Below are 56,438 nucleotides of genomic sequence, written 5' to 3'. Positions count from 1 at the left end.
CGCTTTTCACTCCACGGATTTCTTCGATTTCCGCCCTGGTGATCGGCTGGCGGTAAGCAATGATCGCCAGTGTCTCGAGTGCCGCTTGCGACAATGAAGTAGAACTAGGCGATTCGACAAGCTTTTTTAGATAAGGGGCATGTTCTTTTTTCGTCGCCAGCTGAAACACCCCCGCCAACTCCACGAGCTGAATGCCGCGCTGCCCGCGCTCATACTCTTCTTTTAAAGCAGAAACAATCTCTTTCGCCTGCTCCTCTTTGATTTCTAATACGGAAGCGATTTGCTGAAGGGACAGCCCCTCATCGCCGGCCGCAAACAGCAACCCTTCGACAATCGCCTTATATTCGCTCATCTCCATGTTATTCCATCCTTTCATTGCTAGAGATGAAAATGTCGGCAAAATTCCGTTCTTGTTCAATAATGATTGCGTTTTTTTTCATCAGCTCTAAAATCGCTAAAAACGTGACGACAATATATCCACGGTCATAATACGGAAATAAATCATAAAAATTTTTGCGCGTTTTCGTGTGCTTTAATTCTTGCAAAATTTCTTCCATGCGCTTTTCAATGGAAATGTCTTGCCGGGCGATTTTTGTCCGCAGCGGCTTTTGCAGTTTTTTGCGGCGCAACAGCTTGGAGAGCGCACCGAGCATGTCATACACATTGACTTGAAGCGGCCGCTGCATCAGCTCCTTTTCGTCCGCGTACATGCTTAAATCGCTCGGCGGCTTCGTAAATAAAAGCGCCCGTTCTTCTTCCTTCTTTTTTAACGCCTGCGCGGCTTCTTTATATTTTTTATACTCTAACAGCCGCTGCATCAGTTCTTCACGCGGGTCGCTTTCCGATAGCTCCATTCCTTCGTCCAATATTTCTTCCTCATGTTTCGGCAGCAGCATTTTGCTTTTGATCGCCAACAGCGTCGCCGCCATGACTAAATATTCGCTGGCAATATCGAGTTGCAATTCTTGCATCGTATGAATGTACGCCATGTACTGCTCGGTAATTTGCGCAACTGGAATATCATAAATATCAATTTCATAGCGATTAATTAAATGCAGTAAAAGGTCAAGCGGACCTTCAAACGCATCAATTTTCACGTTATATTGCACGTTCATCCCACCATTTTATGACACTATCGATAAGTATAGACGATAATCTGGCATTGTCCAAGCAATTTTTTACGACTAATATGATACAATGGATACCATACGGATACAACAAATAGGAGAGGTCGTGAAGCCATGTATCCCTGAAGCCTATATTCGTTATCTAGTTCATTTTCATACCGACCGCGATTATTTCGAGTGTCACGAAATATTGGAAGAACATTGGAAAGAGAATGGGTATAAAAAAGTATGGGTGGTGCTTATTCAAATCGCCGTCGCACTGTACCATCATCGCCGTGGCAACAATCAGGGGGCGCTGCGCATGATGCAAAAAGCGCGAGCGCTTTTAGAAAAAGAACAGCGAGCCATCCATGGACTAGGTCTGGATGAACAGCGGCTTGCCGAACAGCTCAAGCGCTATATGGAACGGATCATGCAAAATAAAGCATATAAAAGCATCGAACTGCCAATTCGTGATGAAACATTACGGAAAATATGTCAAACGATATGCGAAAAACAAGGACTTACTTGGGGACAAGCAAGCGACTTAAACAATGTTTACTTAATGCATAAACATAAATTGCGCGATCGCACGGAAGTGATCGCGGCTCGGGAAAGAAAAAGAAAGAACAAAGAGCTGCCGGACCGTTAAGCGGCAGCTCTTTCATTAACACTCGCATTTATCGAAAAAGGGCGCGGTAAATTCATTTCCCTGCAATCGATGGTTTGGATACATATCTTTTACAGCTTTGACCATTTGCTTTCCAATCCCCTGATGGCGGTGCGAAGGATTGACACTAATATGCTGGATTTCGACAACATCTTGATCGCGCAGCAGCACTCCGATAATGCCGACAATGTCATCGTCTTCTTTCCATAAAAACAGTTGCCAGTCGTCATTTGTTTCATACTGTTTGATCGTTTGCTGCAGCTTTTTTAAATCTTTTTCTGTCGGCATGAACGACAGAAGCCCCATGGCAATCTTTTCATAGTTTTTCCGATAACGAATCAGCATAAAAATCCCTCATTATCGACAAAGACTTTTCCCAAACAGAAAAGTTTTTGTCATTTTCTCATTACGTATTATAAACGTTCTTAATGATATTGTGAACTATTTCGTGCTTTTTTACACAACTTATACAAATGTCCGCAGCAGGTTCGCCATTTCAATCGCGCTTACCGCCGCTTCCCAGCCTTTATTTCCCGCCTTGGTGCCGGCCCGTTCAATCGCCTGTTCAATCGTATCGGTCGTCAACACGCCGAATATAACCGGTGTTCCGGTCGACAGCGCCGCGTGCGAAACTCCTTTTGCCACTTCATTGCATACGTAATCGTAATGGCTTGTCGCGCCGCGGATGACCGCGCCAAGCGCAATCACCGCATCATATTGCTTCGATTCCGCTAATTTTTTCGCCAACAGCGGAATTTCAAACGCCCCCGGCACCCATGCGACCGTCACCTCGTCTTCGTTGACGCCGTGCCGCTTTAGGCCATCCAGCGCTCCCGATAACAATTTGCTTGTAATAAATTCATTAAAACGGGAAACGACGATCGCGATTTTCAATCCTGTGCCAACTAAATTGCCTTCCATTACTCTCATTTGCTAGTCCTCCTATCTTTTTTTACACATCGGGTTCATCATAATACAAAACAGGAAAAGGCGCGAATTATTGCTTAAAAATGGAGCATATGCCCTAACTTTTCATACTTGGTGCGCAAATATTTTTCGTTCTCTTTTTTTGCTGGCATTTGCAGCGGAACGCGCTCGATTACCTCAAGGCCGTGTCCTTTTAAGCCGGCGATTTTGCGCGGATTGTTCGTCAATAAACGCATTTTCGCTACACCAAGGTCTTTTAAAATTTGCGCGCCGATACCATAATCGCGCAAATCGGCAGGAAACCCGAGCTTTTCATTGGCTTCTACCGTATCATAGCCTTGCTCTTGCAGCTTATACGCGCGCAATTTGTTCATTAATCCAATGCCGCGCCCTTCTTGGCGCATATATAAGAGAACGCCGCGCCCTTCTTCTTCAATTTGGCGGAGTGCCGCATGAAGCTGCGGTCCGCAATCGCAGCGGTACGAACCAAACACATCCCCTGTTAAGCATTCCGAATGCACGCGGACAAGCGTCGGTTCGTCCGGAACAATTTCGCCTTTGACGAGCGCCACATGCTCTTTCCCATCGATTACATTTGTATAGCCGACCGCTTTAAACTGGCCGAATTCTGTCGGCAGCATCACTTCCACTTCGCGCTTTACAAGCTTTTCTCTCTGGCTGCGGTATTGAATTAAATCTTTAATCGTGATCATTTTCAATCCGAACTCATCGGCAATGTGGCGCAAGTCAGGAACGCGCGCCATCGTGCCGTCTTCTTTAATAATTTCGCAAATCACGCCGGCCGGTTTTGCCCCGCATAACCGCGCTAAATCCACCGCCGCTTCGGTATGGCCGGCACGGCGCAATACGCCGCCCCTTTTCGCGACGAGCGGAAACACATGTCCTGGCCGTTTAAAATCGCTTGCTTTGACGTCAGGATCCAATAGCGCCTGAATCGTCATTGAACGTTCATAGGCGCTGATTCCCGTCGTCGTCGATTTATAATCGATGCTGACGGTAAACGCCGTGCCATGAGAATCGGTATTATGGTTCACCATCGGCACAAGGTCCAGCTTGTCCGCTAATTCTTCCGTAATCGGCACGCAAACAAGCCCGCGCCCGTATTTAATCATAAAATTGATCACTTCCGGCGTCGCTTTTTCGGCCAGCGCCACGAAATCGCCTTCATTTTCGCGATCTTCGTCATCACAAACAATAATCACTTTCCCTTGTTTCAATTCTTCGAGCGCTGCTTCGATGGTATCAAACATCCCCTGATGCCTCCCTTTTTGATTATTTGAAGCCATGCCGTTCCAAAAAGTCGAGCGTAATGGCCGATTTCGCTTCTTCTTTTTTTCCTTCCATAAGCTGGACAACATATTTCCCGATCATATCGCACTCAATGTTGACAATATCTCCTGGCTGTTTTTCCCCTAAAATCGTTTCTGCGCGCGTATGGGGGATGAGGGAAATCGTAAACGTTTGATCCGTCAGTCCAAAAATCGTTAAGCTTGTGCCGTCGACCGCGACCGATCCTTTTAAAATCATATATTGACGCAGTTCTTTTGGAATTTCAATTTCGTAATATACGGCATTGGCCGACGGCCATTTGCGGACAATCCGCCCGATGCCGTCCACATGCCCGGAGACGAAATGGCCGCCGAAACGTCCGTTTGCCGCCATCGCCCGCTCCAGATTGACCTTTGACCCTTTGCTTAACGTACGGAGCGACGTTGCTTTGACCGTTTCCGGCATCACATCGACCGTAAACGTGCGGTCGGTAAAGGAGGTGACAGTCAAGCAAACACCGTTGACCGCGATGCTATCCCCGAGATGGACATCAACTAAAATTTTTTTGGCGCCGATCGTCATGACAATCGCTTCACCCGACTGTCTTATATGTTCAACTGTTCCGACTTCCTCAATAATTCCTGTAAACATCCTCTATCCATCCTTATTATATTTTTGGTATGGCAACGATTTTTATATCCGGTCCGATCGTTTCTACTTGGCGAATTTGAAGCTCCATCACATCCGCCATATTGGCAAACCCGACCCCGCCGATTGGCGTCGGCGCTTGTTTTCCGCCGATGATTTTCGGCGCAAAGTAGGCAACAATTTCATTTACTGCCCCCGCGCGGATAAAGCTATCATGCACATGCGACCCGCCTTCGACAAAAAGCGAAGTAACTCGTTTTTCGCCAAGCACGTGCAATAATTCTTTGATATCGATGTAAGGCTTGCACATGGAGATTACTTTCACATGTTCTTTTTCAAACTGTTTCTTTTTCTCCTCACTGACCTCACTGCCGACAACGATCCATGTTTCCGCCGCGCCGTCACGGATCACGTTAGCATCGAGCGGAGTGCGCAAATGCGTATCCAAGACGATGCGGATCGGGTTTTTTCCGCCCTCCGGAAGCCTTACTGTCAAGCTCGGATTGTCGGCGATCACCGTATTGACTCCCACAAGAATTGCATCGTGCACCGCCCGGCAGCGATGCACATCTTCGCGGGCCGCTTTGGATGTAATCCATTTGCTTTCCCCAGTCGAAGTCGCAATTTTCCCATCTAAGCTGCTTGCATATTTGAGCGTCACAAACGGCGTTTTCGTTGCAATATAGTGGAAAAATACACGGTTTAATTCATCCGCTTCTTCTTTCAGCACGCCAAACTGTACCTCAATTCCCGCCTTTTGCAGCTTTTCGATTCCCTTTCCAGCCACAAGCGGATTCGGATCTGTCGTGGCGATGACGACGCGGCGGATGCCCTTTTCGATCAGCAAATCGGCGCATGGCGGCGTCTTTCCATAATGGCTGCACGGCTCCAATGTAACATAGACCGTCGCACCTCTTGCCTTCTCGCTGGCCATGCGGATCGCATGCACTTCTGCGTGCGGCTCCCCTGCTTTTAAATGGGCGCCAAAGCCGACAATTTCCCCGTCTTTCACCACCACCGCGCCGACAACTGGATTAGGAGACGTCTGTCCGATCCCTGCTTTGGCGATTTCAAGGGCCAGGCGCATATACTGTTCGTCGCTTCGCATCATATTCGCCTCCTTTTTCCCATAAAGAAAACCCCAGGCGTAATATCCTGGGGCAAAGTTATGCAGAATCACTAGCAATGTATCTGAATCTCCACACGACTATAGTCGGTGGGTTCTGACGTACTACTACACCTGCGTGCAGGCGCTCACTCTTGTTCCGCCAAACTTTCATGGGCAAACACCTCACTGGTGTTTAACGCCCTGCCGGCTCGGTTGAAAGCCGTGTTCCACTTCATCCCAATGACTCAAGTCGCGGGCTTTCGTGGTATATACTTTTGTAAAAAAATGGAAAATAAACTGCGAAAAGCGAAGCTTTCCCGCTCAAACAGCTGCCGTTCGAAATGCTCCAACCCTCTGCCATAAAGGCAGAAACCGTATAAGGAAAATACCTAAGCAATACGAACAGGAAATCATTTACATGCTGTGATCCTTCTCCCATCCAGACTATACTGTCGGCTCCGGAATCGCACCGGATCGTGCCTATACGGCTCGCGGGCTGAGAAGCGCATCGCTTCATCACCGCCGGTCGGGAATTTCACCCTGCCCCGAAGGATGCAAACCATATGAAGTTTTTTATTTATTATATCATATCATAGCGAGTTGTCCATTTTTTTACGAATAACTGGCATCGGCGAAAAAACTGCTCTCTTTATCTATTTGGCGATAAACAGCCAATAAATAACTCCCCAAAGAAAGCTTATTCCGAGCAGAAGGAAAAACAAAAGCCAATTGCGCCGCTGCATTTTTTCACCTCTTGCTACACAAAAACAATGTGATAAAACGATTTAACAGCACGGTGTCTACCTAGTCTTTTTCCGACTGTTTACTCCTCGTCAAACACTTTAACTTCCTTCATGACATCGCCGTTTTTCATGGATTTTACTGCATCTATTCCCGATGTCACTTGGCCAAACACGGTATGGACGCCATCTAGGTGCGGCTGCGGTTCATGAACAATAAAAAACTGGCAGCTGCCCGTATCGCGTCCGCGGTGCGCCATCGATATCGCGCCGGTCACATGTTTATGCGGATTGTTGTCCGTTTCGCACGGAATCGTATAGCCCGCGTCGCCTGTACCATTGCCATATGGACATCCGCCTTGGCTGACGAACCCAGGAATGACGCGATGGAACGTTAGCCCATTATAAAAACCTTCATTCGCTAATTTTTCAAAATTAGCGACTGTAATCGGCGCTTCATTCGGAAACAGTTCAAACTCGATTTTTGCCCCGTTTTCCATTAAGATATATCCTTTTTTCGCCATACATAACCAGCTCCTTTTTTATTGATAACGCATCACTATCATATCATTGTTGTTAATATAAAAAAAGTAATATAATGTATTACGGATATTCTAAAAAAGAAGTAATAGGAAAAACAAATCAACGCACCATGATCAAGTTACCTTTATGAAGGAGGCTGACATTGTGAAACGACTGTTGATAGGGTGTCTGCTTACATCGCTGCTATTTACGCTTCCAGCCATGGCAGCAGCCGATGCCGCGGAAGGCGATGTCATTATTACATTGGGCGAGAACTTGACCGAGCCGCAAAAACAAAAAGTATTAGAAGAGATGAACGCGCCGGATAACGCGCAAATCATCACCGTTTCCAACGCAGAAGAACATAAATATCTCGATGGGCTAATCCCGAGAGCACAAATCGGAACACGGGCGATTTCCTCAGCGATGATCACGATTGGCGCCCAAGGTTCTGGACTGGACGTGGAAACGCATAACATTACATGGGTAACGAAAGAGATGTATACAAACGCGCTGATTACAGCCGGGGTAAAAGACGCAAAAATTTATGTCACTGCTCCGTCTCCGGTATCCGGCACAGCTGCATTGACCGGGTTGATGAAGGCGTATGAAGTTTCTTCCGATAAAGTGATTCCTGACGATGTCAAAAAAGTGGCAACGGAAGAAATGGTAAAAACCGCCAAGCTTGGGGAATCGATCGGACCGGATAAAGCGGTCGCCCTCTTGGCAAAAATAAAGGAGGAAATGGCCAACAACCCGCCGCAAACGAATGCCGATTTGCGAGCGCTTATTGAAAAAGTAGCAAAAGACCTTGGAATTACGTTAACGGAAGAGGAAATAAACAGTTTAATTTCGTTATTCAATAAAATGAAAAACGCGAATATCGATTGGAATCAAGTGAATGATCAATTAAGCAAAGCGAAAGATAAACTATCCGCTTTTCTGCAATCGGAAGAGGGAAAAACGTTTATCCAAAACATTATCGACATTTTAAAGGAAATTTGGAACGCTATTAAATCAGCCTTTTCTTCTTCCGAGCCGCAAAATAATCAATAGCGAAAAAGGCGCCCAAGGGAACAGGGCGCCTTTTTCATCGTCTGTTTACTTATTCACCTTTGTCTTTAGCGGCACATCGAGCCGTACTAAATCTTCATACGTTTCCCGCTTCACGACGAGCTGCGCTTCGCCGTTTTCGACAAACACGACGGCCGGGCGGGGAATGCGGTTATAGTTGTTCGCCATCGAATAGCCATACGCACCTGTGCAAAAAACGGCTAAATAGTCTCCTGGCTCGGCTTTTGGAAGCGGCAAATCCCAAATCAGCATATCTCCTGATTCGCAGCACTTCCCAGCGATGGAGACAATTTCATTTTTTTCATCGAGCACCCGATTCGCCAGCACCGCTTCATACTTTGCTTCATACAGCGCTGGGCGGATATTGTCGCTCATGCCGCCATCAACGGCCACATAATGACGGACGTTCGGCACGTCTTTACGCGAACCGATCGAATAAATCGTTGTCCCGGCATCACCGACAAGAGAACGGCCCGGTTCAATCCAAATTTCCGGCATCGCGATGTTTTGTTCGCTCACTTGTTTTTTGACTTCGCTGACGATTTGGTCGACATATGCGGAAACCGGAATCGGGTCATCTTCCTCGGTATAACGGATGCCAAAGCCGCCGCCAAGATTGACAACGGCAGGAACAAATCCGTATGCTTCTTTCCAATGAGCAATTTTTTGGAAAATTTTCTGCGCTGCCAACACAAACCCGGTTGTTTCAAATATTTGCGAACCAATGTGGCAGTGAATGCCTAATACTGAAAAAGAGGAAGAAGATAATGTTCTCTCAAGCGCCTGCTCCGCTTGGCCGTTGTTTAAATCAAAACCAAATTTCGAATCTTCTTGACCCGTTAAAATATAATCGTGTGTATGGGCTTCGACTCCAGGGGTAACGCGTATCAAAATGGCAATCGTTTTTCCATATTGTTTTCCGAGCTGTTCTAGCAATTCCAGTTCGTAAAAGTTATCGACAACGATGCAGCCAACTCCATGGTCGAGCGCCATCATTAACTCTTCGCGGCTTTTATTGTTTCCATGAAAATGGATGCGTTCGGACGGAAATCCCGCTTGTATCGCTGTATACAATTCCCCGCCTGATACGACATCGAGCGACAATCCTTCTTCTTCCGCTAACTGAACCATTGCGATCGAAGAAAATGCTTTACTTGCGTAAGCGACTTGCGCTCTGACACCGTGTTTGCGAAATGCTTCTTTAAACGCGCGCGCCCGCGCACGGATTAATGCTACATCATAAATATACAGCGGCGTCCCGTATTCTTTCGCTAATTCAACTGTATCGACACCGCCGATTTCCAAATGCCCTTGGTCATTGACTCGGCTTGTCCCATGAAAGAACATACAAATCCCTCATTCCCCGAAAATAAAATTATTCAATATAAGCAATTTTTATGCATACCGAAAGCAAAAAAGGCAGTTAACATGGAGGATAACTGCCTTTTTAGAAAAGATTACGTATAACTTATCATAATTATAAAAAAGTTGCAACAGGTGTGTGGATGATCCAATAAAAATTATTTATTCATCGATCATGCCGAAGCCCACCAAACTTTTTGCTTCGCTGACGGGACCGCTGCAATTTTCCTGAATTTTAGGACGGCTGCTTGCGGAGGTTTTGCGGATGAACGATACTCGGCCTTACTTTGGCGCCTGCAACGGAGCGACGGACGATAATTTGCATGAATGCCGCCGGGTCAAACGGAATAAACGGCCATAAATACGGCGTGTTTAAAGAACGAATATGAGTGAGCCAAAGCAAGTAGACCGTTGTGCCGATTACAAGTCCCGGTACTTTAAACAGCGCCACTAGAATGACAAGAATTAGGCGTGATATTTTATTCGCAATGCTCAATTCGTAGCTTGGTGTCGCAAACGAGCCGATGGCGGCGATAGAGACATATAAAATTACTTCCGGAACGAACAGCCCGACTTCGATCGCAATTTCCCCGATTAACACGGCAGCGATTAAACCCATCGCGGTAGAAAGCGGTGTTGGCGTATGAATCGCGGCCATGCGCAAAAACTCAATCCCGAAATCTGCCAATAAAATTTGAATAATGGTCGGGATATTCGTTTGTTTGTTTGGCCCGATAAATGCCCACGAATCCGGCAGTAAAGATGGTTCAAGGACAAACAATACCCAAAGCGGAAGCAAAAACAGCGATGTCAAGATTCCTAAAAAACGCACCCAGCGCACAAAAGTTCCAACCGCAGGAGACTGCCGGTATTCTTCAGCATGCTGCACATGGTGGAAAAACGTCGTCGGAGTAATAATGACGCTTGGTGATGTATCGACCATGATCAAAACGTGCCCCTCAAGCAAATGGGTGGCAGCCACGTCCGGCCGTTCCGTATACCGAACGAGCGGATACGGATTATATCCTTGTTTCACTAAAAACTCTTCTACCGTTTTATCCCCCATTGTCAGTCCGTCAATATTAATTTGCTGCAGCTCCTTTTTTACCAGCTCCACAAGTCCCGGGTCAGCCACATCTTTAATATAGGCGATGCAAATATCGGTTTTCGAACGCTCGCCAACCTGCAGGATTTCAAAACGAAGCCGCTCATCACGGATGCGCCGCCGCGTTAGCCCGGCATTGACAATAATGTTTTCAACATAGCCATCCCGCGCCCCGCGCACCACTTTTTCCGTATCCGGTTCTTCCGGCTGCCGCCCCGGATAGCTGCGCACGTCAACGATAAAACCTGTTGATTCCCCTTCGATTAAAATGATAATTAAACCCGATAGGAGCTTATCCACCGCTTCATCTAAATTAGTAACCGGAATTACCTGCTGATGAACGAGGCGATTTTCAATAATTTGCTTTGCCTGCGCCGTCTGCCGTTCATTGTCATTAATGAGGACAATTTGTTTGAGCAGCTCAATTATATATTGCGTGTCACATAAACCGGTGCAATAGTAAATATGTACTTCGCGGTTTAATACATGAAACTTCCGTACTCCTAAATCAAAACTTGTCCCAACACCAATTTTTTCCTTAAAAAATTTTTCGTTGTCAGCTAGTTTTTCGGAAATAGGAATGTTATTCGTTTGGGTCGGCATAATAACCACTCCTTTCAAGGATAAGCACCACTGTTTTTCGCGTAATCAGTGCACCATATTTAATATGATCACGGTTGCCATGAGAGCGGGAAATACAGAGCAGCGATGTACTGAATCGTCCGGTATGCAAGCTCGTCCCTGTCTGTTACTAAGATGATCCGTCTTTTTTTCATAGCAATTATCCTTTCGGTCTGCATATAAGCGCGGTGAAAAAGGAAAGCACAACGGCAAAGGAAAGAATGGCTCCGGCAAATTGAAACATCGCCGCACCGATCGTCAGCCATCCGTCCAGCTCTTTTTGTGCCAATATACCTTTGGCGAGCAAATAGCCAAAACCGCTAATCGGCAGTGTCACACCTGACCCTGCAAGCGCAACAATTCGATCATAAATCCCGCTGATTCCTAAAATGACGCCAATGGCCACAAGCAAGCTCATGACATGCAGTTGTGGCAGCTTGCCCACATCTATGGCCAACTGTGCCAGCGCGCAAACCGTCCCTCCGACTATAAACGCCATTACATAATCCATTCCTCATTCCTCCTTCGCTGCTTCAATGACGACGCCATGGGCAATCGCCGGAATCGACTGTTTTTGCTGCACCATCGTTTGGCTTAATAGCGCCCCGGTTGCGACAACAAAAATTTTGCGAAACGCCCCGCGTTGCATTTCTTTCAACAAATGCCCATAGGTGACGACCGCACAGCAAGCACAGCCGCTTCCGCCAGCAAATACTTTTTGGTCGGGCTGGTAAATCATTAAACCGCAGTCATTGTAATTGCTTGTGACATCATATCCTGATTCAGCAAGCAGCTGTCTTAAGATCACGCTTCCAACCCTGGATAAATCTCCAGTGACAATCAAATCATAATCGCTAGGAGAAACGCCTAAATCGTTAAAATGCTGCTCGATCGTGCTTGCCGCAGCGGGAGCCATCGCCGAGCCCATATCTAAAGGGTTCGTCATTCCGGCGTCAACGACTTTGCCGATCGTCGCCGCGGTGATGCGCCATCGTCCTGGCTTGCGCCCAAGCACCACCGCTCCTGCGCCGGTCACCGTAAACGTCGTCGTCTTCGGCTTTTGAATGCCTAGCTCGGTCGGATAACGGAACTGCCGCTCCGCGGTAGCATTATGGCTGCTTGTTGCCGCCAGCACCGATTGGGCGAAACCACCATCAATAAAAGCAGCGGCCGCCGCTATCGTTTGCATCGAAGTCGAACAAGCACCGAACATACACAAAAATGGGATAGGAATCTCCCGTGCGACGTAGTTGGCGGTTACGTTTTGATTGAGCAAGTCTCCGGCAAGAAACAAATCAATATCAGAAAAGGAAAGGCCTCCTTTTTTCAGGCAAATTTGGATCGCTTCCCGCATTAAGCGCCGCTCAGCCAACTCCCACGTTTTCTCACCGCAATACAAGTCATCGTGCACGATGTCAAAACTGTCGCGCAGCGGCCCTTCTGCTTCTAACGGCCCGACTGCCGTTCCCGCCGCTTGAATATAAATGCCATGTTCAAACACCCATGTTTGCTTTCCGACCAGCTTCATAAACGCCCCTCTTTCTCTTTAAGACACGATGTAGTAGAAAAGGCCGAGCAAATAAGCAGCAACAATGCCATAGACGATCGCTGCACCGCCTGACTTAAACATTTGGCTGGCAATTCCTGCCGTCCATCCTTCACTGCGATGTTCGAGCGCCGCGCTTGCCAGCGCGTTCGCCAATCCGGTCATCAGCATCGTCGCCCCCGCGCCGGCAAACTGGCTGAAATCGTCATACTTTCCTGCTCCCGTAAGGACAATCGCGAAAAACATCATCGTCATCACCGCCAGCTGCTGTGCGGAAATGGCGGAAATAGAGAAAAAACTGCTGTACCATTTTGCCAGCCATTCTGCTAGCGCACAAAGCAAACCGCCGATAACAAATGCTTTCACGCTGTTGAAAAAATACGGGGGAGCAGGCTGAAACTTCTTTACCGCCTGGCGATAATTCGTTTTTAAGCTCATCTTCCCTTCCCCCTTATTGAAAGTAATCGACAAAATAAATCCAATGAAACAGCGAGCCGACGACCTTGCCAAAGGCGATCGCCATCAATAAAATGACAATTTTATCCGCCACCCCGATTCGCTTCGCTAAAATTGGCCATACGTTCAATACTTCCGTTAACGCAGCGGCCAGCATGCCAATAAATACTCCGTGCAATAAACCGATTGGGATAAGCCAATATTTGGATATATATAAAATGGAGTGGCGCAGGCTCATCCATCCGCCTACTACCGCGCCAGCTACTGCGCTCCATTCATAAGCATAAATTCGTTTCATCGTTTTCGTTAATTGCGTTAAGCGGGGAATGACGCCAAGAACGACCAAAAAGGCGACAAACCCTGTTCCAACGGCCAGCCCTCCTGCGAAGCCGATGAAAATTATCGTAATAATCTCAATCATCATCAACGCGTCTCATACTTTCCTTGTTTTCGTGTAAAATGACATATTGATCAATGGATTGCTGATAATTAAACATCTCGACTTCCAAAGGGCTAGGCTCTTCATTAATTCGCTTACGGAACACATGATTAAAAAATAAAATCATACCAATGCCCAATCCAAGCGAATACGGAATTTGCAGCAGCAGCGGTTTATCGACTTTTTTTCCTGTGATCATTTCGTAAAGATGCTGATGCACTAGCTGCATACTGACATCTTCATGGAAATTCATAATGGCCATAGCCGAGCCAACAAAAAGCAGCAACCATATCAAAAGGAAATAAGCAGTGGAAAAACGTCTCTTTTCATAGACGACCTCGATGATCGTCTGCGATGGTCCGACCGTTTGCACGTCAAGAGAATCATCTACTTGCAACATAGCCCTCACTACTTTCATGACATCGATAATGACGATATTTTTATCGCTCGGCTGAATTTGATATAGCGGGATTGTTTGCAATTGCTCTCTCATACCGCTATCCGTTGCAATGATTTGTGCAACATCTCCGACGGTGATAGCGGAGTTTGGTTTTACTTGGACACGATGCCGTAGCTTGATAAAGACGGTTTTTCCCATCTCTCTCACACCTTAATTTGTGATTTTTTGGATATTGAAGTGGTCCCTTCGCTTTTCTTCTTTGTCTAGCTCCAGCGGCTAGCCTTCTTCTGCCAAATAACCTTCACCCTCGGGGTGGCAAGCACCCCTGCGGGTGAAGAACATTTGGCTTCGAAGGCTAATCGCGCCGCCTCCGCTTTTCTTCTTGTCTAGCTTCGGCGGCTAGCTCTCTTGTGCGAAATAACCTTCGCCCTTGAAGTGCAAGCACTTCCGCGGGCGAAGAACATTTCGCTTCGAGAGCTAATCGCGCCGCCTCCGCTTTTCGTTATTGTCTAGCTCCGGGCGCCCTCTGCTTTTCTTTAGTATGTTTGGCCAAAAAAGGAATCATGCGGCCGTGCAGCCCTTACCAGCAGTTTCATAAAAATAAAAAAGAATGGATGGCTATCCATCCATTCTCTCTTTTATTTGCTGCAATATTTTTTTTTCAAGCCGGGATACTTGCACTTGAGAGATGCCTAATCTAGATGCCACTTCTGATTGGGTTTGGTCTTTGTAATAGCGCAAATAGACAATGAGCCGTTCCCGTTCATCCAGTTCCTCAATCGCTTTTTTTAGCGCGATTTTATCAAACCACGATACTTCATCGGAATCGGCGATTTGGTCAAGAAGCGTAATCGGATCGCCGTCGTTTTCGTATACCGTCTCATGAATCGAAGCAGGAGAACGGACCGCCTCTTGGGCGAACACGACATCTTCCGGGGAAATTTCCAAATAGTCGGCGATTTCCGTCACTGTCGGCGCTCGCCCATGCTTTTTCGCAAGCTCGTCTTTCGCCTTGCGTATTTTATTGCCCATCTCTTTTAAAGAACGGCTCACCTTTACCGTTCCATCATCGCGAATAAAGCGCTGAATTTCGCCGATGATCATCGGTACCGCATAGGTGGAAAACTTCACATCATACGATAAATCAAATTTATCAACAGACTTGAGCAAGCCGATGCAGCCAATCTGAAATAAATCGTCCGGCTCGTAACCGCGGTTTAAAAAACGTTGGACGACGGACCAAACGAGGCGCATATTTTTTTCAATAATTTCATCGCGCGCCTCTTGGTCCCCTTGTTGGCTGCGGCGAATCAGCTCCTTCAATTCATGATCTTTGATTTGCGACTGATCTTGCTTGACATCGACATCCATAGGCATGTCTCCCTTAGTTACATAAGGCTTTGCTCTTCGTTATATACTTCTTTAAGTAAACGGTTGTGCCTTTGTTGACTTCCGACTGAACAACGACTTCGTCCATAAAATTTTCCATGATGGTAAATCCCATTCCGGACCGTTCCAACTCCGGCTTTGTCGTAAACAGCGGCTGACGCGCCTCTTCGATATCGGCAATGCCAACCCCTTCATCTTTAATCGTCAAATGGACGACTCCGTCTTCAATGACAACGGAGATGTAGACAATTCCGTTCGGGTCGTTATTGTAGCCGTGAATAATCGCGTTCGTCACTGCTTCGGAAACAACCGTTTTAATTTCCGTTAACTCATCCATCGTCGGATCTAGCTGAGCAACAAACGCGGCAACCGTAACGCGGGCAAACGATTCATTTTGGCTGAGGGCGGAGAATTGGAGGTGCATTTCGTTGCGCATTTATGCCACCCCCAATGTTTGTAATGCAAATTGTTCATTGTTTTCTAAGCGGATAATTTTAAACAGCCCCGACATGTCGAACAGACGTTTCACCGTCGGGGAAACAGCGCATACGATCATTTCCCCGCCAAGATTTTTAATTTGTTTGTAGCGTCCTAAAATGACGCCGAGTCCCGAGCTATCCATGAACGTAAGACGCTCTAAATTCAACACAATATGGCGGATCGCTTCCCTTTCCAGCGTGTCCGTTACTTTTTCACGAAGCTCCTCCGCTGTATGATGGTCCAGCTCACCTGACAGCCGAATGATTAGCACATCTCGTTTTACTTCAAAGTCCATCATTAGACTCACAGCGTTTTCCCCCTTATTCATTTCGGATAGGGAGAAATTTCGCTACATCCCGCTAGAAATCCTGCTTTACGACAAAACTAGTGGCGATTCGCTAAATGTAGAACACTTGCTGCAAAAATTGACAGCGCTTATGCGGATTTCACAAAATTTTGCAATGTCCGCTTAAACAAATCCCACCAGCTAGCTTCCGCGACACTTTCCTTAGCAACAATTGGGCTACGCAATATCTCTTTTCCATCCTGTTTCAAAATAAGAACCCCTAGCTCATCTCCTTTTTGAATCGGCGCTTTTACGCCGTTTTTGACTTTAATGACTTTTTCTATTTGATCGATCGACTGCCCCTTTTTCGTTAATACGGAAATCGGTTCGGAAGTAACGAGCGCGACCGTTTTTTTATTTCCCTTATTGACGTGGGCATAGGTTAATACTTCATTCCGTTTATAAACAGGATGAGTTTTGTACTGACTAAACGCATAATCAAGCATTTTTGTAATTTGCGCGTTTCGTGTTTTTGGTGTCGACGCGCCAAAAACAACGGCAATGACACGCATGCCGTTCTTTTTCGCTGTCGCGGTTAAGCAGTATTTCGCTTCGCTTGTGAATCCAGTTTTTAACCCATCCACCCCTGGATAAAATTTCACAAGCCGGTTTGTATTAACAAGCCAAAACTTTTTATCCGTATTTTCCCGTAAATAATCTTCATATATTTTTGTATACTTCGTAATATCTTCATATTTCAGCAATTCGCGTGCCATCATTGCCATATCATAGGCACTGCTGTAATGATTTTCGGCAGGCAATCCTGTCGCGTTTTGAAACATCGTATCTTTCAAGCCGAGCTCTTTCGCCTTTTTATTCATCAACTCCACGAAAGCCTCTTCTGACCCGGCGATCCGCTCAGCCATAGCAACAGAGGCGTCATTCGCAGAGCCGATGGCAATACCGCGCAACAGCTCATCTACCGTCATTTCTTCGCCAGGCTCCAAAAAGATTTGTGATCCGCCCATGGATGCAGCATATTCGCTCGCCCGAACTTTTTCCTTATAAGAAAGCTCTCCCTTATCAATCGCTTCCATAATAAGAAGCATCGTCATAATTTTTGTCATACTAGCCGGCGGCAGTTTTTCATGGGCATTTTTTTCATATAATATAGCCCCTGTATCGCGTTCAATTAAAATGGCAGCTTTCGCATCGTCAGCTAGCTCAAAGCCTTTTGCATTTGTTTTCTTTTCTTCCGCACGGGTATTTGCGGAAAAAGGAACGAGGAAAACAAGGATAAATAGTAGTAAGCAAGTCAGTGTCTTTTTCATCTCCCAAACCTCCATTCTTTATACATGCCATTTTTTCCAAAAGAGATATTTTTATACAAGAGAGGCAGCGAAATTCAAGTGTTTTTAGCCATAAAAAAAGAGGCTGAGATTCAGCCTCTTTACTAAGAAATCGTTTCGTAAATCAACGTCGGTTTGCGAATAGGGGTTGAAGAGATGCGGATATTTTTTTGCAGCTTCTCTTTTACTTCTTCGATATTGTCTGTATTGCTGTGAATCGTAACGAGCGATTCCCCTTTTTTCACTGGATCGCCAACTTTTTTACGCAAGACAAGCCCGACGGAAAGATCGATCGTTGATTCTTTTGTCGCCCGTCCTGCTCCAAGCAGCATCGCGGCCGTTCCGACTTCGTCAGCAACAATTTCCGCGACATATCCATCTTCCGCCGCTTCCAATTCCCATTGATATTTCGCTTGTGGCAATTTCGATGGATCATCAACAACCGATGCATCGCCGCCTTGCGCTTCGAGAAACACTTTGAACGTTTCTAGCGCCTTTCCTTCTTGAATCGAATTCTCTAATAACGCTCTCGCTTCCTCTAATGAAGGCGATTTTTCCGCTAAATATACCATATAGCTTCCAAGCGTTAGACATAGCTCTTGTAAATCTTCCGGACCTTCACCTTTGAGCGTATCAATCGCTTCTTTCACTTCAAGAGCATTTCCTACCGCATAACCAAGCGGCTGGCTCATATCAGAAATGACCGCCATTGTTTTCCGGCCAACGCGCTTGCCGATGTCGACCATCGCTTTTGCCAGCTGCTTCGCTCCTTCTAACTCTTTCATAAACGCGCCGGCGCCCGTTTTGACATCTAAAACGATCGCATCCGCGCCAGCGGCGATTTTTTTGCTCATAATTGACGAAGCAATAAGTGGAATGCTGTTCACCGTCGCGGTCACATCGCGAAGCGCGTACAGTTTTTTATCGGCCGGGGTTAGGTTGCCGGTCTGACCGATGATGGCGATTTTGTTTTTATTGACCAGTTCGATGAATTGATCGTTATCAATTTCCACATGAAATCCAGGAACGGATTCGAGCTTATCGATCGTCCCGCCTGTATGTCCGAGGCCGCGGCCGGACATTTTCGCAACCGGCACGCCGACAGACGCGACAAGCGGACCTAACACAAGCGTCGTCGTATCGCCGACGCCGCCAGTCGAGTGCTTATCGACTTTAATCCCGTCAATTTTCGATAAATCAATGACATCGCCGGAATGAACCATCGCCATTGTCAGCGCCGCCGTTTCTTCTTCAGTCATGCCGCGGAAAAACACCGCCATTGCTAATGCGCTCATTTGATAATCAGGAATGTCGCCATTCGTGTAGCCACGGATAATAAAATCAATTTCTTCTTTTGAAAGCGCGTGGCCGTCCCGTTTTTTCGCAATTAAATCGACCATTCTCATCTTTATCACCTTTTTCTATTGTCTCGCCATTTCCGCGATAATTCCCTTGATAAGCCGCAAAAAGTTAGCTTTCACTCGTTCCGTCGTTTCAATAACTTCATCGTGGGTAAGCGGCTGGTCTAAAATCCCAGCTGCCATATTCGATATGCACGAAATCCCTAACACTTCAATTTGCGCATGGCGCGCGACAATCACTTCGGGAACGGTCGACATCCCGACCGCATCGCCGCCGAGCGCGCGAATCATGCGGATTTCCGCCGGCGTTTCGTAAGAAGGACCGGTGTAGGCGACATACACTCCTTCTTGAATCGGAATGTGAAGTTTAGCTGCTACCTCTTTGGCAATGTTGCGCAGCCGTTTGCTGTATGCTTCCGTCATATCCGGAAAGCGGACGCCAAGTTCAGGGTCATTCGGGCCGATTAACGGATTGCTGCCCATGTTATTGATATGATCAGTAATAACCATTAAATCCCCCGGCTGAAAACGTTCATTCACCCCTCCTGCCGCGTTTGTTACGATTAGCTCTTTGACGCCGAGCGCTTTCATCACGCGGACCGGGAATGTTACTTGATCCAAGCGGTACCCTTCATAGTAGTGGAAACGGCCTTGCATCGCGACAACCGTCGCACCTTCAAGCTGGCCGTAAACAAGCTGGCCGGCATGGCCTTCCACCGTGGAAACAGGAAACTCTGGAATCTGCTCGTACGGAATTTTCACTGCTTCTTCGATTTCATCAGCGAGCACGCCGAGGCCAGATCCAAGAATCAAGCCGATGCGAGGCGGCGTCGAAATTTTATCTCGCAAATAGCTCGCTGCCTTTTCGATCGCTTGTTTGTTCATCGCTTATACCTCCTACTTTAAATCAGCTAAAAAACTTGTTCCGTGCGGCGGCATCTTCACTTGGAAATTATCCGCAATCGTCGCGCCGACATCGGCAAACGTTTTGCGGAGCGGCAGTTCTTTGCCGCCATTCATGCTTGGACTATAGACAAGAAGAGGAACGTATTCACGAGTATGGTCCGTACCATGATGGACTGGATCGTTCCCATGGTCAGCCGTGATGATCAACAGATCGTTATCTTTCAACAGCGGAAACACGTCAGAAAGACGGGCATCAAATTCCTCGAGCGCATCGCCGTATCCTTTCGGGTCGCGGCGATGGCCGTACAACGCATCAAAATCAACGAGATTGACGAAACTGAGTCCGGTGAAATCCATTTTCAACGTATCTACTAACTTATCCATGCCGTCCATATTCGATTTGGTGCGGAGCGACTGCGTCACTCCTTCATTATCGTAAATATCGGAAATTTTCCCGATCGCAATCACTTCATACCCCGCGTCTTTCAGCTCGTTCATGACCGTGCGGCCGAACGGCTTTAACGCATAATCATGGCGGTTCGCTGTACGTTGAAAATTGCCCGGCGTGCCGATAAACGGGCGCGCGATGACGCGGCCGACCATATATTTTTCATCAAGCGTCAATTCACGGGCGATTTTGCAAATATGGTACAGCTCCTCAAGCGGCACAATTTCTTCATGAGCGGCGATTTGCAGCACCGAGTCCGCTGACGTATAAACGATGATCGCTCCTGTTTCCATATGTTCTTTGCCAAGCTCTTCAATAATCGCCGTACCGCTTGCCGGCTTGTTGCCGATCACTTTGCGCCCTGTCCGTTTTTCCAATTCGTCAATCAGCTCTTTTGGAAATCCGTTTGGAAACACTTGAAACGGTTTGTCAATATGAAGGCCCATAATTTCCCAATGACCCGTCATCGTATCTTTTCCGGCGGATGCTTCTTGCATTTTCGTATAATAGGCAAGCGGCTGGTCCGCTTTTGGAATGCCTTTAATTTCACGGATGTTGCTTAAGCCAAGCTTCGCCATGTTTGGCATATGCAGGCCGCCGCGATGCTCGGCGATATGACCGAGCGTGTCCGCGCCTTTGTCATTATATTTTTCGGCATCAGGAGCCTCGCCAATGCCGACCGAATCCATCACAATTAAAAATACGCGTTTATATGTATGAACCATTTACTATGCCTCCTAGCATCATAAAAACTGTTTTCCCTTATCATTCCCCGAAGCAGCAATAAACACATCCACATTATATTGGTCAGAAGTCTGACAACTATATTATAAAACGTTTTCAACCGTATGCGCAATAAAAAACGGCAAAGAATGCAGAAGTTGTCGTATTCTTCATTTCAAACGAACAAACCCGCTCGTCATAAGCGGGCGTTTCTTGCAGGCGGCGGAAAGCTATGCACGCGGATGGTATTGCTTATACACATCTTTTAAGCGTGTTTTTGTGACATGGGTATAAATTTGCGTTGTGGAAATATCGGCATGTCCTAACAGCTCTTGCACGGCACGCAAATCGGCGCCGTTTTCAAGGAGATGGGTGGCAAACGAATGCCTTAGCGTATGCGGCGTCAGCTCTTTTTCGATGTTTGCTTCTTTCGCAAGTCTCTTCAAAATTTTCCAAAATCCTTGCCGCGTCAAGCGTTGCCCATGATGGTTTAAAAACAAGGCATCGGTTGTCCGTTTTTTTGGATCGATAAGCTGCGGGCGCGCGCGCTCCAAATATTCTTTTAAGGCTTTAATCGCCATGCTGCCGATCGGCACGATGCGCTCTTTATTTCCTTTTCCGTAGCAGCGGACAAAGCCCATCGTCAAATGCACATCGGAAAGATTTAAGTTTACGAGCTCGCTGACGCGCATGCCGGTCGCGTATAATAGCTCGAGCATCGCCTTGTCGCGAATGCCGAACGGTGTATTCGTCTTCGGCGCCTCGAGCAGCGCCTCTACTTCCTCCATGGACAGCACCTTTGGCAGCGTCCGCTCCATTTGCGGCGATTCAATATGTACCGACGGATCTTGCTCTGCTATTTTTTCGCGCAGCAGAAACTGATGGAACGAGCGGATGGAAGCGATATGGCGGGCAATCGTTTTCGCCGAGTTCCCCTTCTCTTTTAAAAACTTTAAAAACTGCATAATATGCAGGCGCGATACGTCGTTCCATGAATCAATTTGCTCGACGTGGCGCAAATAGTGCGCATACTTCTTTAAATCTCTTTCATAGGAAACTATCGTATTGTTTGCCAAATTCCGCTCTACTGTTAAATAATGAAGAAAATCTTTCAATTCATGTTCCAACGCTCTCTACTCCCCATCGCGATAAAAAAATAGTAGCCGGCTAAGCCAGTCGAATGACGGGCTTTCAACGGTCGAAACTTTTATGGCTGATCCTTGCGGTTCATCGTAACGGTGGTAATTGTCGTATTCACGGTTAAACCATACAAGACTATAATAAAATAAAATCGTGCACCCCGTAAACAAAAGAAATACTTTCACCATCTGCCATAACGATCTCATGGCGCTCCTCCTCTTTTTTCGAATATATGCTTACTATGAGGATATGCCATGATTTTCCCTATCTATACATAAAAAAACCTTTCCCACTGGAAAAGGTTTTTTATTTTTCGTTTTGTTCTTCCTCATGTTTTTGCTGGCAGCGATAGCAAATGCCGTGGAATGTTAAGCGGTGGTCTTTAATTTTAAACTTCCAATCTCGCTCCACAATCGCTTCTACTTCCTCTAATAAATCTTCTTCAATTTCCGCTACCGACCCGCATTCGATGCACACTAAGTGATGATGAAAGTGCGCTGCCCCTTCTTTGCGAAGATCGTAGCGAGACACCCCATCTCCAAAATTAATTTTATCGACAATTTTCAGCTCGGTTAATAGCTCAAGCGTCCGATACACAGTAGCTAACCCGATCTCCGGGGATTTCTCTTTAACGAGGAGGTAGACGTCTTCTGCGCTTAAATGATCTTCCTCATGCTCCAATAAAACACGCACCGTTGCTTCCCGCTGCGGTGTTAACTTGTAGCCAGCCGTATGCAGCTGCTTCTTAATTCGTTCAACTCGATCTTCCATGTTTCATTCCCTCCCTCGCCATTCAACTACCATTATAACAAAAGAAAGAGGGAAGTATCAAAGTAAAATTATTATTACAAAAGAACAAAAATGATTATTATATAAAAATAACTATTAATTGCTAATTAACTGAACAATTTGCTTCATGAAAAATGGGGAAACATACGCCTCTAACGAAGAGGAAACAAGCAAACTGACGCTAATGACAAACATTGCCATCGTATAGCGCATAATCAGTGGAAAAACCGGCTCATGCGTCCGTTTCATAAACTGGTTGCGCACCATCCGCAAGGAGAACGACACCGAAATGACTCCCATGACAATAAAAGCAGGAATGATAATTAAATTTTGCGGCATGACCGAGACGAAGGATAATAAAAAGCCTTGCCACCCCATTTGGTTTACTAAAAATCCAACCGTAAACCCGACGACGATCCCTTTTAAAAATAGCAAAATTAAAATGATCGGAAGACCGATAATGGAAATGCCCAACACCCACATTAAACCGACATATTTTAAATTATGAAAATAGCTTTGTTGAAACATATCTTGCGCGCTAGCAAGGTTTCCTTTCGACACTTGTCCAAAAAATTGCGTCAAATAATAGTACAAATCTTGCTTCTGGCTGAAATTAAGGCTGTTAACGACAATCGCGCCAAAAATAACTCCCATTAAAAATAGGACGATGACAAATAAATACATGGACGCATGCTCGCGCATATGTACAGCAACGATTGATTTCAGCGGATGTCTTCTCATCTTTTTCCGTCCTCCTATTTTTCTCTTAGTAGATTGTATGTACAAGTCTTGTATGTATGACACATTTTCGGCAAAAAGAAAAAGCCCGTCTGACGAAGACGAGCTTTGTAAAAAACGCAGCTTGTACTATTCGGAAAAAACTTTGCCATATTTTCCGCCGCCACCGGCTTGAATCGAAAGCTCTCCTCGGCGCGCCAAAATAATAACTTTTGCTAGCTTTTCTCCGACGGCCTGTTCCAGATCTTCCTCTGTCGCTTGATGAAGCACGTACATTTCCGTGCCGAAACGGTCGAGCAGTTTTTTATACGTTTTCGGACCAAGACCTGGGATAAACTCAAGCGGCACTTGATAAATATACGGAGGGCGCTTTGGCGGGACGCCGCCTGTTTTCAGCTCTTGTAGCCGGTCAAATACCCCTTTCACTTTCCGATGATGGCCGCAGGCAGGACAGCGTTCGTCAGCGGGATGCATCGGTTGAAAACATCGTTCGCATGTCGTTTGATGATATTTCCCAAGCTTTGGATTTAGTCCATAATTGGCGATGATTCCACGTCCATTCTGCCGTTTGAGCGCTTTTTCCAGCTCGGCAAATGTCGGGGCGTTCATGCATACCGCTTGGTACTCACGCGCGATTTTCCGCAGCGAATGAGCATCGGAATTGGAAAGGTATGGGTAGCGGTGCAATTCGGCGATTTGGTCGGCCATCTTTGTATCCGCACTTAACCCCAATTCGATGGCGTCAATCCAATTGGGATCAAACACTTCCGTTAAGCTTTTTTTCACTCCTTTGCCGTATAAGCTTTTAAACGGCGTAAACGCATGAGCGGGAATAAACAATCCGCCCAATTGTTTAACGGCCACCTGCAGCTCGCGCCCCGTGCCGTACATGCGCTGCGAGCTGAGGGAAATGTTTTTCACCCGTTCCTTCAGCCACCGGGAAAACGCGCGCATCGCTCGAATCGTCGGCAAAAAGGCGAGCACATGAATCGGTCCTTGGCAATGTTCGTCATAAACTTCAATTTCGCTTCCTAATAAAAGCGTCACCTCACCGGCGATGACGCCACCGTCCTTGTGCTCGTACCAGCCTTTTGTGTTCATTGCTTGTTCTAATTCATCGAGCACTTCAGGAACATGACAGTCAATGATGCCGACCATATTCAGTCCTTTGACATGCGCCGCCTCGTGCAAAATGTTCCTCAGCGTTAATGATTTCGCGCCGGTAATTTTGACCGGCCGGCCGGAAGCAGTGCGGCCGATATGAATATGTAAATCGACATAATAGTTATGCATGTTTTTCTCCCATGACACGGCGCAGTTGCAAATATTGCAGGGCATACGCCGTTTTCGCATCATAAATTTCTTGCTTCTCCAGCATTTCCAGCGCCTCCTCCAGCGTCACTTCTAAAATATCGACGAATTCATCCTCATCGAGCGATGCAGCATCTTGCAATTTCTCCAGCCCTTCCGCCACATATAAATGAATCAGCTCATCGGCAAATCCCGGCGACGTATAAAATGACACGATATGGCGCAGCGACCGGGCGCGGTAGCCTGTTTCCTCTTCTAATTCGCGCTGTGCCGTGGCAAACGGCTCTTCCCCTTTTTCTAACTTGCCCGCCGGAATTTCCACTAATACACGTTCAAGCGCTTTACGGTACTGGCGAACAAGCACGAGCTTTCCATCTTTTGTAATCGGAATCACCGCCACCGCTCCTGGATGTTTAATGACTTCCCGCTTGCTCGTTTTTCCGTTTGGCAGTTGTACGTCTTCAACATACAATTGAACGACTTTGCCGCTAAATATTTTTTCTTTGCGAATCGTTTTTTCCACTAAATGGTCCATGTTTTTCTCTCCCGTCAAAATAATTATTTTCCCACTTATTGTACTACATCATTTGAGAAAGTTTCACTTTGCGGTATACAATTGAAAAAAACAATCATTAAGGGAGGATGCCTGTCATGAAAAAACGCCGCATCGGTTTATCCGATTTATATGTAAGCGAAATCGGGCTCGGCTGCATGTCGCTTGGCACGGATGAGAAAAAAGCGATCCGCATTATTCACGAGGCGCTCGAACGGGGCATTAACTATTTAGACACGGCGGATTTGTATGACCGTGGACTGAATGAAGAATTTGTCGGCAAAGCGATCAAAGGGAAACGCGACCAAGTCATCATCGCGACAAAAGTCGGCAACCGTTGGGAAGAAGGAAAAGACGGCTGGTTTTGGGACCCGTCGAAACAATACATTAAAGCGGAAGTAAAAGAAAGCTTGCGCCGCCTGCAAACGGATTACATTGATTTATACCAGCTCCATGGCGGCACGATCGACGACCCGATCGACGAAACGATTGAAGCGTTTGAAGAATTAAAACAAGAAGGAGTGATCCGCTATTACGGCATTTCCTCGATTCGCCCCAATGTCATCCGCGAATATGTCAAGCGCTCGAACATCGTCAGCGTCATGATGCAATATAGCTTGCTTGACCGCCGTCCGGAAGAGTGGTTTCCGCTGCTAAGTGAACATCATATCAGCGTCATCGCCCGCGGACCTGTCGCGAAAGGGCTGCTGACGGAGCGGCCATTGGAGGCGGCAAGCGATTCCGTCAAAGAAAACGGCTATCTTGATTATACATATGAGGAATTAAAGACACTGCTCCCAAAACTAAAGGAGAAAACAGCCGAACGCCGCTCATTTACGGCAACGGCGCTGCAGTTTTGTTTGTATGACCCGGTTGTCGCCGCTGTCATTCCAGGAGCAAGCAGCATCGAGCAGCTTGTCGAAAATATCCATGCCGCTTCTGCACCGCCTTTGAGTAAAGAAGAATACGAATGGTTGTGCCAGCAAACAAAAGCATCCACCTATCAAGCGCATCGATAAGCTAACGATCAAAAAGCGGAAAGAGTAGCGTTCTTTCCGCCTTTGTTTTTTATGACACATACTTGTTTCGCACCGCACCGAGGCCGTAGAAAAGCAAACAACCAGGAGCGAAGAGCGGCAAACCGAACGTTCATGATATCGCAAAGCCATCCAAACACGGCCAGCAAATAGCCAAACGGTTGCACCATCGCCGTCCGATCACTCAGCCGCTAAAAAGAGCCATGTAGGCTTAACGACGCGATTTACCCGTTCTTCCTATCGAACGAGCGTCCATGGTATTTACTTAAATTGGCGCCAATCTAAATCACTCTCATCGAGCAGCTGGGCAAACGTTTTCTCCCGCTCCCGTCTCCGTGCTTCCTCCCGCTTCCGCGCTTCTTCTTCCGCTTTCCGCCGCTCTTCCTGCCTTATAAGCTCCTCTTTTTTCTCCTTTAGCTTCATCAACAATTCGTCGTTTAAACGGTCCTTCAACAAAGGCAACTCTTCTTGTTTACCTTGATCTTTTTTCCGTTTATTCACACCAATCCCCCCATGAATAAAACGTTATTTCTTCCTGCATGATAAAAACGAAATACTTTTACGCAAAGGAGAGAAAAATTATGACAGAAAACCGCGCCCAAAAAGGAAAACCAACCGCAGATACCGTCAAACAAACGATCGCCAAAGAAGAACTAGAAAAAGCGATTCATCCAACAAAACGGCAAAACACCCCACAATAACGAAAAGCGGAGGGCGCTGCTTATCGGCGAAACGCGCTGGAGGGCCCGCGAGGAGGCTGTTGCCGCCGCAGCGGGACCGAAGCGTCGCGAGCCGATGGCGCCCGAAGCTAGACAATAAAGAAAAGCGGAAGCGGCGCGAATAGCCTTCGAAGCCAAATGTTCTTCACCCGCAGGGGTGCTTGCCACCCAGAGGGGGAAGGTTATTTGGCAGAAGAAGGCTAGCCGCTGGAGCTACACAATGAAGAAAAGCGAAGGGCGAGCAGAAAAACCGTAACCGGAATGGTTACGGCTTTTTTATAAGATTTCCGTAATATGCGGCATATGTTCATCCATCCATGCCACCGCCTCGTCGAGCGTGGCAAATTCTTTCGTTTCAAACGTCATTTCATTCTGCAAAAGCCAAACGTCTTTTGGCTCGTGATAAGGGCCAGCGATCGACCAATGCAGCAAACTGTACGGGTCGTTTTCATGCAAAAATGATACCCAAGTTTTTTGCTTCGCTACATTGGCGATTTGTTTCAGCTTATCTTTCATGTTGCTCACTCACTTCTACAAGCGGCATACGTGGATTTAAAATTTGCCCGGGGCTTTTCAACTGAAAACAGCTCATCCCTTCGGCAATGTCAATCGTCATCGTATCATCATAAAAGACGAGGCGGGATTTTTCCACAAGAACAGGAACGAAATTCGTCTCGACAGCGATATCGTCCTCATCCACCTCATTGACTAACCATAAGGCAATGACGCCGTCAACGAGGCAACCGCATCCATCTGTGTCATACTTTAACTTTAACATTCGCCCTGTTTGCGCTAAAATAGGAGTAAGCTGTTTGATCGCTTTATCTGTAAATGTAATATTCACGCTACATGATGCTCCTTCTCTTCTTGTTTCTGCTCCTATTGTACCTATATATGCAAATTGCTGTCAAAATAAAAAAGGGGGAATTCGATTATGTCCAAAGTGCAAATCAAAGTGAACGATAACGGCTCCTATCGTATCACTGGCGATGTGGAGCTTATTGATGCGGAAGGAAATAAATTTGTAACCAAACAAACATTTTCGCTTTGCCGGTGTGGGCTGTCCAATAATATGCCATTTTGCGACGGTTCCCATAAAGGCAAATTCCACTCTGTTGTCCGCGCCACCCCGTCCGAATCGCAATGATAGGAAGTGGGATCGTTGGACGAAAAATGGCTAAAAAAACTTATTCGCAACTGCTTTGTTCAATATGGGCATGACACAGAATGCCTGCCCCTTAATGACTTAGAATGGAAGCAGTTGTGCGAAAAAATTTTATTAGAAAAAACAAACCATGAAGATATGGATATGTACGAAATTGTGCATGATGTCATTTACGAATATATAACGAAATAACACTCCTTGTTATGTTGCAAGGAGTGTTATTTTTTGAAGAATGCACGTTTCCCCACTTTCTCGACCACGGATGGAAATAAGTGATAGAGTTGACTGCCAATATTCATCCAGCGTGGCATATTTACTTCCCTTGTCGGCGTCATCATAATCGAAACGACCTGTTTTGCTACTTTTTCTGGCGAAAGCATCCATCGTTCCACATTTTTTACGTATTCTCCTGATTGGTCGGCTACATGAAAAAAATTCGTCCGAATCGGTCCTGGGTTCACAGCAGTAACAAAAATCCCGTACTGTTCCGCTTCCATCCTCAAGCTGTTCGTAAACCCAAGCACTGCATGTTTTGTAGCAGCATATACGCTCGATTTTGGCGTTGCTAGTTTTCCTGCTTGTGAAGCGATATTGATAATATGGCCGCTTCGCCTTTTTTGCATATGTAAATATACTATTTTTGTACAAGCGATTAAACCAAATACATTGACAGCAAACATGTCTTTCATTTCCTCAAGATCAATGTCTTCCACATTGCGAAACACGCCAAAACCTGCGTTATTTACCAATATGTCAACTGTTTGGACATCACGAAATAACTGTTGAAACACCGTTTCTACCGCATCTGTATCACTTACATCTAACCGATAATAATGAGGCGAAATACCATATGTACGTTCAATCTGTCTTGCCACCGTTTTCAACTTTTCTTCATTTCTGGCAAGCAACACTGGGAGCGCCTTTTGGCGTGCCGCTTCATAGGCGATTTGTTCACCAATGCCGCTTGACGCTCCAGTAATGACGATATGTTTGCCTTCTATCCGCAAATAGATCCCCCCACAGCTTCATATATGTAATAATCATTTACTTTTTCCTTTCGAACTGCACCGTTCTCTTCTAAGTAATCAAGCTGCCCAATCGTTTCCGACATCGTTAACATAAACTCTTGTTGATATGCAGTAGGAAATAGTTTTTGGCAAACTTGAAACACGGTATGCGGACCTTGCTTGACCATTTCGAGCACTTGCTCGGCGCGCTCCCGCTGTTTGCGGAGCCGCTTTTCCACTAAAGCGGGTACGTCGGTCACGTCTTCTCCGTGCCCTGTCATGCAATATGCAATATCATAACGGAGCATTTTCCGCAAGGAATCGTTATACTGCAATAGTGGCTTCGGTCGCTCTGTTTCCCCGTCAAAAGGCGGCTCCATCAGCGGATTGGGCGAAATATGGAGCAATAAATGATCGCCGCCGATCATCACCCCATCCGTTTCCCGATAAAATACGATATGGCTTTGCGCGTGCCCCGGCGTCTCGATCACTTTCCAATGCGGCAGCCCCGGCAAAGAATCCCCTTCTTGAACCGTACCGGTAAGCGGGCGGCGGCATGCATAGCGAAGAGAGCCGCGCAGATGGGGCAGCTGGGCAAGAAACGAAGGATCGACGCCGCATTCCATCAAAAACTGTTCAAAAAACTGCTGTTGCTGCTGAAAAAACGTCTCTTCCTGACGAACCCAGCGGGCCGCTTTTTTATGGCCGATGACTGGAATTTCCTCGGGCAAATAATCAATAAGCCCGATATGATCCGGATGATGGTGCGTAATCACGACTTGATCAATGTCCGCAGGGGTGTAGCCTAATTCGCGAAGCTGCTGTTGAAACGACTGCCATGCCGTCTCTGTTTTCACCCCGGCATCAATCAGCGTCAAGCTGTCGCTTTGAATAACATACATGTTTACATTTCCGACCGGAAATGGTGTTGGCACGGTAATGCGGTAAACACGTTCCTTCATGATTGACATTCCCCTTTTTTCCAGAATAAAAAATGAATCATTATTCATTATTTTACAGTTTACACCGATTTTCGCTATTTGTCATTTTTTTCGAATAGTTCGCAAAAAATATAAAAAATTTTGTCTTTTTCTATTGACAACACCCTTTGTTTCATTGCATAATTGCAAACAAATTAATATTTGCAAACGGGCGATGAGTAGGGCCAGTAAACCATGAATGGTAGCCAGAGAGTGAAACCCGGCGGCTGGAAGGTTTCATTACCCTCTTTATGGTTGAACCTACCCTATGAGCTGTTAGGAAAACCTAAACGCATAACCGGCGTTATCGGTGCAGAGATGGGCTCTTTTTCGGCATGTTGCCGGCAGAGCCAAAAAAGGTGGTACCGCGGAACGAAAGACCTTCCGTCCTTTTATAGGATGAAGGTCTTTTTTATTTGCTAAACAAGGAGGAGGAATGCAGCGATGAAAAACGGGCCAACCATTACGTTTATCGGAGCCGGCTCCATGGCGGAGGCGCTTATTTCCGGGATGACGAAGACGCTGTACGCGCCTGAACAAATTATCGTGACCAACCGCTGCGACCGAACACGGCTCGAATACATGAACCAAACATACGGGGTTCGCAGCGAAACAGATAAAAGAAAAGCAGTCAAAGAAGCCGATATCATTATTTTAGCGATGAAACCAAAAGATGTAGCGGAGGCAATGGGCGCTGTTGCCTCAGCGATCCGCGGGCATCAGTTGATCATTTCCTTGTTGGCCGGCGTCACTACCGACACGATCGTTTCTTTAGCCGGAAAAAATGTGGCCGTCATTCGGGCAATGCCGAATACATCGGCCGCCATCGGCCAATCAGCTACGGCCATTTCCCAAGGCCGCTTTGCGACAGACGCCCACGTAGCGATTGCTAAAAAACTGTTTGAGACCGTCGGCATCGTTACGATCGTTCCGGAGCATGACCTGCATGCTGTCACCGGTCTTTCTGGGAGCGGTCCTGCCTACGTATATTATTTAGTCGAAGCGATGGAAAAAGCAGCGGAAGAAATTGGCCTTGACCGCTCTATAGCCAAACCATTGATTTTGCAAACGATTATCGGCGCCGCGCACATGCTGCAGTCGACCAGCAAACATCCATCCGTCTTGCGCAAAGAAGTCACAAGCCCTGGCGGAACGACGGAAGCTGGCATCCAAGTGCTGGAACAATACCACTTCCAAGAAGCGGTCGCCGCTTGCATTAAACGGGCGACTGAGCGGTCCGAGGAATTAGGAAAAGCGTTGCTTTCTTCCTCTCTTCCTTCCGCTGCTATGCAATCATGACATGATAAGGCGTTTGATTTTGTTTCGCTCAGAAAACGTGCTATCATTCAATTGGAAGAATAATACACGACTTGGGAGGAGAAACAATCAAATGGAAGCGATGCTTTTTTCGCCGTATACAATCCGCGGAGTGACGCTGAAAAATCGGATTGTCATGTCCCCGATGTGCATGTATTCGTGTGATACGGAAGACGGGAAAGTGCGAACTTGGCATAAAATCCACTATCCAACGCGGGCGGTCGGCCAAGTCGGGCTGATTATCGTCGAAGCGACGGCCGTTGCGGCGCAAGGAAGAATTTCCGCCCGTGACCTAGGCATTTGGAGCGATGAACATGTAGACGGCTTGCGCGAATTAGTTTCGCTTGTGAAAGAACATGGCGCGAAAATCGGCATTCAGCTTGCCCACGCCGGACGCAAAGCGGAAGTGGAAGGAGAAATTATCGCTCCTTCGGCGATTCCGTTTAGCGAAAAAACGCGGACGCCAAAAGAAATGACGAAAGCGGACATTGAAGAAACGATTCAAGCGTTTCAAAATGGAGCGCGCCGCGCGAAAGAGGCCGGCTTTGACATCATTGAAATCCACGGCGCCCACGGTTATTTGATTAATGAATTTTTATCGCCGCTCGCCAACAAACGGCAAGACGAATACGGCGGCTCCCCGGAAAACCGCTACCGCTTTTTAGGGGAAGTGATCGATGCGGTAAGGCAAGTGTGGGACGGACCGCTCTTTGTCCGCATTTCCGCTTCCGATTATCATCCGGAGGGATTGACGGCGAAAGATTACATTCCATACGCCAAGCGCATGAAAGAACAAGGCGTCGATTTGATCGACGTCAGCTCCGGTGCGGTCGTTCCGGCAACGATTAGCGCGTATCCGGGGTATCAAGTTCCGTTTGCCGAATTGATTCGACGCGAAGCAGAAATCGCGACTGGAGCGGTCGGCTTGATTACTTCCGGATGGCAGGCGGAAGAAATTTTGCGCAACGGGCGCGCCGATTTAGTGTTTCTCGCCCGCGAATTGCTGCGCAATCCATATTGGCCGTATGCCGCCGCCAAAGAGTTGGAAACGACGATCCCTGCGCCAGTGCAATATGAACGAGGATGGCGTTTTTAAAGCTGCCGATGTTCGGCAGCTTTATTTTTTACGGGCAATGACAAAGGAAGAAAAATCGGCAGCCAACTCTGTGTTTGGAAACACCCTTCTTGCCTCTACGAGCAATTGTTCGCTCAGCATTCCTTGATAACGCGAACTAATATGCGTTAAAATCAGTTTTTTGGCGCCGGCACGCGCCGCCACTTCCGCTGCCTGTACGGCGGTGGAATGAAAATAATCATGCGCCAAATCGCTTTCTTCCGCGGCAAACGTCGCTTCATGCACGAGCACGTCCGCCTCTTTGGCCAGTTCGATGCTTGCTTCACAATAGCGCGTATCGCCAAGGATCGCAACTATTCTTCCTTTTTGCGGCGGACCGACAAACTCGCGGCCGTCAATGACCGTCCCGTCCTCTAGCTCCACCGTTTTCCCAAGCTTAATTTCCTGATAAATCGGACCCGGGCGAATGCCGAGCGCCTTTAATTTATCGACTAAAAGCGTGCCAGGCAAATCTTTTTCCACGACGCGAAAACCATAGGAAGGAATGCCGTGATCAAGCTGTTTGGCGATGACCGCAAATTGTTCATCTTCGAACACCGTTCCTTCCTCGATTTCTACCACTTGCAAATCATATTTCAGCCGGGTGGAGCTAACGGAAATCGCCGTTTCCACAAACGTGTGAATTCCCTTCGGTCCGTACACCGTTAACGGCGTTTCCCCGCCTTGAAAAGAACGGCTGCCAAGCAGCCCCGGCAAACCGAAAATATGATCGCCGTGAAGATGGGTAATAAAAATATTTTCAATGCGGCGCGGACGAATGGACGTGCGCAAAATTTGGTGCTGTGTCGCCTCGCCACAGTCAAACAGCCATGTCGCTCCGCGTTCTTCCAACAGCTGCAGCGCAATCGCTGTAACATTTCGTTCCTTTGCCGGTACTCCCGCTCCTGTACCTAAAAACAATAGCTCCAAAACACCCACTCCTTATGTAAAACGATCGATGATTGTTGCCTGTTGTTAGAGTACCAATGTTTACCGAGCTATTTCAACACCCTTTTAATAAAATGTTTGCGTTCACCGCCATAAATCTCTACAATTATTAACTTGAAGAGACAAATTTGGCTAAAGCGAGGTACATACTGTGAACAACGTGAATCCGAAATCATTAATCGTGATTTTTGGCGCTACAGGGGATTTGGCAAAGCGCAAACTATTCCCCTCCATTTACCGTTTATATGAAAAAGGAAATTTGTCTGAGGAGTTTGCCGTTGTCGGAGTCGCACGGCGACCGCTGTCAAATGATGAATTTCGCAACTATGTCCGCGAATCAATAGAAAACGCGCTCCAGCAAGAACTAAACAATGCGGAATTCGTATCCCATTTTTATTATCATCCCTTTGATGTGAACGATACCGCCTCCTATCAGCAGCTAAAGTCGCTGCTCGAGGAGCTTGATGGCACATATCATACCGATGGCAACCGCATTTTTTATTTGGCGATGGCACCGGAATTTTTCGGCACGGTTACATCGCGCTTAAAATCGGAAAGCCTCACGGCGACCAACGGCTGGAAGCGCCTCGTCATCGAAAAACCGTTCGGCCATGATTTCGAAAGCGCTCGAAAACTGAATGAAGAAATTCGCCAAGTGTTTTCGGAAAACGAAATTTACCGGATCGACCATTATCTTGGCAAGGAAATGGTGCAAAACATCGAAGTGATCCGTTTTTCAAACGCGATTTTCGAGCCGCTTTGGAACAACCGCTTTATTTCCAACATTCAAATTACCTCAAGCGAAACGCTTGGCGTGGAGGACCGCGGCCGCTATTACGACCATTCGGGGGCGCTGCGTGATATGGTACAAAACCATATGCTGCAGATGGTTGCGCTCTTGGCGATGGAGCCGCCGATTAAACTGACGACCGATGACATTCGCAGCGAAAAAGTAAAAGTGCTGCGCGCGCTTCGCCCCATTTCCCATGAGGAAGTAGATCAATATTTTGTGCGTGGGCAATACGGCAAAGGCGTGGTGAATGGAAAAGAAGTTGTCGGCTATCGCGAGGAAAACAACGTCGATCCAAATTCTAACACGGAAACGTTTGTCGCCGGAAAGCTGATGATCGACAATTTCCGCTGGGCCGGCGTGCCGTTCTACATTCGCACCGGCAAACGGATGACGGAAAAATCAACAAAAATTGTTGTTCAATTTAAAGATGTACCAATGAACTTGTATTACCGAACAAACGAAAAAATCGAGCCAAACTTATTAATCATCCACATTCAGCCGGATGAAGGCATCACCCTTCATTTAAACGGCAAAAAAAGCGGCGAATATATGAAAACAGCACCGATTAAATTAGACTTCTGCAACAACTGCATCGACGGCATTAACACGCCGGAAGCGTATGAAAAGCTGTTGTATGACTGCATGCGCGGCGATGCCACCAACTTTACGCACTGGGATGAAGTAGCCGCTTCATGGCAGTTTGTCGATCCGATTTCTGAAGTATGGGAAAACACAAAAGCCGTCGATTTTCCAAACTATGAAGCTGGCTCGATGGGACCGAAAGCAGCCGATATGCTGCTAGCAAAAGACGGATTTCATTGGTGGCCGATTCACCACCCTAAACCATAATGAAGGGAGCTAATAAAACAATGAAATTTTATGACGTGACCGCACCGATTTTTGAAGGAATGCCCGTATATAAAAATAAACCGGAAAAACAGCCGAAGCTGACGAGCGTGACCAATGATTATGTGACCGAATCACGCATCGATATGGACGTGCATACCGGCACGCACATTGACGCGCCGCTTCATATGTTCAAAGGCGGAGACACGTTTGAAACGATTTCCCTTGACCGCCTTGTCGGCCCATGCAAACTGTTTGATTTGACGCATGTCACCGATAAAATTACAAAAGACGACATCGCAGCGTTAGATATTCAAGAAAACGATTTTGTCTTATTTAAGACGAAAAACTCGCTGGAAGACGCGTTTAACTTTGAGTTTATTTATGTAGCCGAAGATGCAGCGCAATATCTTGCCGATAAAAAAATTCGTGGCGTCGGCATCGATGCGTTAGGCATTGAACGGAGCCAACCGGGGCATCCAACGCATAAAACGTTATTTTCCGCGGGTGTGATCGTCATCGAAGGACTGCGGTTAAAAGACGTTCCAGAAGGCTCGTACTTTATGGTCGCCGCGCCGCTCAAACTTGTCGGCACAGACGCTGCACCGGCGCGTGTTATTTTATTCGAAAATATACAATAAAAAAATCCCCTTATTGCGAGGCAATAAGGGGATTTTTTTACTTCTTCAACCACTCTGTATGGAAAATTCCTTCTTTATCTACACGTTCATACGTGTGTGCGCCAAAGTAGTCGCGCTGTGCTTGAATTAAGTTTGCCGGCAACGTTTCCATCCGGTAGCTGTCATAATATGCTAACGCGCCTGAAAATGCTGGAACTGGGATACCACGCATGACGGCGATCGCAATAATTTCACGCAGCGCTTCTTGATAATTTTCCACAATTTCTTTGAAATAAGGGTCTAGCAATAAGTTTGGCAGCTGTGAATCGCGGTCGTACGCCTCTTTAATTTTTTGCAAAAATTGCGCACGAATGATGCAGCCGCCGCGGAAAATCATCGCGATATTGCCGTATTGCAAATTCCAGTTATATTCATCAGACGCTGCTTTCATTTGCGCAAAACCTTGAGCATATGAACAAATTTTGCTCATGTATAGCGCGCGGCGCACCGCTTCGATAAAGTGGGCGCGATCGCCTTCAAATGGTTTTACCGCCGGACCGGAAAGAAGTTTGCTCGCTTTCACACGTTCGTCTTTCATCGCCGAAATAAAGCGGGCAAACACCGATTCCGTGATGATTGGAAGCGGCACTCCTAAGTCAAGCGCATTTTGGCTTGTCCATTTCCCTGTTCCTTTTTGACCGGCTTTATCTAAAATAACATCGACAAGCGGCTTGCCTGTTTCTTCATCGATCTTTGTAAAAATATCTGCTGTAATTTCGATTAAATAGCTGTTTAATTCACCTTTATTCCACTCAGCAAACACTTCATGCAGCTCTTGAGCGTTTAAGCCGAGCACATGCTTTAACAAGAAATACGCTTCGGCAATCAGCTGCATATCGCCGTATTCAATGCCGTTATGAACCATTTTCACATAATGTCCCGCACCGTCTGGCCCAATATACGTTGTGCACGGCTCGCCGTCCACTTTCGCGGCAATCGCTTCGAAAATCGGGCGAACGAGTTCATGCGCCTCTTTTTGCCCTCCTGGCATAATCGACGGGCCTTTTAACGCGCCTTCTTCACCACCGGAAACGCCTGTACCGATAAAGTGAATGCCAAGTTCGGCTAATTCTTTGTTGCGGCGCTGCGTATCTTTGAAATACGTATTGCCGCCGTCAATTAAAATATCGCCTTTTTCTAAATATGGCTTTAATTGTTCAATCGTTGCGTCCGTCGGCGCGCCTGCTTTCACCATCAACAAAATTTTCCGCGGTTTTTCAAGTGCATTGACAAATTCTTCAATGCTATATGTACCAACAATATTTTTTCCTTGCGCTTCTTTTAAAAATTCGTCCGTCTTTTCACGGGAACGGTTATACACGGCAACGGAATATCCCTTGCTTTCAATATTTAACGCAAGGTTTTTTCCCATTACTGCTAATCCAATGACGCCGATTTGTTGTTTTGCCATCATCAAACGTTCCTTTCTATAACTTTTTATTGTTCATGAAAGAACATACCACAGTTCATTTTACCATATCAAGTTTTTCAATTGCATTTAGAGCAATTTAGAAAAGCTTGCCGCGGACGCAACACGATGTTTCTTAAAAAAAGAGTCCTAAAACCAGGACTCTGTAAGATTATCTTATTAATATCCGCCGTAGTGATGGCCATATGGATGGTACGGATAATGCGGGAAGTGATGGTGGTAATGATGATACGGATAGTGATAAGGATAATGATGATAATGATGATAATGATACGGGTAATGATGATACGGGTAGTATCCGCCGCCCGGATACATTCCAAATTGTCTGTCGTCCATATAAGATTCCTCCCTTGATATTTCATGTGATAATCGAATGGAGTTCGTTCCCTCCATTTCTAGGATATGTGCGGAGTGCAAAAATGTATGGGCAAAACCTAAAATAAAAAAGCTGCGTACAGCAGCCTCTCCTCATTCTTCCTCGCCTTCTTGTGCCAGCACTTGCTTCACATACTCGCGAAAATCATCCAGATGTTTTTCGACAATCATTTGAACGATCTCCAAATTAATCGCCTGATAATCATGAACAGCAATATTGCGAAATCCGACCATTGCTTTCATTTTTTTCATCACCGATTCAGTGATGATACGATGTTGGTAAAGCAATTCAAACGCGTCTCGGCTCGTTTGTGGAATGCCTAATTTTTTTTCTGCCACGATATGCATGGCAATATCAATGCATGCCTCACATGCCCGTTGTATATTCAAAATAATGGAATCTTGTTTTGTATAGTTCTGCAAATTTTTCGGATTGTTATCATATTCTTCATTAATTCTTTTGATGCAGCGTTCAATAGCACTAATTTTGTTGAGGATGACATCGTTAGTCATACACCGCTCCCCTTTTTTGAATCTGCTTAAGAATCTCTGCCCGCTCTTCATTTAACTTCGCATATTCCTTGAACACTTTCATCTCAAATCGTGCTTTTTTATCATCATCGGCACAATACAGCACTTTCCCCTTCCCAACAATTTGTGCTTGAAAAACGGTCGTTGCTTCTTTCAAATTAATTAAGTCAACGTCACAATTCAAGATTGCCGCAAGCTCCTCGGCAATCATAAACCGTTCGTAATGACTCAGTGTTCGTTCGCTTAAAAAAGCAAGATCGATATCGCTATCTTGTCGCGCTTGTTGTTGCGCTTGAGAACCGAAAAGATAGATGACATATGGATTTATTTTTTTTACAAGAAATTGGACAATGGTTTTAAAATCACGATTCATTAGACTCTCCCCATTACTTTATGTCTAAGGAAAAAGCCACCAATCATTGGTGACTATAAATATGCTCCTTAATCTCGTTCACTTCTTCTAAATGGGCAAATAATCGGTTTGGATCCATTAATGTAATCAGCCGCTCCGGCAAGCTGGCCACCCCGACAAGATAAGGTGTTTGCTGATAGACAAGCATATTGATGTGCTTTACCGCTTCTTCCGGAATATCGAGAATCTCTTTCGCCTCATCGACAATAAAGGCAACCGAAATACCTTCGGCCGCGGTGACGACTAACCGCGTCTTGTCCGTTTCTTCAAACGGCTGTCCGTACAGCAGTCTGCGCGTATCGAGCACCGGCACCAACTCGCCGCGAATACGGACGACCCCGACCATATAGTCAGGCATTTGCGGAACGATTGTTGGTGTCATCATTTTTTCAATGGAGATTACATGCACAACTGGAATCGCATACTGCTCGCGCTCGAGCTGAAAAACAACAAACTTGTTCATTCCACCGTCTCCCCTCATTGCCTACAACTCTATTCTTATTAGAAGGAGCATCCAAACGATGGATGCTCCGTTATTATTTTGCAACTTCTTCGACGATTGCGACAACCATTTCCGTTAATTTCACAAGCTCTTCAATCGGCATGCGTTCGTTTGTCGTATGAATTTCTTCGTAGCCAACCGCCAAGTTAACCGTTGGAATACCAAAACCGGCAATGACGTTCGCGTCGCTGCCGCCGCCGCTGCGCAATAATTCACAAGGACGCCCGATGTTTGCCGCGGCGCGTTTCGCAATTTCGACCACATGGTCGCCGTCGCCGAACTTAAAGCCTGGATACATGACTTCGACATCCACCTCAGCACGTCCGCCCATTTCTTCCGCAACCGTTTCAAACGCTTCTTTCATTTTCGCAACTTGGGCTTCCATTTTTTCCGGCACTAAGGAGCGCGCTTCTGCTAAAATATCGACGCGGTCACAGACAATATTTGTTTGTGTTCCGCCTTCAAAGCGGCCGATGTTTGCTGTCGTTTCCTCGTCAATGCGGCCAAGCGGCATTTTCGCAATCGCTTTTGCGGCGATCGTAATCGCCGATACCCCTTTTTCTGGAGCAACCCCGGCATGCGCCGTTTTGCCGTGCACGACAACTTTCAATTTCGCCTGCGTTGGGGCGGCAACGACAATGTTGCCAACTTTGCCGTCGCTGTCTAACGCATAGCCAAATTTTGCTTGAATCAATGACGGATCGAGCGCTTTCGCCCCGACAAGCCCGGATTCTTCCCCGACCGTAATGATAAATTGAATCGTGCCGTGCGGGATGTTTTGCTCTTTTAAGACGCGAATCGCCTCGAACATCGCCGCCAAGCCCGCTTTATCGTCCGCTCCTAAAATCGTTGTGCCATCGGTGACGACATATCCGTCTTGAATTGATGGCTTGACGCCTTTTCCTGGCACGACCGTATCCATATGCGATGTGAAATAAATTGGGTCTACTCCTTCTTTTGTCGCCTCTAACGTACAAATTAAGTTGCCGGCGCCGTGTCCGGTTTTCGCGGCGGCATCATCTTCGATGACATGCAGTCCAAGCGCTTCGAATTTTTGCTTTAATACTTTGGCGATTTCGCCTTCATGCTTCGTTTCCGAATCGATTTGCACGAGTTCCAAAAATTCGTCGACTAAACGTTGCTGATTGACCATCTTCGTTCTTCCTCCTGCTTATGTACTCACTTAAAAGTATACCCGATTTTGCCAATGATTGCGAAAAATTGTTTTTTCGCAAATGTGCATGGCGAATGAAACAACCCCGCCGCCATGAATGGACAGCGGGGTTCACTGTTTTATAGCGGAATATTGCCATGCTTTTTCTTCGGACGTTCCTCGTGTTTATGGCGGAGCATCTCAAGCGCCTGAATGAGCTTGATTCTCGTGTCTCGCGGGTCAATGACATCATCAACCATGCCATATTTTGCCGCGACGTATGGATTGGCAAATTTATTGCGATATTCTTCGATCTTTTGCGCCCGCGTTTCTTCCGGATTTGGGCTGTTTTCGATTTCGCTCGCAAAAATAATGTTCGCCGCTCCTTGCGGCCCCATCACGGCGATTTCCGCGTTCGGCCACGCGTAAACGACATCGGCGCCGATCGATTTGCTATTGAGCGCCACATACGCGCCGCCGTATGCTTTTCGCAAAATGACGGTAATTTTCGGAACGGTCGCTTCGGAATACGCGTACAAAATTTTCGCGCCGTGGCGGATAATGCCGCCGTGCTCCTGCTTGACGCCCGGGAAAAAGCCAGTGACGTCTTCAAACGTAATAAGCGGAATGTTAAACGAGTCGCAGAAACGGATAAAACGCGCTGCTTTATCGGACGAATCAATGTCAAGCCCGCCAGCCATAAACTTCGGCTGATTGCATACGAGCCCGACGACTTCGCCTTTGATGCGGGCAAAACCAACGACGATGTTTTTCGCGAAATCTTTTTGCACTTCCATAAACGACCCTTCATCAACGACTTGCAAAATGACGTTGCGCACGTCATATGGGCGAACCGCGTCAATCGGCACCACATCGGCCAAATCAGGACGATAATCGTCTTCGTTTGGAATCGGGCCAAACGGCGGTTTTTCTTGATTGTTTTGCGGCAAATAGCTTAATAGCTGCCGTACTTGGTTAAGCACTTCTTCCTCAGTTGCTCCAGAAAAGTGGGCGTTGCCGCTGATTGTGTTATGGACGCGGGCACCGCCTAAATCTTCGGCGCTAATTTTTTCCCCCGTCACCGCTTCGATTACTTTCGGTCCTGTAATAAACATTTGGCTCGTCTTTTCGACCATGAGCACAAAATCGGTGATCGCCGGCGAATAAACAGCGCCGCCCGCGCATGGCCCCATAATGACCGAAATTTGCGGGATGACGCCGGAATAAATGGCGTTGCGGTAAAAGATATGCCCATATCCGTCTAACGATAGTACCCCTTCTTGAATACGCGCGCCGCCGGAATCATTCAAGCCAATGACTGGCGCTCCTGTTTTCGCGGCTAAATCCATAATGTTGGCGATTTTTTTCGCGTGCATTTCTCCAAGCGCACCGCCGAATACAGTAAAATCTTGCGAAAAGACAAATACGGTGCGGCCGTTGATTTTCCCGTATCCGGTCACAACACCGTCTCCTGGGCCTTTTTTTCCATCAAGACCAAAATCGGTGCAGCGATGTTCAATAAACGGATTCAACTCGACAAACGTCCCTTCGTCGAGAAGCAAATCAATGCGTTCGCGCGCGGTCAGTTTTCCTTTGGCATGCTGCTTTTCAATTTTATCGTCACCGCCGCCAAGCTCGATTTCGCGGCGCCGGTCATACAGTTCATTAATTTTGTCGTACATATCTGCCATCGTTTACACCTCCGCATCCTTTCTCTCGCAAAGCTCGTACAAAACGCCTCCGGTTGACTTCGGATGCATAAAGGCGACAAGCGCTCCGCCGGCGCCGCGTTTTGGTGTCTCTTGAATCATGCGAATTCCTTTTTCTTTCAGTTCGTTGATCCGTTCTTGTATATCGTCCACTCCAAGCGCGACGTGATGAATCCCTTCGCCGCGCTTTTCAATAAATTTCGCAATCGCGCTTTCCGGCGATGTCGGTTCAAGCAGTTCAATTTTCGTTTCTCCTGCTTTCAAAAAGGCAACTTTTACTTTTTCCGATTCTACTTCCTCCACGCCGAGAAATTTCAGCTGCAGTACATCGACATAAAATGGCAGCGCTTTCTCAAGCGACTGAACGGCAATACCAACATGATCAACCTTTTTTACGTTCATCGTCAATCCCCTTTGCTGTTAAAATGATGTGAACATTATGTATGTTCGCGATTTCGACAAAAAATCCTGCTATCATGGACAAGTTTTTCCCTTGTCCTTATTTTTCCGTCACTGTACAATGGTAAACAGAAACGCCCGTCTTGCAGAGGGAGGAAATACAATGTCCCGGAAAACACAAAAGTTCGTCGTTTATTTAATGCTGGTCTCCATGCTCATTACCACGATTTTAGCCGGCATTAGCATGTGGTTATGAACCTCTCCCACCTTCATTCCATGAAGAGGTGGGAGTTTCTTACCATCTCCATCGAAGAAGCTTCTGCGCGGAAGAAGGAGGTCTCCTTCCACTCGATGAATGCATCGGAAGCCTTCTTGATGGGTCCAATAAGCAACATCGGCATCACACCGATGGGGCGGTTCAGCCCTTCTACTACTTCTTGCTTACGCAATTCGTAGATACGTCAGCTTCGTTTGTACATTCCAATGCACAAAGGTACCGTGCAGCGCTTTGCTTAAGATATTTTTTGCTCCGTGAACGTCCCGATGCTCCTCATACCCACACCAGCACACAAATAGGCGGGAAGGCACTTTTTTTCTCTTTTGGCAGACAGGACATGTCTGACTTGTATACGACTCCTCAATTTCATGCAAGCGAATGCCATGTGGAGCCAGCTTATAAGTGAGATACTGCTTCACTTTCCCGAATGACCAATTCGAGAGTTTTTGCGCTTGTTTACGGCTTGCCCGCTTTTTCTTTCTTGTGTTTCGATGCACTCCTTCAACGTTTCCGATATACACATCGGAAACCGATTGGGCACGGCACCAGTCGACAAACTGTTTCGTCGTTTTATGGAGCGCATCCCGCAGCTGTCTTTCGGATTTCGATAACACGTATTGTTTCGCCCGCTCATACTTTTTCCATCGGCGTGATCCTTTTTGACATTTCGATTGACGCCGCTGGATCTCCGCCAGTTTTTTATTCCGCAGCCGGTGAAGAGAGCGTATTTTTCTTCCGGTGATGAGGAGGGCTTGCCCGTTTTCGCAAAACGCACCTATGGTGTGTACTTCTCCAAGATCGACTCCAACGGCCTTCCCCGGTTCATACGCTTTGGCCTTTTGTCCATCTTCATACGTCACCGCAAGATAGAGACCATGATCAAAACAGCATTCAATTTCTTTGATCGTTCCCTTTGGCAGATGCGACGCATACACGACAATCGGCTTTTCTCGTTTTCCATGATGAATGCCCATCGACAGTTCGATTTTTCCGTTTTCGTAAACCTTGAAACCGTCTTTCGCCCATTTCGTTGGGAAGTACTTCTTTTTCTTGTAGGGATAACGAGCAGGATGTCCTTGCTGGATGGCTTGGTGTGCAGCTTGTCTTGCGAAGAGGTATTTGTGGCAGACGGCTTGAATCGATTGGCTGTGAAGATGGAACTTCCTTTTCGTTTGTTTTTGCAACTCGCTTTTGGTGATCCAGCACCCATGCTGGAGGAAGTGTTCTTTGGCTAAACGGAGGCATTCATTCCAAACACGGGCGGATTCCCGATTGCAGGCATACAATCGGTCCAAATCCGCTTTCGATGCCCGGAAGAACACTTTTTGGCCACGAAGCATGAGCATTCCCTTCTTTCTTTGTTTGATGAATGGTTTAATTATAGCACATTTGTTCGTTTTTAGGAATCAAAAACTTCCCGATTCCTCTCCCTCCTTCACTCCGTTTAGAGAAAGGGAGACTTCTCGGGAAAAATGTTAAAGAAAAGCGGAGGGCGCCCCAATTTCGCCTAAATGCTGCCCACATCCTGTGGGCAACGGCGAAATGTCGCCATTCTGGCTCATCGGGCGCTTTGTCCGAACGAAAAAGGCAAGCTCCATGATGAGGAAGCTTGCCTTTTTTGTCAAAGCGCACCGTATCGCTTGGCAATCGAATAAAACGGTTCATTGCTGCGGATAATCAGCACTTTTGTGCCGACCGGCACTTTTTCATATAGCTGTTCGACGTCGTGATTATACATGCGCACACAGCCTTGTGAGACATATTTTCCGATGGAGGCTGGGTTATTGGTGCCGTGAATTCCGTATATGCGGCCGTCCGTGCCTCGCGCATTAAAACCGATCCATCGCGTTCCAAGCGGATTGTTCGGCGCACCGCCCGGGATATTTTGCTTGCGATAATACGGATTTTCCGCCTTAACAGTTACCGTAAACAATCCTTCCGGTGTTAACCATGTATTGACACCAGTAGCGACTGGATAAACGGCTTCCATTTTTCCGTTATGGATAAAGGCAAGTTTATTGACCGCCTTATTGATGATAATAAACGGTTTTGTTTCTGCAGTTTCAGAAGCGGGGATGGACAAAAATGAAAATAACATGAGTATCATTGCTAATATAAAACGCATATCTCCCACCCTTTGCTTTTCTTATAGTGTGAGCTAAAGGAAGGAGAGCATACATCATTATTCAGTGGCATTTGAAGGCTGATTTTTTCCTTTGGAATCACGAAATTGGCTTTTAATAATTAAATATTGTTCCAGTTCTTTGACTAAGTGCAGCAATGCAGCCCGTTCCTCAAATTCTTCACGCGTTTTTGGGAGATGCATTGTTTCAAACCGCTTTTTCATACGATGAAGTTCACGAAGAAAGCGGTCTGCCGTATTTCCGGGATGAACGGCATCGCTTAATTTGTCGATAAAATCGGCAACAATGTTGCGCTGCTCCACCGTATATGTGAGCGATGTGACAAGCGGCAACACTCGTTCAATAATTTCCAATTGCTTCTCCCGCATTAGAAAATAATGATAATATCCTTCTTCATTTCGCAGCATATGGTTTTCGACATTTCGTATGGCAAGCAGCTTTGCCTTTTCTAAAATATCTGCTGCTAACGTCAATTCTTTTCCATCCCAATCGGTTTCATTTGTGCGCAAATAACGAACGATCTCCTTCAGAATAATGCGAAATAAATCTTCAATAATGCGCTGATATTCCTTTAACTGTTTTTCCGCACTTGGCATATACATATTCATCAATAGCGCAACACTGATGCCGATTAAAATAAGCAACAATTCATTGCAAATAATTTTCCATGTAAACTGCCTTGCTGCGTATAAATGAAGAATAATAACCGAACTTGTCGCAATCCCTTCATTTACTTTTAACCATACCGTCGTCGGAATAAAAAAGAGCAGCATCAATCCGACGGTGAACGGGTAATATCCTATTCCTTGAAAAAAAATATACGAAAACAGCATTGCGACAACACATGCGACAAAACGTGCCCATGCAGCTTTTAACGATCTTTTTTTCGTCACTTGAACGCATAAAATCGTAATGATGCCGGCAGAGGCAAAATTATGTAGCCCTGCTAGCTGAGCGATGCTAATCGAAAGCGCGGTGCCTACTGCAGTTTTTGCTGTGCGGTATCCGATTTTCACCATTTCTTCATTCTCCCGATCAAAATTAAAAAAGATGATCCAAGGACCATCTTTTTTATTGTACTTGATTATAACATCTTTTCAAGAAATTCTTGAGCCCGCTTGCTTTTCGGAGATGCAAAAAATTCTTGTGGCGGCGCGTCCTCGACAAGCTGGCCGCCGTCTAAAAACAACACTCGGTCGGCGACTTCACGGGCAAAGCCCATTTCATGAGTGACAATCGCCATCGTCATTCCCGTATGGGCAAGCGACTTCATTACTTCGAGCACTTCTTTGACCATTTCCGGGTCCAACGCTGACGTTGGTTCGTCAAACAGCATCACATCTGGCGACATGGCAAGCGCCCTTGCAATCGCCACGCGCTGCTTTTGCCCGCCCGACAGCCGGCTTGGATATTCATTTGCCTTTTGTTCCAATCCGACCTTTTTCAACAGCTCGATGCCTTTCGCTTCCGCCTCGGCTTTCGTCATTCCTTTTACTTTAATCGGGGCATACGTGACATTTTCAAGCACGGTCATATGAGGGAACAGGTGAAAATGTTGAAACACCATGCCGACATGCTGGCGCACTTTCATAATATTTGTCTTTTTATCCGTAATTTCCTGGTCACCAATCCAAATTCTCCCCCGCGTCGGTTCTTCCAACAAGTTTAAACAGCGTAAAAACGTCGATTTTCCTGATCCGGATGGACCGATAATCGCCACTACTTCGCCTTGCTTAATCGTTGTCGTAATTCCTTTTAATACTTCTACTTTCCCAAACGATTTATGCAAATCCTCGACTTTAATCACTTTTTCTCAATCTCCCTTCTAACGCTTTGCCAAGCAGCGTAAGAAGCATGACTAAAACGTAGTAAATACATCCAGCAATCAACAGCGGCTCAATATACCGATATGCTTGTCCGCCGACGATGTAAGCACGCCGCATGACATCGAGCGCTCCGATTACCGTAACGACGGCAGATTCTTTCGTCAATGTAATCAATTCATTCATCAGTGCCGGCAAAATATTTTTCAACGCTTGCGGCAAAATAATATCACGCATCATTAGCTTATACGGAACACCAAGCGCCAGCGCCGCTTCCCGCTGTCCTTTATCAACGGCTAAAATGCCGGCGCGGATAATTTCAGAAACATAAGCGGCAGAGTTTAACCCGAACGCGATGACCGCTGAAGGAAACGCTCCGATATCCACACCAATAAGCTGTGGAATGCCAAAATAAATGAGCACAAGCTGCAACACAAGCGGCGTGCCGCGAAATACGGATGTATACGCATCAGCAAACCACGCCAAAACCTTTATTCTGCCAATCTTCATCAACGCTAAAATAACTCCAAGAACAAACCCTAACAACGCCGCAAAAACGACAATTTTTAACGTAACTGCGGTTCCTTTCAATATATATGGAATTGATGGAACAATTTGTGAAAAATCTAAGTTCACGTGAGCCTTCATCCTTCCTTGCAACATAGTGAAAACGTTCAAAAAGGAGATCAGATCCTTTTTGAACGCATAACTTTACTGGTCAAACCATTTTTTAATCAACTTGTCTACCTCGCCGTTTTTCATTTTTTCTTGCAATACTTTGTTAAATTCATCGCGCAGCTTGCTGCCTTTCGGGAAGGCGATAGCGGAGCCTGCTTCTTGTTCGCTTGTTGGAATCGTGTGCCCTTCTAATTTGCCATTGCTATTTTTCAAATACCCTTTCGCGACTGTATCTTCGATAATTGCTACATCAAAGCGCCCTGCTTGAATCTCTTGAATTAATTCTGGAATGCGGTTGCGGCTTTCAATTTTTATGTCCACTGTCTTTGCAATTTTATTTGCTTCTCCTTCTTGAATCGAGCCCGTTTGAACACCAACCGTTTTTCCTTTTAAATCTTCAACGGTTTTAATACCGCTTCCTTTCTTGGAAACGATCATGTTTCGCGCTACATAATACACATCCGAGAAATCAACGCTTTTCTTGCGTTTTTCCGTCGGTGTCATTCCTGCCAACACAAAGTCTACTTTTCCTGACTGCAGTGCTGGGATAAGACCAGTAAAATCCATATCAACGATTTGAATTTCATATCCTAATTCTTTCGCAATCATTTTTGCCAAATCGACATCAAAGCCAATAATGTCATTCCCTTTCGCCGTATCAATATATTCAAATGGCGCATAATCGGCGGAAGTACCCATTTTTAGTACTTTCTTTTGCTCTCCGCTTCCGTTTTTCTGTTCTCCCCCTGTGCCACACGCCGAGAGCAAACCAACGAATAGAATACTAGCAATAAAAAGCAACAACGATTTTTTCATGCGATGTCTCTCCCTCTCTGCTCAAAAAATTTAAATAATTTTTATGATATTTTGAAATAAGTTTTGAAGATTAATAATACATGCTTTGTTTTTTTGAATATATATTCTATGTTTTGTATATTAACACACAAAGTAATAATTATGCAATTCATTTTTTTATTATAAATAAATCGTTTTTATTTTTTGAAAATAACAAATAAATAACGGAGCTGAAAAATTCAGCTCCGTTATACTTCATCACAATATTGGTCAAACGCCTTCTGCAGCTTTTCTACGACTTCAATTGGTTCATGGCCTTCAATTTCATGACGATGAATCATCATGCAAAGCTTGCCGTCTTTTAAAAGCGCGAACGATGGCGATGAAGGCGGCTGTCCTTCAAAATATTCACGCGCCCTTGCCGTCGCTTCTTTATCTTGTCCGGCAAAGACGGTGACGAGATGGTCAGGGCGCTTATCGTAATGGATCGCATGTGCCGCGGCCGGACGTGCGATGCCGCCCGCGCAGCCGCACACCGAGTTGATCATGACAAGCGTCGTGCCTGGGCGGCGAAATGCCGCATCGACTTCTTCCGGAGTCCGCAATTCTTCAAACCCCGCTTCGACGATTTCGCGGCGAGATTGTTCGACAAAGTCATTGTAAAGCGGAAATTGGAACATCAAATACACCTCCTTCTTGACATCGTATCACATTTTTTTACGATTCCCTACTCTCATACACTTGAATAAGCTCCCGCACCGCTGAGGTGACCGATTGCGTTCCGGAAATGACGTTATTTTCAATGATCGGAAGCTTCTCTTTGACCGCCGGATGGGAAAAGAAGCTCGTCTCGAGGTAATCTTTAATCATCGAATAAATCCATTCTTTTTGCTGATGACGGCGGCGCATATCAAACACACCGGACTGTTTTGTCGTTTCCACAAACTTCTCAATAACATTCCATATTTCGGCGATCCCTTCGCCAAAAAGCGCCGAGCACGTATATGCTTTTGTCTCCCAGCCCGGCGTTGCGGGACGCAAATAATGAAGAATCTGATTATATTCTTTTTGCGCGGCCAGCGCTTTCGGTTTATTGTCTCCGTCCGCTTTGTTAATCACAATCGCATCGGTCAATTCCATAATTCCGCGCTTTATTCCTTGCAATTCGTCACCTGCTCCGGTCAGCACCAGCATTAAAAAGAAATCGACCATGCCGCGAACGACAAACTCGCTTTGCCCGACGCCGACTGTTTCCACCAAAATGATGTCATAGCCCGCCGCTTCGCAAAGCATCATCGTTTCCCGCGTTTTGCGGTGCACGCCGCCAAGCGCTCCACCTGACGGGGACGGACGAATAAAAGCGCGCGGATGGCGGGCCAGCGTTTCCATCCGCGTTTTATCGCCGAGAATGCTGCCGCCGGTAATGGAGCTGCTCGGATCGACCGCCAGCACAGCGACGCGATGGCCTTTTTCGCATAAAAACGTGCCAAACGCTTCAATGAACGTGCTTTTCCCCGCTCCCGGCACACCGGTGATGCCAATGCGGATCGACTTGCCGACGTGCGGCAAAAGTTTATTTAGCACTTGCTGGGCGATGTCCATATGCTTTGATGCGTTGCTTTCCACCAAGGTGATCGCCTGCGCCAAAATCGTGCGGTCATTGTTCAACACACCGTCGACATATTCCTCCACGGACCGTTCTTTTCGTTTCACCCACCGCTTCGGGGCGGACGGGGGGGCCGCCTTCACATACGCGGTGGCAAATTCGCCTTCCCTGCCCTTTTCCACCCATTCGGGACGCTGTGTTCGTTCGTCGTTCATTGGCTCACTTCCTCGTAACCGAGACGTTTATAAATTTCTTCGAGCACTTTTTCAGCGGCAACTGGAATAACTGTTCCCGGCCCGAAAATGGCAGACGCGCCATGTTGATATAAAAACTCATAATCTTGCGGCGGAATGACGCCGCCGACGACAACGATAATGTCTTCGCGGCCAAGCTTGCGCAATTCTTCCACCAATTGCGGCAGCAATGTTTTATGCCCGCCGGCAAGCGAGCTGATGCCGACGACATGGACGTCGTTTTCGACCGCTTGACGCGCTGTTTCTTCCGGCGTTTGGAACAACGGGCCGATGTCGACGTCAAATCCTAAATCGGCAAATGCCGTCGCAATCACTTTCGCCCCGCGGTCGTGGCCGTCCTGCCCCATTTTCGCGATCATGATCCGCGGGCGACGCCCTTCCAATTCATAAAATTCAGCGGTCAATTTTTTGACGCGTTCAAATTGCTCTTCATTTTGGAATTCGGAACTGTACACGCCGCTGATCGAGCGGATCATCGCTTTATGGCGCTTCGCCACTTTTTCAATCGCATACGAAATTTCGCCTAATGTCGCGCGGGCGCGCGCCGCCTGTACGGCCAATTCAAGCAAGTTTCCTTCTCCTGTTTCCGTCGCTTTCGTAATCGCATCCAGCGCCTCTTGTACTTTTTGCTCGTCGCGCGAGGCGCGCAGCTGTTTTAATCTTTCAATCTGGCGCATCCGCACCGCCGTATTGTCGACTTCTAAAATTTCAATCGGCTCTTCTTTTTCCGGACGGTATTTATTGACGCCGATAATCGTTTCCGCGCCGGAGTCGATGCGTGCTTGCCGTCTTGCCGCCGCTTCTTCAATGCGCATTTTCGGGATTCCCGTTTCAATTGCTTTCGCCATGCCGCCAAGGCTCTCGATTTCTTCAATATGCTTCCATGCACGGTTCATTAATTCGTTCGTTAACGTCTCGACATAGTAGGAGCCGGCCCACGGATCGATGACATTGCAGATGCCGGTTTCATCTTGCAAATACAGCTGTGTATTACGGGCAATGCGTGCCGAGAAATCGGTCGGAAGCGCGATCGCTTCATCGAGCGCGTTCGTATGGAGCGACTGCGTATGGCCAAGCGCCGCCGCATGTGCTTCGATCAATGTGCGCACGACATTGTTAAACGGATCTTGCTCGGTCAAGCTCCACCCCGATGTTTGCGAGTGCGTCCGCAATGCGAGCGATTTCGGGTTTTTCGGGTTGAACGTTTTCATCATTTTCGCCCACATAATGCGCGCCGCGCGCATTTTCGCGACTTCCATGAAATAGTTCATGCCGATCGCCCAGAAGAAGGAAAGACGTGGCGCAAAGGAATCGATATCAATTCCTGCTTTTAAGCCAGTGCGCACGTATTCCAATCCGTCAGCGAGCGTATATGCCAATTCGATATCGGCTGGCGCTCCCGCTTCTTGCATATGGTAGCCGGAAATGCTGATGCTGTTAAACTTTGGCATGTATTTGGACGTATACTCAAAAATGTCCGCGATGATGCGCATCGACGTTTCCGGAGGGTAAATGTACGTGTTGCGCACCATATATTCTTTTAAAATATCGTTTTGAATCGTTCCGGAAAGCTTGTCTTGCGTGACGCCTTGCTCTTCGGCCGTGACAATATAAAACGCCATAATCGGCAGCACCGCGCCGTTCATCGTCATCGACACCGACATTTGGTCAAGCGGAATGCCGTCAAACAAAATTTTCATATCTAAAACCGAATCGATCGCGACCCCTGCTTTGCCGACATCGCCGACGACGCGCGGATGGTCGGAGTCATAGCCGCGGTGGGTGGCAAGGTCAAAGGCTACGGACAGCCCTTTTTGTCCCATCGCCAAATTGCGGCGGTAAAAAGCATTGCTTTCTTCCGCTGTCGAAAACCCCGCGTATTGCCGGATCGTCCAAGGCCGATTCACATACATCGACGGATATGGCCCGCGCAAATACGGAGGGATTCCCGGCATATAATCAAGAAAATCAAAACCTTCGATATCTTTTTTCGTATAAAGCGGCTTAATGGCGATATGCTCATTCGTTTGAAACAGCAGATCATCGATGGATGCCCGCACCTTTTCTTCGATCGCCTGCTTCCATTGTTGCTCATCTGCCGCTTGTTTTGTGATTTCTAGCGAAAGGTTGGTAAAATCGACTTGCTTACACATCAAGGGCCACCCCCATCTCTTTCATAAACGATACAATCGTTTCATAACAGTTCGAACCGATATGGATAAAGCCATCGACCCCCGCCTCGATAAAAGTCTGTTCGACATCGGCCGGCTGTTTTCCGGCGACATACAGCTTGGCGTTTGGCTTTGCCTGCTTGAACGCTTTGGCGAGTGCCGGAACGATATCGACGTAGCTTTCATCCGAGCCGCAAATAACATAATGCGTCCCGCTTGCATTGATTGCTTTTGACACCGCTTCCTCAGCGCTATGAACACCTTCGCTTTTTTCAACCGCCATCCCGCCGGCTTCAAAAAAGCCAGTAATAAAATCGGCGCGAGCTTTATAGTTTGGAATATTTCCGATATTGATAAGATGAACGGCAGGGCGCTTCCCGTATTTTTCTAAATGCGTTTCCGAAGCTTGGCGCAGTCGTTCGAACGGTTCGGCCAAACGCCATTGTGTAATCGGCTTGACATGGATGGACGCTTCCTCTGTTTTTAATGCCGCTTCGATTTCCTGAGCGGTTGCTCGACGCAAAGCCATGTCAACTGCCGTTTCGATCCATTGCTGATTGGCAAAACCAGCTTGCAGCGCGGCGACATGTTCCTCATCGATGATAGAAGAGGAGGACTGTTGCGCTTTGCTTTCATTTATTTTTTCAAGCGGTTCTTCCGCCAAGTTCGCGTAAAAATTGGTGCCGACAATTTTTTCTTTTCGCGTTTCAACGTTTTTCTGGCGCTTCTTTGCGACTGCTTCCACTTGCTCTTGCACAAAGCCGTCCGCAAGCGCTTGAACGATGCCGCCTTTTGCTTCGATTTGCTGGAACAGCTTCCACGTTTCTTCCGCCACTTGCGCCGTCAACGTTTCCACATAGTACGAACCGCCGGCCGGGTCAATGACATTGGCGATATGCGCCTCTTCGAACAAAATCAGCTGCGTATTGCGAGCGATTCTCCGCGAAAATTCATCAGCCGGTCTGATCGCTTCGTCAAACGGAGAAACGTGAAGGCTGTCTGTGCCGCCGACCGTTGCTGCGAACGCCTCGGCCGCCGCTCGAAGCATATTGACATACGGATCGTACACCGTTTTCGTAAAATACGACGTGCGTGCATGCATCGCCATTTTTTGCGATGACTCACTGCCGCCAAACGCTTTGACAATATTGGACCAAATAAGCCTTGCCGCGCGGAGCTTGGCGATTTCCATAAAAAAGTTGGAGCCGACAGAGAACGAAAATTGGATTCGCGGCGCAATGGCATCAATCGCTACTCCTCTTTCCAAGCAGGCACGGATATATTCCACCGCCGTCGCAAAGGCAAAAGCCAGCTCTTGCACCGCGTTTGCTCCGCCGTTATGATACGGCTCGCCGCGGACAATGACTGTCTTTACGTCCGGCATGTTTTCTTTTGCCCATTTCGTCACAGCGGCCATCACGTCATACAAAGCCGCAACCGAAGCCGAAAGCTTTCCTGTTTCCGCTAGCACACCGATAGGATCCATGCCGATCGTTCCGTGCACCGCATCAAATGGTATTTGCCGTTGTTGCAAATAAGCGGCAAACAGCGCCAAAAACGAAAGCGACTGCGCCCCCGCATCGACGCGAAGCGAATACTTATCCAAAGAAATATCGGAAAACATGGCTTCGATATCGTCAAGCGATGTAACTGGAAACCCTAACCGCTCCAATACGATATGGATTTCCGTTTGCCCTTTTTCCAAATCATGCTTGACAATCTCGTTCCACTCGGTCGGACTGCTTGCGGAAATCTCCTGGCTTACTTTCCAAGGCTCTTTGATATAGCCGTTCGGTCTGGTGCCGCGGACGTAGTTGGCAAAGCCCGGATACTGCTCGATATAGGCAAGCTTCTCTACATCATGGCGCGTATAAATAGGTTGAATCGTGATATTCTCGTATGTGGTCGAATACAATTTTTCGAACGGTTTCCCTTTTAATGATTTTTCCACTTCCTGCTTCCACTCCGCGAAGCTTGGAGCGGGAAACGTCACATTTTTCATCGTTGAAATATCGCCCACTATGTTTTCCCCCTTTTCAGCGCTTTCCCCCATCCATAGAAACCGCTTTCTTTTACACTTTTAAAAATATTACTGATATTTTTATTGTAGTATATGTGCATCGTTCTAGCAATGAAGAAAACAGAATCGGTTTCCAATATGGCAAGGAAAACATGACATAACCCCCCCCCGGCCGCATAGGAAATAACGACGGGGATGCCATTAATAAATCGGCGTATTATCTTCTAAAATTTTTTCACGCGCGCGAGGAAACAGCCACAAATTAAGCCGTTAAGGAAGCGATCATTGAGGGAAAAATACGAGTTTATCTTAGTTTGACGAGAAATATCAACTTTTATAACAAATTGATATTATTTTTTCTGTAGGTTGCTAATTTATTGGGGGATAATCAAGTTATTTAATTTCCTTACAACGCTTTGTACAACTTCTTTCTTTACACTTCCAAATTTTTTAATGATGATCTCTTTAGAAAGAGTATATATTTTGTCTGCTCTAATAGCAGAGGTGGCTTTAAGGTTTCCCTCTGCTAAATCCTCTTGGGTAATTAAAACGGAATAATCAATATCTCTTAGTTGGGAAGTAATCGCAGCGACAAGTAAATCTTCAGTTAGTTGATTATACTTATCATTAGACAGAACAAGAACGGGTCGTTGTTTCGTGACTGATAAGTTGCTGAATGGAACCGGAATCAGAAGAATATCACCTTGCTTATACATGATTCCAAACCTCATCATCGGTTTCATTGTCCCAAAAATCTGTACTTGTTTCGCTTGCTTTACTTAAATCTTGGACAAGTTGCTTTTCTTGTTTTTTCATTAAGTATTCAGCAAAATCTAAAACCTTTACAATCTCGCTCTCCGGCATCTGCTTTATAAGATCAATTAATTTTTCCTTCGCCGTATTCATCGATGAGCCCTCCTTAGAGAAGATTTGTATTAAGAATATTATAACACGAAAAACCTCACCCCAAACGAATTTGCGGTGAGGGAATAGGAACAAATCACTGTATTGACTCTAGAAATACGTTTCCTATCATCATTCCCTATTTTACTTCTACCGCCATATCCCCAGGCAGTCAATCATGCCTGACGATCATAATCAGCTTTTCCGCGCGCATCGGTACTTCAAATGTCAATAAGACTCTCGCTTTCCCTGGAGCACGAATCTCGAACTTACCTACCCAATTTTTGCTTTCTACAACCTTCATCTTTTTTACTTTATATTCATTTCCCTTTTCATCGATCAGTACATAGCCATATGGTATGAACCTCTCCCACCTACACTCCGTTAAGAGGTGGGAGTTTCTTACCACTCGCCCGAAGAAGCTTCGGCGCCGAAGAAGGTTGTCTTCTTTGGCTCGATGCACGCATCGGAAGTCTTCCCAGGCGATTCGGTAAGCAACACCGGCTTTTCGGCCGATGGGGCGGTCCAACCCTTCTACTACTTCTTGCTTACGCAATCCGTAGATACGTCAGCTTCGTTTGCACGTCCCAATGAACAAAAGTACCATGCAGCGCCTTGCTTAAGATATTTCTTGCACCGTGAACATCACGATGCTCCTCATACCCACACCGGCACACAAACTGTCGGGAAGATGCTTTTTTTCTCTTTTGGCAGACAGGACATGTCTGACTTGTATATGACTCCTCGATTTCATGCAAGCGAATGCCATGTTGAGCCAGCTTATAAGTGAGATACTGCTTCACTTTCCCGAATGACCAATTCGAGAGCTTTTGCGCTTGTTTGCGGCTCGTACGTTTTTTCTTTCTCGTGTTTCGCTGCACCCCTTCGACGTTTCCGATGTACACATCGGAAACCGATTGGGAACGGCACCAGTCGACAAACTGTTTGGTCGTTTTATGGAGCGCATCCCGCAGCTGTCTTTCGGATTTGGATAACACGTATTGTTTCGCCCGCTCATACTTTTTCCATCGGCGTGATCCTTTTTGACATTTCGATTGACGACGCTGGATCTCGGCCAGTTTTTTATTCCGCAGCCGATGAAGGGAGCGTATTTTTCTTCCCGTGATAAGGAGGGCTTGACCGTTTTCGCAAAACGCACCTATT

General features: G+C 46.6%; 66 protein-coding genes, 1 riboswitch and 1 other annotated feature (1 of these 68 running past the window's edge). Of the genes, 10 read left to right on the top strand and 56 right to left on the bottom strand.

Translation table 11 applies throughout. From position 1 onward, the window contains the following. Positions 1–358 carry the 5' portion of an SMC-Scp complex subunit ScpB gene (gene scpB, locus AC1WMD_RS13370; protein WP_043905341.1) on the bottom strand. It extends 233 nt beyond the left edge of the window, so only the first 358 of its 591 coding nucleotides appear in the window; the start codon lies at positions 356–358; the stop codon falls past the left edge of the window. A gap of 1 nt (position 359) precedes the next feature. Then, positions 360–1,115 carry a segregation/condensation protein A gene (locus AC1WMD_RS13365; RefSeq protein ID WP_043905342.1) on the bottom strand — a complete coding sequence of 252 codons (756 nt, stop codon included), beginning with the start codon at positions 1,113–1,115 and terminating at the stop codon, positions 360–362. A gap of 82 nt (positions 1,116–1,197) precedes the next feature. Here AC1WMD_RS13365 and AC1WMD_RS13360 point away from each other — a divergent pair, with 82 nt between their 5' ends. Further along, positions 1,198–1,758, top strand: a complete 561-nt coding sequence (locus AC1WMD_RS13360) for a DUF309 domain-containing protein (RefSeq protein WP_494257583.1) — start codon at positions 1,198–1,200, stop codon at positions 1,756–1,758. A gap of 15 nt (positions 1,759–1,773) precedes the next feature. Here AC1WMD_RS13360 and AC1WMD_RS13355 read toward each other — a convergent pair whose 3' ends face one another. From AC1WMD_RS13355 to AC1WMD_RS13330, 6 genes are all read right to left on the bottom strand, one after another. Continuing rightward, positions 1,774–2,121 carry a GNAT family N-acetyltransferase gene (locus AC1WMD_RS13355; RefSeq protein ID WP_043905344.1) on the bottom strand — a complete coding sequence of 116 codons (348 nt, stop codon included), beginning with the start codon at positions 2,119–2,121 and terminating at the stop codon, positions 1,774–1,776. A gap of 120 nt (positions 2,122–2,241) precedes the next feature. Then, the gene (ribH, locus tag AC1WMD_RS13350; RefSeq protein WP_043905345.1) at positions 2,242–2,706 is read right to left on the bottom strand and encodes a 6,7-dimethyl-8-ribityllumazine synthase; all 465 of its coding nucleotides are present in this window, start codon (positions 2,704–2,706) and stop codon (positions 2,242–2,244) included. 74 nt (positions 2,707–2,780) lie between these two features. Then, positions 2,781–3,974 (bottom strand): bifunctional 3,4-dihydroxy-2-butanone-4-phosphate synthase/GTP cyclohydrolase II, encoded by a 1,194-nt coding sequence (locus AC1WMD_RS13345; RefSeq protein WP_043905346.1) that lies wholly within the window; start codon positions 3,972–3,974, stop codon positions 2,781–2,783. Between the two features lie 22 nt (positions 3,975–3,996). Beyond that, positions 3,997–4,644: a riboflavin synthase gene (gene ribE, locus AC1WMD_RS13340; protein ID WP_043905347.1), complete on the bottom strand. Its 648-nt coding sequence runs from the start codon at positions 4,642–4,644 to the stop codon at positions 3,997–3,999. 16 nt (positions 4,645–4,660) lie between these two features. Beyond that, on the bottom strand, positions 4,661–5,749 hold the full coding sequence (gene ribD, locus AC1WMD_RS13335; protein WP_043905348.1) for a bifunctional diaminohydroxyphosphoribosylaminopyrimidine deaminase/5-amino-6-(5-phosphoribosylamino)uracil reductase RibD: 1,089 nt from the start codon (positions 5,747–5,749) through the stop codon (positions 4,661–4,663). 423 nt (positions 5,750–6,172) lie between these two features. Beyond that, positions 6,173–6,306: riboswitch (FMN riboswitch) on the bottom strand. 266 nt (positions 6,307–6,572) lie between these two features. Then, positions 6,573–7,013 carry a peptidylprolyl isomerase gene (locus AC1WMD_RS13330; RefSeq protein WP_043905349.1) on the bottom strand — a complete coding sequence of 147 codons (441 nt, stop codon included), beginning with the start codon at positions 7,011–7,013 and terminating at the stop codon, positions 6,573–6,575. Positions 7,014–7,176: 163 nt separating this feature from the next. Between AC1WMD_RS13330 and AC1WMD_RS13325 the strand changes: the two genes are divergently transcribed. After that, positions 7,177–8,067: a DUF1002 domain-containing protein gene (locus AC1WMD_RS13325; RefSeq protein WP_494257581.1), complete on the top strand. Its 891-nt coding sequence runs from the start codon at positions 7,177–7,179 to the stop codon at positions 8,065–8,067. Positions 8,068–8,112: 45 nt separating this feature from the next. Here AC1WMD_RS13325 and lysA read toward each other — a convergent pair whose 3' ends face one another. The 20 genes from lysA to AC1WMD_RS13225 form a co-directional block, all read right to left on the bottom strand. Further along, complete coding sequence (gene lysA / locus AC1WMD_RS13320) at positions 8,113–9,432, bottom strand: diaminopimelate decarboxylase (protein ID WP_043905351.1); 1,320 nt, start codon at positions 9,430–9,432, stop codon at positions 8,113–8,115. Between the two features lie 250 nt (positions 9,433–9,682). Then, a complete protein-coding gene (locus tag AC1WMD_RS13315) occupies positions 9,683–11,155 on the bottom strand; it encodes a spore germination protein (RefSeq protein WP_494257580.1) in 1,473 nt (490 codons plus the stop codon). Positions 11,156–11,333: 178 nt separating this feature from the next. Continuing rightward, positions 11,334–11,684, bottom strand: coding sequence for a SpoVA/SpoVAEb family sporulation membrane protein (locus tag AC1WMD_RS13310; protein ID WP_494257579.1), 351 nt, complete (start codon positions 11,682–11,684; stop codon positions 11,334–11,336). A 3-nt stretch (positions 11,685–11,687) separates the two neighbouring features. Continuing rightward, positions 11,688–12,701 (bottom strand): stage V sporulation protein AD, encoded by a 1,014-nt coding sequence (gene spoVAD, locus AC1WMD_RS13305; protein ID WP_494257577.1) that lies wholly within the window; start codon positions 12,699–12,701, stop codon positions 11,688–11,690. A gap of 18 nt (positions 12,702–12,719) precedes the next feature. Then, positions 12,720–13,157 carry a SpoVA/SpoVAEb family sporulation membrane protein gene (locus AC1WMD_RS13300; RefSeq protein ID WP_043905356.1) on the bottom strand — a complete coding sequence of 146 codons (438 nt, stop codon included), beginning with the start codon at positions 13,155–13,157 and terminating at the stop codon, positions 12,720–12,722. A gap of 13 nt (positions 13,158–13,170) precedes the next feature. After that, positions 13,171–13,599, bottom strand: coding sequence for a stage V sporulation protein AB (locus AC1WMD_RS13295; RefSeq protein ID WP_043905357.1), 429 nt, complete (start codon positions 13,597–13,599; stop codon positions 13,171–13,173). Beyond that, positions 13,589–14,212 (bottom strand): stage V sporulation protein AA, encoded by a 624-nt coding sequence (locus tag AC1WMD_RS13290; RefSeq protein WP_043905358.1) that lies wholly within the window; start codon positions 14,210–14,212, stop codon positions 13,589–13,591. The genes AC1WMD_RS13295 and AC1WMD_RS13290 overlap by 11 nt, the downstream gene beginning before the upstream one ends. A 420-nt stretch (positions 14,213–14,632) precedes the next feature. Next, positions 14,633–15,385 carry an RNA polymerase sporulation sigma factor SigF gene (gene sigF / locus AC1WMD_RS13285; protein WP_043905359.1) on the bottom strand — a complete coding sequence of 251 codons (753 nt, stop codon included), beginning with the start codon at positions 15,383–15,385 and terminating at the stop codon, positions 14,633–14,635. Positions 15,386–15,398: 13 nt separating this feature from the next. Further along, a complete protein-coding gene (spoIIAB, locus tag AC1WMD_RS13280) occupies positions 15,399–15,839 on the bottom strand; it encodes an anti-sigma F factor (protein WP_043905360.1) in 441 nt (146 codons plus the stop codon). Further along, positions 15,840–16,211, bottom strand: a complete 372-nt coding sequence (spoIIAA, locus tag AC1WMD_RS13275; RefSeq protein WP_409994220.1) for an anti-sigma F factor antagonist — start codon at positions 16,209–16,211, stop codon at positions 15,840–15,842. Between the two features lie 107 nt (positions 16,212–16,318). Next, positions 16,319–17,500 (bottom strand): D-alanyl-D-alanine carboxypeptidase family protein, encoded by a 1,182-nt coding sequence (locus AC1WMD_RS13270; RefSeq protein WP_043905362.1) that lies wholly within the window; start codon positions 17,498–17,500, stop codon positions 16,319–16,321. A 122-nt stretch (positions 17,501–17,622) separates the two neighbouring features. After that, positions 17,623–18,924 carry a pyrimidine-nucleoside phosphorylase gene (locus AC1WMD_RS13265; protein ID WP_043905363.1) on the bottom strand — a complete coding sequence of 434 codons (1,302 nt, stop codon included), beginning with the start codon at positions 18,922–18,924 and terminating at the stop codon, positions 17,623–17,625. Between the two features lie 15 nt (positions 18,925–18,939). Then, on the bottom strand, positions 18,940–19,764 hold the full coding sequence (locus AC1WMD_RS13260) for a purine-nucleoside phosphorylase (RefSeq protein ID WP_043905364.1): 825 nt from the start codon (positions 19,762–19,764) through the stop codon (positions 18,940–18,942). Between the two features lie 12 nt (positions 19,765–19,776). Next, a complete protein-coding gene (deoB, locus tag AC1WMD_RS13255) occupies positions 19,777–20,958 on the bottom strand; it encodes a phosphopentomutase (RefSeq protein ID WP_043905365.1) in 1,182 nt (393 codons plus the stop codon). A gap of 228 nt (positions 20,959–21,186) precedes the next feature. Next, positions 21,187–22,083 (bottom strand): site-specific tyrosine recombinase XerD, encoded by an 897-nt coding sequence (gene xerD, locus AC1WMD_RS13250; protein ID WP_494257573.1) that lies wholly within the window; start codon positions 22,081–22,083, stop codon positions 21,187–21,189. A 6-nt stretch (positions 22,084–22,089) separates the two neighbouring features. Then, a complete protein-coding gene (locus AC1WMD_RS13245) occupies positions 22,090–22,302 on the bottom strand; it encodes a YqzK family protein (protein ID WP_043905367.1) in 213 nt (70 codons plus the stop codon). A gap of 100 nt (positions 22,303–22,402) precedes the next feature. Beyond that, positions 22,403–22,867: a ferric iron uptake transcriptional regulator gene (gene fur / locus AC1WMD_RS13240; protein ID WP_043905368.1), complete on the bottom strand. Its 465-nt coding sequence runs from the start codon at positions 22,865–22,867 to the stop codon at positions 22,403–22,405. A 114-nt stretch (positions 22,868–22,981) separates the two neighbouring features. Next, on the bottom strand, positions 22,982–23,626 hold the full coding sequence (gene spoIIM, locus AC1WMD_RS13235; RefSeq protein ID WP_043905369.1) for a stage II sporulation protein M: 645 nt from the start codon (positions 23,624–23,626) through the stop codon (positions 22,982–22,984). Positions 23,627–23,752: 126 nt separating this feature from the next. Further along, on the bottom strand, positions 23,753–24,916 hold the full coding sequence (locus AC1WMD_RS13230; protein ID WP_494257571.1) for an endonuclease Q family protein: 1,164 nt from the start codon (positions 24,914–24,916) through the stop codon (positions 23,753–23,755). Further along, positions 24,909–25,469: an NUDIX domain-containing protein gene (locus AC1WMD_RS13225; protein WP_043905371.1), complete on the bottom strand. Its 561-nt coding sequence runs from the start codon at positions 25,467–25,469 to the stop codon at positions 24,909–24,911. The genes AC1WMD_RS13230 and AC1WMD_RS13225 overlap by 8 nt, the downstream gene beginning before the upstream one ends. 116 nt (positions 25,470–25,585) lie before the next feature. Here AC1WMD_RS13225 and AC1WMD_RS13220 point away from each other — a divergent pair, with 116 nt between their 5' ends. Further along, on the top strand, positions 25,586–26,506 hold the full coding sequence (locus tag AC1WMD_RS13220) for an aldo/keto reductase (RefSeq protein ID WP_043905372.1): 921 nt from the start codon (positions 25,586–25,588) through the stop codon (positions 26,504–26,506). Between the two features lie 279 nt (positions 26,507–26,785). Here the strand turns inward: AC1WMD_RS13220 and AC1WMD_RS13215 are convergent, their stop codons facing one another. The 3 genes from AC1WMD_RS13215 to AC1WMD_RS13205 all read right to left on the bottom strand — a co-directional run bounded on the left by AC1WMD_RS13215 (position 26,786) and on the right by AC1WMD_RS13205 (position 28,087). Next, on the bottom strand, positions 26,786–27,025 hold the full coding sequence (locus AC1WMD_RS13215) for a YqkE family protein (protein ID WP_070104939.1): 240 nt from the start codon (positions 27,023–27,025) through the stop codon (positions 26,786–26,788). 494 nt (positions 27,026–27,519) lie between these two features. Next, the gene (locus tag AC1WMD_RS13210; RefSeq protein WP_043905373.1) at positions 27,520–27,759 is read right to left on the bottom strand and encodes a YqkC family protein; all 240 of its coding nucleotides are present in this window, start codon (positions 27,757–27,759) and stop codon (positions 27,520–27,522) included. Then, complete coding sequence (locus AC1WMD_RS13205) at positions 27,749–28,087, bottom strand: iron-sulfur cluster biosynthesis family protein (RefSeq protein ID WP_043905374.1); 339 nt, start codon at positions 28,085–28,087, stop codon at positions 27,749–27,751. Before AC1WMD_RS13205 ends, AC1WMD_RS13210 begins: the two co-directional genes overlap by 11 nt. Before the next feature lie 90 nt (positions 28,088–28,177). Between AC1WMD_RS13205 and AC1WMD_RS13200 the strand changes: the two genes are divergently transcribed. Both AC1WMD_RS13200 and AC1WMD_RS13195 read left to right on the top strand, forming a co-directional pair. Next, the gene (locus AC1WMD_RS13200) at positions 28,178–28,390 is read left to right on the top strand and encodes a CDGSH iron-sulfur domain-containing protein (protein ID WP_043905375.1); all 213 of its coding nucleotides are present in this window, start codon (positions 28,178–28,180) and stop codon (positions 28,388–28,390) included. A 15-nt stretch (positions 28,391–28,405) separates the two neighbouring features. Next, complete coding sequence (locus AC1WMD_RS13195; RefSeq protein ID WP_494257569.1) at positions 28,406–28,600, top strand: YqzH family protein; 195 nt, start codon at positions 28,406–28,408, stop codon at positions 28,598–28,600. Positions 28,601–28,626: 26 nt separating this feature from the next. Here the strand turns inward: AC1WMD_RS13195 and AC1WMD_RS13190 are convergent, their stop codons facing one another. Together AC1WMD_RS13190 and AC1WMD_RS13185 are read right to left on the bottom strand one after the other, a co-directional pair. Further along, positions 28,627–29,415, bottom strand: a complete 789-nt coding sequence (locus AC1WMD_RS13190; protein ID WP_043905377.1) for an SDR family NAD(P)-dependent oxidoreductase — start codon at positions 29,413–29,415, stop codon at positions 28,627–28,629. Continuing rightward, positions 29,406–30,377, bottom strand: a complete 972-nt coding sequence (locus AC1WMD_RS13185) for an MBL fold metallo-hydrolase (protein WP_494257567.1) — start codon at positions 30,375–30,377, stop codon at positions 29,406–29,408. The genes AC1WMD_RS13190 and AC1WMD_RS13185 overlap by 10 nt, the downstream gene beginning before the upstream one ends. A gap of 184 nt (positions 30,378–30,561) precedes the next feature. After that, positions 30,562–30,790, top strand: a binding site (T-box leader). Between the two features lie 49 nt (positions 30,791–30,839). On the opposite strand from AC1WMD_RS13185, the gene proI reads away from it, so the two are divergent. Beyond that, positions 30,840–31,694, top strand: coding sequence for a pyrroline-5-carboxylate reductase ProI (proI, locus tag AC1WMD_RS13180; protein WP_494257565.1), 855 nt, complete (start codon positions 30,840–30,842; stop codon positions 31,692–31,694). A 91-nt stretch (positions 31,695–31,785) separates the two neighbouring features. Continuing rightward, complete coding sequence (gene namA, locus AC1WMD_RS13175) at positions 31,786–32,808, top strand: NADPH dehydrogenase NamA (protein WP_494257563.1); 1,023 nt, start codon at positions 31,786–31,788, stop codon at positions 32,806–32,808. 21 nt (positions 32,809–32,829) lie between these two features. Here the strand turns inward: namA and rnz are convergent, their stop codons facing one another. Continuing rightward, a complete protein-coding gene (rnz, locus tag AC1WMD_RS13170; RefSeq protein ID WP_494257562.1) occupies positions 32,830–33,756 on the bottom strand; it encodes a ribonuclease Z in 927 nt (308 codons plus the stop codon). Positions 33,757–33,925: 169 nt separating this feature from the next. On the opposite strand from rnz, the gene zwf reads away from it, so the two are divergent. After that, on the top strand, positions 33,926–35,416 hold the full coding sequence (zwf, locus tag AC1WMD_RS13165; RefSeq protein ID WP_494257560.1) for a glucose-6-phosphate dehydrogenase: 1,491 nt from the start codon (positions 33,926–33,928) through the stop codon (positions 35,414–35,416). Positions 35,417–35,436: 20 nt separating this feature from the next. Continuing rightward, complete coding sequence (locus AC1WMD_RS13160; RefSeq protein WP_494257559.1) at positions 35,437–36,054, top strand: cyclase family protein; 618 nt, start codon at positions 35,437–35,439, stop codon at positions 36,052–36,054. A 37-nt stretch (positions 36,055–36,091) separates the two neighbouring features. On the opposite strand, the gene gnd is transcribed toward AC1WMD_RS13160, so the two are convergent. The 8 genes from gnd to mce all read right to left on the bottom strand — a co-directional run bounded on the left by gnd (position 36,092) and on the right by mce (position 42,606). Next, a complete protein-coding gene (gene gnd, locus AC1WMD_RS13155; protein ID WP_494257682.1) occupies positions 36,092–37,504 on the bottom strand; it encodes an NADP-dependent phosphogluconate dehydrogenase in 1,413 nt (470 codons plus the stop codon). Positions 37,505–37,681: 177 nt separating this feature from the next. After that, on the bottom strand, positions 37,682–37,858 hold the full coding sequence (locus tag AC1WMD_RS13150) for a hypothetical protein (protein WP_494257557.1): 177 nt from the start codon (positions 37,856–37,858) through the stop codon (positions 37,682–37,684). 132 nt (positions 37,859–37,990) lie between these two features. Next, positions 37,991–38,410 (bottom strand): type VII toxin-antitoxin system HepT family RNase toxin, encoded by a 420-nt coding sequence (gene hepT, locus AC1WMD_RS13145; protein ID WP_043905385.1) that lies wholly within the window; start codon positions 38,408–38,410, stop codon positions 37,991–37,993. After that, on the bottom strand, positions 38,403–38,801 hold the full coding sequence (mntA, locus tag AC1WMD_RS13140) for a type VII toxin-antitoxin system MntA family adenylyltransferase antitoxin (protein WP_043905386.1): 399 nt from the start codon (positions 38,799–38,801) through the stop codon (positions 38,403–38,405). Before mntA ends, hepT begins: the two co-directional genes overlap by 8 nt. 43 nt (positions 38,802–38,844) lie before the next feature. Then, positions 38,845–39,303 (bottom strand): chemotaxis protein CheW, encoded by a 459-nt coding sequence (locus AC1WMD_RS13135; RefSeq protein ID WP_043905387.1) that lies wholly within the window; start codon positions 39,301–39,303, stop codon positions 38,845–38,847. 73 nt (positions 39,304–39,376) lie between these two features. Then, complete coding sequence (locus AC1WMD_RS13130) at positions 39,377–40,495, bottom strand: tripeptidase T (RefSeq protein WP_043905388.1); 1,119 nt, start codon at positions 40,493–40,495, stop codon at positions 39,377–39,379. Positions 40,496–40,635: 140 nt separating this feature from the next. After that, positions 40,636–42,186: an acyl-CoA carboxylase subunit beta gene (locus tag AC1WMD_RS13125; RefSeq protein ID WP_494257555.1), complete on the bottom strand. Its 1,551-nt coding sequence runs from the start codon at positions 42,184–42,186 to the stop codon at positions 40,636–40,638. Positions 42,187–42,189: 3 nt separating this feature from the next. Continuing rightward, positions 42,190–42,606 carry a methylmalonyl-CoA epimerase gene (gene mce / locus AC1WMD_RS13120; protein WP_043905390.1) on the bottom strand — a complete coding sequence of 139 codons (417 nt, stop codon included), beginning with the start codon at positions 42,604–42,606 and terminating at the stop codon, positions 42,190–42,192. A 160-nt stretch (positions 42,607–42,766) separates the two neighbouring features. Here mce and prli42 point away from each other — a divergent pair, with 160 nt between their 5' ends. After that, positions 42,767–42,859: a stressosome-associated protein Prli42 gene (gene prli42, locus AC1WMD_RS13115; RefSeq protein ID WP_186003868.1), complete on the top strand. Its 93-nt coding sequence runs from the start codon at positions 42,767–42,769 to the stop codon at positions 42,857–42,859. 185 nt (positions 42,860–43,044) lie between these two features. Here the strand turns inward: prli42 and AC1WMD_RS13110 are convergent, their stop codons facing one another. From AC1WMD_RS13110 to AC1WMD_RS13045, 14 genes are all read right to left on the bottom strand, one after another. Continuing rightward, the gene (locus AC1WMD_RS13110) at positions 43,045–44,220 is read right to left on the bottom strand and encodes an RNA-guided endonuclease InsQ/TnpB family protein (RefSeq protein ID WP_494257553.1); all 1,176 of its coding nucleotides are present in this window, start codon (positions 44,218–44,220) and stop codon (positions 43,045–43,047) included. A 281-nt stretch (positions 44,221–44,501) separates the two neighbouring features. Continuing rightward, on the bottom strand, positions 44,502–45,005 hold the full coding sequence (locus AC1WMD_RS13105; RefSeq protein WP_494257551.1) for a L,D-transpeptidase: 504 nt from the start codon (positions 45,003–45,005) through the stop codon (positions 44,502–44,504). A 57-nt stretch (positions 45,006–45,062) separates the two neighbouring features. Further along, on the bottom strand, positions 45,063–46,043 hold the full coding sequence (locus tag AC1WMD_RS13100; protein ID WP_043905393.1) for an aromatic acid exporter family protein: 981 nt from the start codon (positions 46,041–46,043) through the stop codon (positions 45,063–45,065). A gap of 65 nt (positions 46,044–46,108) precedes the next feature. After that, a complete protein-coding gene (locus AC1WMD_RS13095; protein WP_043905394.1) occupies positions 46,109–46,831 on the bottom strand; it encodes an amino acid ABC transporter ATP-binding protein in 723 nt (240 codons plus the stop codon). Continuing rightward, entirely contained in the window at positions 46,824–47,483 is a 660-nt protein-coding gene (locus tag AC1WMD_RS13090; protein WP_043905395.1) for an amino acid ABC transporter permease, read from the bottom strand. The genes AC1WMD_RS13095 and AC1WMD_RS13090 overlap by 8 nt, the downstream gene beginning before the upstream one ends. A gap of 75 nt (positions 47,484–47,558) precedes the next feature. Next, complete coding sequence (locus AC1WMD_RS13085) at positions 47,559–48,341, bottom strand: transporter substrate-binding domain-containing protein (protein WP_043905396.1); 783 nt, start codon at positions 48,339–48,341, stop codon at positions 47,559–47,561. Between the two features lie 227 nt (positions 48,342–48,568). Further along, positions 48,569–49,000 (bottom strand): BrxA/BrxB family bacilliredoxin, encoded by a 432-nt coding sequence (locus AC1WMD_RS13080; RefSeq protein WP_043905397.1) that lies wholly within the window; start codon positions 48,998–49,000, stop codon positions 48,569–48,571. 37 nt (positions 49,001–49,037) lie between these two features. Further along, a complete protein-coding gene (meaB, locus tag AC1WMD_RS13075) occupies positions 49,038–50,141 on the bottom strand; it encodes a methylmalonyl Co-A mutase-associated GTPase MeaB (protein WP_043905398.1) in 1,104 nt (367 codons plus the stop codon). Next, the gene (scpA, locus tag AC1WMD_RS13070; RefSeq protein WP_043905399.1) at positions 50,138–52,333 is read right to left on the bottom strand and encodes a methylmalonyl-CoA mutase; all 2,196 of its coding nucleotides are present in this window, start codon (positions 52,331–52,333) and stop codon (positions 50,138–50,140) included. Before scpA ends, meaB begins: the two co-directional genes overlap by 4 nt. Then, complete coding sequence (locus AC1WMD_RS13065; protein WP_494257549.1) at positions 52,326–54,371, bottom strand: methylmalonyl-CoA mutase family protein; 2,046 nt, start codon at positions 54,369–54,371, stop codon at positions 52,326–52,328. Before AC1WMD_RS13065 ends, scpA begins: the two co-directional genes overlap by 8 nt. A 374-nt stretch (positions 54,372–54,745) precedes the next feature. Then, positions 54,746–55,087, bottom strand: coding sequence for a type II toxin-antitoxin system PemK/MazF family toxin (locus tag AC1WMD_RS13060; RefSeq protein WP_494257548.1), 342 nt, complete (start codon positions 55,085–55,087; stop codon positions 54,746–54,748). After that, on the bottom strand, positions 55,080–55,277 hold the full coding sequence (locus AC1WMD_RS13055; RefSeq protein WP_043905402.1) for a DUF2281 domain-containing protein: 198 nt from the start codon (positions 55,275–55,277) through the stop codon (positions 55,080–55,082). The genes AC1WMD_RS13060 and AC1WMD_RS13055 overlap by 8 nt, the downstream gene beginning before the upstream one ends. Before the next feature lie 169 nt (positions 55,278–55,446). Then, positions 55,447–55,830 (bottom strand): hypothetical protein, encoded by a 384-nt coding sequence (locus AC1WMD_RS13050; protein WP_494257547.1) that lies wholly within the window; start codon positions 55,828–55,830, stop codon positions 55,447–55,449. Beyond that, positions 55,823–56,438, bottom strand: a 616-nt coding sequence (locus tag AC1WMD_RS13045; protein WP_494257546.1) for an RNA-guided endonuclease InsQ/TnpB family protein, incomplete at its 5' end; no start/stop codon positions are given. The genes AC1WMD_RS13045 and AC1WMD_RS13050, both read right to left, overlap by 8 nt.

Source organism: Parageobacillus sp. NEAU-HV-2, from assembly GCF_059115485.1.
The sequence above is the reverse complement of the archived record's forward strand: the minus strand, read 5'-3'. Positions and strand labels throughout refer to the sequence as shown.

Coding starts and splice junctions, on each gene's coding strand:
- AC1WMD_RS13360 (WP_494257583.1), top strand. CDS start 1,198: ATGGATACCATACGGATACAACAAATAGGAGAGGTCGTGAAGCCATGT.
- AC1WMD_RS13150 (WP_494257557.1), bottom strand. CDS start 37,858: ATGGACGACAGACAATTTGGAATGTATCCGGGCGGCGGATACTACCCG.
- namA (WP_494257563.1), top strand. CDS start 31,786: ATGGAAGCGATGCTTTTTTCGCCGTATACAATCCGCGGAGTGACGCTG.
- ribH (WP_043905345.1), bottom strand. CDS start 2,706: ATGAGAGTAATGGAAGGCAATTTAGTTGGCACAGGATTGAAAATCGCG.
- gnd (WP_494257682.1), bottom strand. CDS start 37,504: ATGGCAAAACAACAAATCGGCGTCATTGGATTAGCAGTAATGGGAAAA.
- AC1WMD_RS13100 (WP_043905393.1), bottom strand. CDS start 46,043: ATGGTGAAAATCGGATACCGCACAGCAAAAACTGCAGTAGGCACCGCG.
- spoIIAA (WP_409994220.1), bottom strand. CDS start 16,211: ATGAATAAGGGGGAAAACGCTGTGAGTCTAATGATGGACTTTGAAGTA.
- AC1WMD_RS13210 (WP_043905373.1), bottom strand. CDS start 27,759: ATGAAAGATAAGCTGAAACAAATCGCCAATGTAGCGAAGCAAAAAACT.
- AC1WMD_RS13355 (WP_043905344.1), bottom strand. CDS start 2,121: ATGCTGATTCGTTATCGGAAAAACTATGAAAAGATTGCCATGGGGCTT.
- AC1WMD_RS13135 (WP_043905387.1), bottom strand. CDS start 39,303: ATGAACAAGTTTGTTGTTTTTCAGCTCGAGCGCGAGCAGTATGCGATT.
- AC1WMD_RS13220 (WP_043905372.1), top strand. CDS start 25,586: ATGAAAAAACGCCGCATCGGTTTATCCGATTTATATGTAAGCGAAATC.
- AC1WMD_RS13105 (WP_494257551.1), bottom strand. CDS start 45,005: ATGCGTTTTATATTAGCAATGATACTCATGTTATTTTCATTTTTGTCC.
- AC1WMD_RS13265 (WP_043905363.1), bottom strand. CDS start 18,924: ATGAGAATGGTCGATTTAATTGCGAAAAAACGGGACGGCCACGCGCTT.
- spoIIM (WP_043905369.1), bottom strand. CDS start 23,626: ATGAGAAGACATCCGCTGAAATCAATCGTTGCTGTACATATGCGCGAG.
- AC1WMD_RS13225 (WP_043905371.1), bottom strand. CDS start 25,469: ATGGACCATTTAGTGGAAAAAACGATTCGCAAAGAAAAAATATTTAGC.
- AC1WMD_RS13085 (WP_043905396.1), bottom strand. CDS start 48,341: ATGAAAAAATCGTTGTTGCTTTTTATTGCTAGTATTCTATTCGTTGGT.
- AC1WMD_RS13245 (WP_043905367.1), bottom strand. CDS start 22,302: ATGAGATCGTTATGGCAGATGGTGAAAGTATTTCTTTTGTTTACGGGG.
- AC1WMD_RS13260 (WP_043905364.1), bottom strand. CDS start 19,764: ATGAACAAACAAGCGATCGAAAAGGCAGCGAGCTATTTGCGAGATAAA.
- AC1WMD_RS13310 (WP_494257579.1), bottom strand. CDS start 11,684: ATGGATTATGTAATGGCGTTTATAGTCGGAGGGACGGTTTGCGCGCTG.
- AC1WMD_RS13315 (WP_494257580.1), bottom strand. CDS start 11,155: ATGCCGACCCAAACGAATAACATTCCTATTTCCGAAAAACTAGCTGAC.
- AC1WMD_RS13060 (WP_494257548.1), bottom strand. CDS start 55,087: ATGTATAAGCAAGGTGATATTCTTCTGATTCCGGTTCCATTCAGCAAC.
- AC1WMD_RS13290 (WP_043905358.1), bottom strand. CDS start 14,212: ATGGGAAAAACCGTCTTTATCAAGCTACGGCATCGTGTCCAAGTAAAA.
- AC1WMD_RS13055 (WP_043905402.1), bottom strand. CDS start 55,277: ATGAATACGGCGAAGGAAAAATTAATTGATCTTATAAAGCAGATGCCG.
- AC1WMD_RS13365 (WP_043905342.1), bottom strand. CDS start 1,115: ATGAACGTGCAATATAACGTGAAAATTGATGCGTTTGAAGGTCCGCTT.
- AC1WMD_RS13110 (WP_494257553.1), bottom strand. CDS start 44,220: ATGCTTCGTGGCCAAAAAGTGTTCTTCCGGGCATCGAAAGCGGATTTG.
- AC1WMD_RS13295 (WP_043905357.1), bottom strand. CDS start 13,599: ATGATGATTGAGATTATTACGATAATTTTCATCGGCTTCGCAGGAGGG.
- mntA (WP_043905386.1), bottom strand. CDS start 38,801: ATGAATCGTGATTTTAAAACCATTGTCCAATTTCTTGTAAAAAAAATA.
- spoVAD (WP_494257577.1), bottom strand. CDS start 12,701: ATGAAGCTGGTCGGAAAGCAAACATGGGTGTTTGAACATGGCATTTAT.
- hepT (WP_043905385.1), bottom strand. CDS start 38,410: ATGACTAACGATGTCATCCTCAACAAAATTAGTGCTATTGAACGCTGC.
- prli42 (WP_186003868.1), top strand. CDS start 42,767: ATGTCCCGGAAAACACAAAAGTTCGTCGTTTATTTAATGCTGGTCTCC.
- AC1WMD_RS13130 (WP_043905388.1), bottom strand. CDS start 40,495: ATGGTCAATCAGCAACGTTTAGTCGACGAATTTTTGGAACTCGTGCAA.
- AC1WMD_RS13125 (WP_494257555.1), bottom strand. CDS start 42,186: ATGGCAGATATGTACGACAAAATTAATGAACTGTATGACCGGCGCCGC.
- spoIIAB (WP_043905360.1), bottom strand. CDS start 15,839: ATGCGCAACGAAATGCACCTCCAATTCTCCGCCCTCAGCCAAAATGAA.
- AC1WMD_RS13300 (WP_043905356.1), bottom strand. CDS start 13,157: ATGAGCTTAAAAACGAATTATCGCCAGGCGGTAAAGAAGTTTCAGCCT.
- AC1WMD_RS13270 (WP_043905362.1), bottom strand. CDS start 17,500: ATGAAAAAGACACTGACTTGCTTACTACTATTTATCCTTGTTTTCCTC.
- scpA (WP_043905399.1), bottom strand. CDS start 52,333: ATGTGTAAGCAAGTCGATTTTACCAACCTTTCGCTAGAAATCACAAAA.
- AC1WMD_RS13185 (WP_494257567.1), bottom strand. CDS start 30,377: ATGAAGGAACGTGTTTACCGCATTACCGTGCCAACACCATTTCCGGTC.
- ribD (WP_043905348.1), bottom strand. CDS start 5,749: ATGCGAAGCGACGAACAGTATATGCGCCTGGCCCTTGAAATCGCCAAA.
- meaB (WP_043905398.1), bottom strand. CDS start 50,141: ATGAACGACGAACGAACACAGCGTCCCGAATGGGTGGAAAAGGGCAGG.
- AC1WMD_RS13200 (WP_043905375.1), top strand. CDS start 28,178: ATGTCCAAAGTGCAAATCAAAGTGAACGATAACGGCTCCTATCGTATC.
- proI (WP_494257565.1), top strand. CDS start 30,840: ATGAAAAACGGGCCAACCATTACGTTTATCGGAGCCGGCTCCATGGCG.
- deoB (WP_043905365.1), bottom strand. CDS start 20,958: ATGGTTCATACATATAAACGCGTATTTTTAATTGTGATGGATTCGGTC.
- lysA (WP_043905351.1), bottom strand. CDS start 9,432: ATGTTCTTTCATGGGACAAGCCGAGTCAATGACCAAGGGCATTTGGAA.
- AC1WMD_RS13160 (WP_494257559.1), top strand. CDS start 35,437: ATGAAATTTTATGACGTGACCGCACCGATTTTTGAAGGAATGCCCGTA.
- AC1WMD_RS13230 (WP_494257571.1), bottom strand. CDS start 24,916: ATGCATAACTATTATGTCGATTTACATATTCATATCGGCCGCACTGCT.
- sigF (WP_043905359.1), bottom strand. CDS start 15,385: ATGGATGTCGATGTCAAGCAAGATCAGTCGCAAATCAAAGATCATGAA.
- AC1WMD_RS13330 (WP_043905349.1), bottom strand. CDS start 7,013: ATGGCGAAAAAAGGATATATCTTAATGGAAAACGGGGCAAAAATCGAG.
- mce (WP_043905390.1), bottom strand. CDS start 42,606: ATGAACGTAAAAAAGGTTGATCATGTTGGTATTGCCGTTCAGTCGCTT.
- AC1WMD_RS13345 (WP_043905346.1), bottom strand. CDS start 3,974: ATGTTTGATACCATCGAAGCAGCGCTCGAAGAATTGAAACAAGGGAAA.
- AC1WMD_RS13080 (WP_043905397.1), bottom strand. CDS start 49,000: ATGTTCCAATTTCCGCTTTACAATGACTTTGTCGAACAATCTCGCCGC.
- ribE (WP_043905347.1), bottom strand. CDS start 4,644: ATGTTTACAGGAATTATTGAGGAAGTCGGAACAGTTGAACATATAAGA.
- fur (WP_043905368.1), bottom strand. CDS start 22,867: ATGGAAGATCGAGTTGAACGAATTAAGAAGCAGCTGCATACGGCTGGC.